Origin of the sequence: Sphingomonas taxi (assembly GCF_000764535.1) — a bacterium.
Lineage (GTDB): Bacteria > Pseudomonadota > Alphaproteobacteria > Sphingomonadales > Sphingomonadaceae > Sphingomonas > Sphingomonas taxi.
Genome location: NZ_CP009571.1, coordinates 1087632 through 1143461 on the forward strand (window position 1 = coordinate 1087632; position 55830 = coordinate 1143461).

Annotated in this window: 61 protein-coding genes and 2 tRNA genes (2 of these 63 running past the window's edge); 17 read left to right on the forward strand and 46 right to left on the reverse strand. The window is 68.1% G+C overall.

From position 1 onward, the window contains the following. Nucleotides 1-681, reverse strand: the 5' portion of a protein-coding gene (gene tpiA / locus MC45_RS04850) for a triose-phosphate isomerase (RefSeq protein WP_038660224.1). The gene continues 66 nt to the left of window position 1, outside the view; only the first 681 of its 747 coding nucleotides appear in the window; its start codon is at nt 679-681; its stop codon lies beyond the left edge, outside the window. Nucleotides 682-790: 109 nt separating this feature from the next. Between tpiA and MC45_RS04855 the strand changes: the two genes are divergently transcribed. Then, entirely contained in the window at nt 791-2752 is a 1962-nt protein-coding gene (locus MC45_RS04855) for a peptidylprolyl isomerase (protein WP_038660226.1), read from the forward strand. 1 nt (nt 2753) lies between these two features. Beyond that, entirely contained in the window at nt 2754-4256 is a 1503-nt protein-coding gene (trpE, locus tag MC45_RS04860) for an anthranilate synthase component I (RefSeq protein WP_038660228.1), read from the forward strand. Between the two features lie 39 nt (nt 4257-4295). Here trpE and MC45_RS04865 read toward each other — a convergent pair whose 3' ends face one another. Continuing rightward, complete coding sequence (locus MC45_RS04865; RefSeq protein WP_038660231.1) at nt 4296-4718, reverse strand: hypothetical protein; 423 nt, start codon at nt 4716-4718, stop codon at nt 4296-4298. A gap of 151 nt (nt 4719-4869) precedes the next feature. On the opposite strand from MC45_RS04865, the gene MC45_RS04870 reads away from it, so the two are divergent. The 6 genes from MC45_RS04870 to lexA are packed head-to-tail and all read left to right on the forward strand — an operon-like array spanning nt 4870 to nt 9611. Beyond that, nucleotides 4870-5454, forward strand: coding sequence for an anthranilate synthase component II (locus tag MC45_RS04870; protein WP_038666493.1), 585 nt, complete (start codon nt 4870-4872; stop codon nt 5452-5454). Continuing rightward, nucleotides 5451-6446, forward strand: a complete 996-nt coding sequence (gene trpD / locus MC45_RS04875; protein WP_038660234.1) for an anthranilate phosphoribosyltransferase — start codon at nt 5451-5453, stop codon at nt 6444-6446. Before MC45_RS04870 ends, trpD begins: the two co-directional genes overlap by 4 nt. Further along, nucleotides 6443-7219: an indole-3-glycerol phosphate synthase TrpC gene (gene trpC / locus MC45_RS04880; protein WP_038660237.1), complete on the forward strand. Its 777-nt coding sequence runs from the start codon at nt 6443-6445 to the stop codon at nt 7217-7219. Before trpD ends, trpC begins: the two co-directional genes overlap by 4 nt. Further along, nucleotides 7216-7683: a cyclic pyranopterin monophosphate synthase MoaC gene (moaC, locus tag MC45_RS04885; protein ID WP_038660240.1), complete on the forward strand. Its 468-nt coding sequence runs from the start codon at nt 7216-7218 to the stop codon at nt 7681-7683. The genes trpC and moaC overlap by 4 nt, the downstream gene beginning before the upstream one ends. Nucleotides 7684-7687: 4 nt before the next feature. After that, the gene (locus tag MC45_RS04890) at nt 7688-8869 is read left to right on the forward strand and encodes a molybdopterin molybdotransferase MoeA (protein ID WP_038660242.1); all 1182 of its coding nucleotides are present in this window, start codon (nt 7688-7690) and stop codon (nt 8867-8869) included. A 58-nt stretch (nt 8870-8927) separates the two neighbouring features. Then, nucleotides 8928-9611: a transcriptional repressor LexA gene (gene lexA / locus MC45_RS04895; RefSeq protein ID WP_038660245.1), complete on the forward strand. Its 684-nt coding sequence runs from the start codon at nt 8928-8930 to the stop codon at nt 9609-9611. A gap of 201 nt (nt 9612-9812) precedes the next feature. Here lexA and MC45_RS04900 read toward each other — a convergent pair whose 3' ends face one another. Next, a complete protein-coding gene (locus tag MC45_RS04900) occupies nt 9813-11933 on the reverse strand; it encodes a ComEC/Rec2 family competence protein (protein WP_245640843.1) in 2121 nt (706 codons plus the stop codon). Nucleotides 11934-12013: 80 nt separating this feature from the next. On the opposite strand from MC45_RS04900, the gene gltX reads away from it, so the two are divergent. From gltX to MC45_RS04915, 3 genes are read left to right on the forward strand one after another with little or no spacing between them, the layout of a single operon-like run. After that, nucleotides 12014-13420, forward strand: a complete 1407-nt coding sequence (gltX, locus tag MC45_RS04905) for a glutamate--tRNA ligase (protein WP_038660248.1) — start codon at nt 12014-12016, stop codon at nt 13418-13420. Nucleotides 13421-13436: 16 nt separating this feature from the next. Next, entirely contained in the window at nt 13437-14720 is a 1284-nt protein-coding gene (locus tag MC45_RS04910; RefSeq protein WP_038660251.1) for a citrate synthase, read from the forward strand. After that, complete coding sequence (locus MC45_RS04915) at nt 14720-14923, forward strand: hypothetical protein (protein ID WP_038660255.1); 204 nt, start codon at nt 14720-14722, stop codon at nt 14921-14923. Before MC45_RS04910 ends, MC45_RS04915 begins: the two co-directional genes overlap by 1 nt. Before the next feature lie 219 nt (nt 14924-15142). Here MC45_RS04915 and MC45_RS04920 read toward each other — a convergent pair whose 3' ends face one another. From MC45_RS04920 to MC45_RS04935, 4 genes are all read right to left on the reverse strand, one after another. Next, nucleotides 15143-16486 (reverse strand): sensor histidine kinase, encoded by a 1344-nt coding sequence (locus MC45_RS04920; RefSeq protein ID WP_038660258.1) that lies wholly within the window; start codon nt 16484-16486, stop codon nt 15143-15145. Further along, nucleotides 16483-17550 carry a DUF2336 domain-containing protein gene (locus MC45_RS04925; protein ID WP_245640844.1) on the reverse strand — a complete coding sequence of 356 codons (1068 nt, stop codon included), beginning with the start codon at nt 17548-17550 and terminating at the stop codon, nt 16483-16485. Before MC45_RS04925 ends, MC45_RS04920 begins: the two co-directional genes overlap by 4 nt. Before the next feature lie 67 nt (nt 17551-17617). Continuing rightward, a complete protein-coding gene (locus tag MC45_RS04930) occupies nt 17618-18799 on the reverse strand; it encodes a nucleotidyltransferase family protein (RefSeq protein WP_038660264.1) in 1182 nt (393 codons plus the stop codon). A 65-nt stretch (nt 18800-18864) separates the two neighbouring features. Then, nucleotides 18865-19155, reverse strand: a complete 291-nt coding sequence (locus MC45_RS04935; RefSeq protein ID WP_038660267.1) for a hypothetical protein — start codon at nt 19153-19155, stop codon at nt 18865-18867. A gap of 99 nt (nt 19156-19254) precedes the next feature. Between MC45_RS04935 and MC45_RS04940 the strand changes: the two genes are divergently transcribed. Further along, entirely contained in the window at nt 19255-21555 is a 2301-nt protein-coding gene (locus tag MC45_RS04940; protein WP_038660271.1) for a coiled-coil domain-containing protein, read from the forward strand. 16 nt (nt 21556-21571) lie between these two features. Here the strand turns inward: MC45_RS04940 and MC45_RS19505 are convergent, their stop codons facing one another. The 32 genes from MC45_RS19505 to relB all read right to left on the reverse strand — a co-directional run bounded on the left by MC45_RS19505 (nt 21572) and on the right by relB (nt 47498). Beyond that, nucleotides 21572-21727 carry a hypothetical protein gene (locus MC45_RS19505; protein ID WP_169742522.1) on the reverse strand — a complete coding sequence of 52 codons (156 nt, stop codon included), beginning with the start codon at nt 21725-21727 and terminating at the stop codon, nt 21572-21574. A gap of 112 nt (nt 21728-21839) precedes the next feature. Then, entirely contained in the window at nt 21840-22124 is a 285-nt protein-coding gene (locus MC45_RS04950) for a DUF1467 family protein (RefSeq protein ID WP_038660276.1), read from the reverse strand. A gap of 5 nt (nt 22125-22129) precedes the next feature. Continuing rightward, on the reverse strand, nt 22130-23785 hold the full coding sequence (locus tag MC45_RS04955; protein ID WP_038660279.1) for a ribonuclease J: 1656 nt from the start codon (nt 23783-23785) through the stop codon (nt 22130-22132). A gap of 56 nt (nt 23786-23841) precedes the next feature. Then, complete coding sequence (locus tag MC45_RS04960; protein WP_038660281.1) at nt 23842-24624, reverse strand: type III pantothenate kinase; 783 nt, start codon at nt 24622-24624, stop codon at nt 23842-23844. A gap of 2 nt (nt 24625-24626) precedes the next feature. Next, nucleotides 24627-25334: a biotin--[acetyl-CoA-carboxylase] ligase gene (locus MC45_RS04965; RefSeq protein WP_081974336.1), complete on the reverse strand. Its 708-nt coding sequence runs from the start codon at nt 25332-25334 to the stop codon at nt 24627-24629. Next, nucleotides 25331-26785, reverse strand: coding sequence for an NADH-quinone oxidoreductase subunit NuoN (gene nuoN / locus MC45_RS04970; protein WP_038660284.1), 1455 nt, complete (start codon nt 26783-26785; stop codon nt 25331-25333). The genes MC45_RS04965 and nuoN overlap by 4 nt, the downstream gene beginning before the upstream one ends. Further along, on the reverse strand, nt 26785-28314 hold the full coding sequence (locus tag MC45_RS04975) for an NADH-quinone oxidoreductase subunit M (RefSeq protein WP_038660287.1): 1530 nt from the start codon (nt 28312-28314) through the stop codon (nt 26785-26787). Before MC45_RS04975 ends, nuoN begins: the two co-directional genes overlap by 1 nt. After that, complete coding sequence (gene nuoL / locus MC45_RS04980; protein ID WP_038660290.1) at nt 28311-30470, reverse strand: NADH-quinone oxidoreductase subunit L; 2160 nt, start codon at nt 30468-30470, stop codon at nt 28311-28313. Before nuoL ends, MC45_RS04975 begins: the two co-directional genes overlap by 4 nt. A 6-nt stretch (nt 30471-30476) precedes the next feature. Then, nucleotides 30477-30782 carry an NADH-quinone oxidoreductase subunit NuoK gene (gene nuoK / locus MC45_RS04985; RefSeq protein WP_038660292.1) on the reverse strand — a complete coding sequence of 102 codons (306 nt, stop codon included), beginning with the start codon at nt 30780-30782 and terminating at the stop codon, nt 30477-30479. After that, nucleotides 30779-31390 carry an NADH-quinone oxidoreductase subunit J gene (locus MC45_RS04990; protein ID WP_038660296.1) on the reverse strand — a complete coding sequence of 204 codons (612 nt, stop codon included), beginning with the start codon at nt 31388-31390 and terminating at the stop codon, nt 30779-30781. Before MC45_RS04990 ends, nuoK begins: the two co-directional genes overlap by 4 nt. Nucleotides 31391-31433: 43 nt before the next feature. Beyond that, on the reverse strand, nt 31434-31919 hold the full coding sequence (gene nuoI / locus MC45_RS04995; RefSeq protein ID WP_038660298.1) for an NADH-quinone oxidoreductase subunit NuoI: 486 nt from the start codon (nt 31917-31919) through the stop codon (nt 31434-31436). Beyond that, nucleotides 31916-32047, reverse strand: coding sequence for a hypothetical protein (locus MC45_RS19910; protein WP_281177483.1), 132 nt, complete (start codon nt 32045-32047; stop codon nt 31916-31918). Before MC45_RS19910 ends, nuoI begins: the two co-directional genes overlap by 4 nt. Then, entirely contained in the window at nt 32044-33069 is a 1026-nt protein-coding gene (nuoH, locus tag MC45_RS05000) for an NADH-quinone oxidoreductase subunit NuoH (RefSeq protein ID WP_137897071.1), read from the reverse strand. Before nuoH ends, MC45_RS19910 begins: the two co-directional genes overlap by 4 nt. A 26-nt stretch (nt 33070-33095) precedes the next feature. After that, complete coding sequence (locus MC45_RS05005; RefSeq protein ID WP_038660304.1) at nt 33096-33329, reverse strand: hypothetical protein; 234 nt, start codon at nt 33327-33329, stop codon at nt 33096-33098. Next, complete coding sequence (nuoG, locus tag MC45_RS05010; protein ID WP_038660307.1) at nt 33329-35332, reverse strand: NADH-quinone oxidoreductase subunit NuoG; 2004 nt, start codon at nt 35330-35332, stop codon at nt 33329-33331. The genes MC45_RS05005 and nuoG overlap by 1 nt, the downstream gene beginning before the upstream one ends. After that, on the reverse strand, nt 35332-36042 hold the full coding sequence (locus tag MC45_RS05015) for a hypothetical protein (protein WP_156143772.1): 711 nt from the start codon (nt 36040-36042) through the stop codon (nt 35332-35334). Before MC45_RS05015 ends, nuoG begins: the two co-directional genes overlap by 1 nt. Next, nucleotides 36039-37343: an NADH-quinone oxidoreductase subunit NuoF gene (gene nuoF, locus MC45_RS05020; protein WP_038660313.1), complete on the reverse strand. Its 1305-nt coding sequence runs from the start codon at nt 37341-37343 to the stop codon at nt 36039-36041. The genes MC45_RS05015 and nuoF overlap by 4 nt, the downstream gene beginning before the upstream one ends. Beyond that, a complete protein-coding gene (locus tag MC45_RS05025) occupies nt 37343-37588 on the reverse strand; it encodes a hypothetical protein (protein WP_038660316.1) in 246 nt (81 codons plus the stop codon). The genes nuoF and MC45_RS05025 overlap by 1 nt, the downstream gene beginning before the upstream one ends. After that, a complete protein-coding gene (locus MC45_RS05030) occupies nt 37588-38256 on the reverse strand; it encodes a complex I 24 kDa subunit family protein (protein WP_038660320.1) in 669 nt (222 codons plus the stop codon). Before MC45_RS05030 ends, MC45_RS05025 begins: the two co-directional genes overlap by 1 nt. Continuing rightward, nucleotides 38256-38483: a hypothetical protein gene (locus tag MC45_RS05035; protein WP_038660323.1), complete on the reverse strand. Its 228-nt coding sequence runs from the start codon at nt 38481-38483 to the stop codon at nt 38256-38258. Before MC45_RS05035 ends, MC45_RS05030 begins: the two co-directional genes overlap by 1 nt. Beyond that, nucleotides 38480-39691 (reverse strand): NADH-quinone oxidoreductase subunit D, encoded by a 1212-nt coding sequence (locus tag MC45_RS05040; protein ID WP_038666501.1) that lies wholly within the window; start codon nt 39689-39691, stop codon nt 38480-38482. Before MC45_RS05040 ends, MC45_RS05035 begins: the two co-directional genes overlap by 4 nt. Before the next feature lie 59 nt (nt 39692-39750). Further along, nucleotides 39751-40605 (reverse strand): NADH-quinone oxidoreductase subunit C, encoded by an 855-nt coding sequence (locus MC45_RS05045; RefSeq protein WP_038660325.1) that lies wholly within the window; start codon nt 40603-40605, stop codon nt 39751-39753. Next, nucleotides 40602-41153, reverse strand: coding sequence for a NuoB/complex I 20 kDa subunit family protein (locus MC45_RS05050; protein WP_038660327.1), 552 nt, complete (start codon nt 41151-41153; stop codon nt 40602-40604). Before MC45_RS05050 ends, MC45_RS05045 begins: the two co-directional genes overlap by 4 nt. A gap of 5 nt (nt 41154-41158) precedes the next feature. Continuing rightward, the gene (locus MC45_RS05055) at nt 41159-41533 is read right to left on the reverse strand and encodes an NADH-quinone oxidoreductase subunit A (RefSeq protein ID WP_038660330.1); all 375 of its coding nucleotides are present in this window, start codon (nt 41531-41533) and stop codon (nt 41159-41161) included. 288 nt (nt 41534-41821) lie between these two features. Beyond that, nucleotides 41822-42634, reverse strand: a complete 813-nt coding sequence (locus MC45_RS05060; RefSeq protein ID WP_038660333.1) for an inositol monophosphatase family protein — start codon at nt 42632-42634, stop codon at nt 41822-41824. Nucleotides 42635-42780: 146 nt separating this feature from the next. Then, a complete protein-coding gene (gene efp, locus MC45_RS05065) occupies nt 42781-43344 on the reverse strand; it encodes an elongation factor P (protein ID WP_037530700.1) in 564 nt (187 codons plus the stop codon). Nucleotides 43345-43408: 64 nt separating this feature from the next. After that, nucleotides 43409-43996, reverse strand: a complete 588-nt coding sequence (locus tag MC45_RS05070) for a M23 family metallopeptidase (protein WP_038660337.1) — start codon at nt 43994-43996, stop codon at nt 43409-43411. A gap of 142 nt (nt 43997-44138) precedes the next feature. Then, nucleotides 44139-45173 (reverse strand): L,D-transpeptidase family protein, encoded by a 1035-nt coding sequence (locus tag MC45_RS05075; RefSeq protein WP_038660342.1) that lies wholly within the window; start codon nt 45171-45173, stop codon nt 44139-44141. Between the two features lie 93 nt (nt 45174-45266). After that, nucleotides 45267-45950 carry a thiamine phosphate synthase gene (gene thiE / locus MC45_RS05080; protein WP_038660346.1) on the reverse strand — a complete coding sequence of 228 codons (684 nt, stop codon included), beginning with the start codon at nt 45948-45950 and terminating at the stop codon, nt 45267-45269. Between the two features lie 56 nt (nt 45951-46006). After that, nucleotides 46007-46930, reverse strand: a complete 924-nt coding sequence (locus tag MC45_RS05085; RefSeq protein WP_038660349.1) for a class I fructose-bisphosphate aldolase — start codon at nt 46928-46930, stop codon at nt 46007-46009. Between the two features lie 26 nt (nt 46931-46956). Next, the gene (locus MC45_RS05090; RefSeq protein ID WP_171009300.1) at nt 46957-47283 is read right to left on the reverse strand and encodes a type II toxin-antitoxin system PemK/MazF family toxin; all 327 of its coding nucleotides are present in this window, start codon (nt 47281-47283) and stop codon (nt 46957-46959) included. After that, the gene (gene relB, locus MC45_RS05095; protein WP_038660352.1) at nt 47274-47498 is read right to left on the reverse strand and encodes a type II toxin-antitoxin system RelB family antitoxin; all 225 of its coding nucleotides are present in this window, start codon (nt 47496-47498) and stop codon (nt 47274-47276) included. Before relB ends, MC45_RS05090 begins: the two co-directional genes overlap by 10 nt. 124 nt (nt 47499-47622) lie before the next feature. On the opposite strand from relB, the gene MC45_RS05100 reads away from it, so the two are divergent. Continuing rightward, nucleotides 47623-48129, forward strand: a complete 507-nt coding sequence (locus tag MC45_RS05100; RefSeq protein WP_038660355.1) for a TlpA family protein disulfide reductase — start codon at nt 47623-47625, stop codon at nt 48127-48129. 18 nt (nt 48130-48147) lie between these two features. On the opposite strand, the gene MC45_RS05105 is transcribed toward MC45_RS05100, so the two are convergent. The 3 genes from MC45_RS05105 to gap form a co-directional block, all read right to left on the reverse strand. Beyond that, on the reverse strand, nt 48148-49356 hold the full coding sequence (locus MC45_RS05105) for a phosphoglycerate kinase (RefSeq protein WP_038660358.1): 1209 nt from the start codon (nt 49354-49356) through the stop codon (nt 48148-48150). An 89-nt stretch (nt 49357-49445) separates the two neighbouring features. After that, a complete protein-coding gene (locus tag MC45_RS05110; protein WP_425423995.1) occupies nt 49446-49922 on the reverse strand; it encodes an MOSC domain-containing protein in 477 nt (158 codons plus the stop codon). 4 nt (nt 49923-49926) lie between these two features. Continuing rightward, nucleotides 49927-50937, reverse strand: coding sequence for a type I glyceraldehyde-3-phosphate dehydrogenase (gap, locus tag MC45_RS05115; protein ID WP_038660361.1), 1011 nt, complete (start codon nt 50935-50937; stop codon nt 49927-49929). Between the two features lie 174 nt (nt 50938-51111). Here gap and MC45_RS05120 point away from each other — a divergent pair, with 174 nt between their 5' ends. From MC45_RS05120 to MC45_RS05135, 4 genes are all read left to right on the forward strand, one after another. Beyond that, nucleotides 51112-51294 carry a hypothetical protein gene (locus MC45_RS05120; RefSeq protein ID WP_038660364.1) on the forward strand — a complete coding sequence of 61 codons (183 nt, stop codon included), beginning with the start codon at nt 51112-51114 and terminating at the stop codon, nt 51292-51294. Then, on the forward strand, nt 51294-51596 hold the full coding sequence (locus MC45_RS05125; RefSeq protein ID WP_038660368.1) for a cell division protein ZapA: 303 nt from the start codon (nt 51294-51296) through the stop codon (nt 51594-51596). Before MC45_RS05120 ends, MC45_RS05125 begins: the two co-directional genes overlap by 1 nt. Before the next feature lie 392 nt (nt 51597-51988). After that, entirely contained in the window at nt 51989-52525 is a 537-nt protein-coding gene (locus tag MC45_RS05130; RefSeq protein WP_038660371.1) for a 5-formyltetrahydrofolate cyclo-ligase, read from the forward strand. Further along, entirely contained in the window at nt 52522-52728 is a 207-nt protein-coding gene (locus tag MC45_RS05135; RefSeq protein ID WP_038660374.1) for a DUF2842 domain-containing protein, read from the forward strand. Before MC45_RS05130 ends, MC45_RS05135 begins: the two co-directional genes overlap by 4 nt. A 31-nt stretch (nt 52729-52759) precedes the next feature. Here MC45_RS05135 and MC45_RS05140 read toward each other — a convergent pair. The 4 genes from MC45_RS05140 to MC45_RS05155 form a co-directional block, all read right to left on the reverse strand. After that, a tRNA-Asp gene (locus MC45_RS05140) sits at nt 52760-52836 on the reverse strand. Nucleotides 52837-52927: 91 nt separating this feature from the next. Further along, nucleotides 52928-53004: transfer RNA gene (locus MC45_RS05145), tRNA-Asp, on the reverse strand. Nucleotides 53005-53056: 52 nt separating this feature from the next. Next, nucleotides 53057-54298 carry an AI-2E family transporter gene (locus MC45_RS05150; RefSeq protein WP_038660377.1) on the reverse strand — a complete coding sequence of 414 codons (1242 nt, stop codon included), beginning with the start codon at nt 54296-54298 and terminating at the stop codon, nt 53057-53059. Between the two features lie 54 nt (nt 54299-54352). Further along, nucleotides 54353-55830: the 3' portion of a class I adenylate-forming enzyme family protein gene (locus MC45_RS05155; RefSeq protein WP_052075515.1), read on the reverse strand. It continues 214 nt past the right edge of the window; 1478 of the gene's 1692 nt are visible here — the last part of the coding sequence; its start codon lies off the right edge, out of view — the gene reads right to left on this strand; its stop codon occupies nt 54353-54355.

Consider the following 55830-nt stretch of genomic DNA (forward strand, 5'->3'; position numbering starts at 1 on the left):
CAGCGCACCGTCGACATTGTCGCAGGCGAGGATCGTCGCGGCATTCTCCCCGGTCACCGATCCACCGTACAGGATGCGCACGCCGTCGGCGGCATCGCCGATCAGCGTGCGCAGCTTGGCGCGGGCGATCGCGTGGATCGCGCAAATCTGCTCCAGCGTCGGCGTGCGACCCGTGCCGATCGCCCAACGCGGTTCGTAGGCGAGCGTGAACCAGCTGCCGTCGGCATTGTCGGGGACCGACTTCTCGATCTGCGCCTGCACCACGCGTTCGGCGCGGTCGGCGTCGCGCTCCGCCTCGGTCTCGCCGCAGCAGGAGATGACGTGCAGCCCTTGGCGCCGCGCCGCCGCCGCCTTCGCCCAGGCATCGTGGCTGGTCTCGCCCTGGTCCATCCGTCGCTCGCTGTGGCCGACGATGGTGAAGCGCGCGCCCGCCTCGGCGACCATCGCGGCCGAGACGCAACCGGTATGCGCGCCGCTGTCCGCCTCGTGCACGTCCTCGGCGCCGATCAGCAGCCCCGGTGCCCGTTCCGCCGCGGGCGCGATCAGCGTGAACGGCACCGCGACCATCACGTCGACGCCCGGCGCGCCGGCCGCCGCCGCCGCGATGCCGTCGAGTTCGGCGAGCGCGGCACGCGATCCGTTCATCTTCCAATTGCCCGCCACCAGCTTGCGCCGCGTCATCCGACCTCCTGTTTTACATGTTCAACAAACTGTGCCCGCCCGCGCGCTTGATGGCAAGCCGCTGCGCCCCTAAAGACGCTGCTCTTCAAGAGGGACGATCGGCCTTTTCATGCTCAGCTTTTTCCGCCGGATCATCAATTCCAAGGCCGGCATCGTCGTCACCTTCATCGTCCTCGGCGTGATCGCGCTCGCCTTCGCGGCGGGCGACATCACCGGCTTGGCGGGGAATGGCACCAGCCTGTCGGGCAACAGCGTCGCCACCGTCGGCGGCCAGAAGGTCACCGCCACCGAGCTGCGCGGCCGCGTCCAGACCGAGCTGCAGGCGGCATCGCAGGAGGCCGCCCGCCAGCAGCAGCCGGCGCCGACGATGCAGCAACTGCTCGACCAGGGCGGATTGCAGGCGACGCTCGACCGGACGATCAACGGCCTCGCGCTCGAAGCGTTCGGGCGCGGCCAGCATATGATCGTCAGCAAGCGCTCGGTCGACGGCGTGATCGCCAGCATCCCCGGCCTGCGCGGCCCCAACGGCCAGTTCGACCCCGCCAATTACCAGCGCCTGCTCGCCGACCAGAAGCTCACCGACGCGCAGGTCCGCACCGACATCGCCCGCGACATCATCGCGCAGCAGCTCATGCTGCCGACGCAGGGCGCGACGCAGGTGCCGATGAAGGTCGCGCTGCCCTACGCCTCGCTGATGCTCGAAAAGCGCTCGGGGCAGGTCGCCTTCGTCCCCGCCAAGGCCGTCGACACCGGCCCGGCGCCGACCGACGCCGAGCAGCAGGCCTTCTATCGCCGCAACATCCAGCGCTACACCGTGCCCGAGCGGCGCGTCGTCCGCTATGCGGTGGTGACGCCGGAGCAGGTCAAGGCGCGCGCGGTGCCGACCGACGCCGAGATCGCCGCCGCCTACAATCAGCAGCGCAGCCGCTTCGCCGCCGCCGAGAAGCGCGACATCAGCCAGGTGGTCGTCGCCGATCAGGCGGGGGCCAATGCGCTCGCCGCCAAGGTGAAGGCCGGCACGCCGATCGCCGATGCCGCACGCGCCGCCGGGCTGGAGCCCGCGGTGCAGACCGGTCTCACCAAGCCGGCCTATGCCGCCACGAGCAGCGCGGGTATCGCCGACGCCGCCTTCGCCGCGCCCAGCGGCGGGGTAATCGGCCCGGTGCGGGGTCCGCTCGGCTGGGTCGTTGCCCGCGTCGAGAAGATCGAACAGGTGCCGGGCAAGACGCTCGAACAGGCGAAGCCGGAACTCGTCGCCGAATTGTCGACGCGCAAGCTGCAACAGGCCCTCGCCGACGTGCACGATTCGCTCGACACCGCGCTCGGCAAGAACGCCACCTTCGACGAGGCCGTCGCCGACCAGAAGCTCAGCGCGCAGACCACGCCGCCGTTGCTCGCCAACGGCACCAACCCCGACGCCCCGGCGGCACGGCCCGACCCGGCGGTGGCGCCGATCGTCGCCGCCGCCTTCCAGATGGCGGAGGGTGATCCGGCGCAGTTGGTGCCGGTCGGCCAGGACGGCGGCTTTGCGGTCGTCGCGATCGGTCGCGTCGTCCGCGCCGCGCCGCGGCCGCTCGATCAGGTGAAGACGCAGGTGATCGCCGACGTCACCGCCGATCGCGCACGCACCGCCGCGCGCAAGCTGGCGACGGATATCCTCGCCAAGGTCAACAAGGGCACGCCTTTGGCGCAGGCGATGGCCGCCTCGGGCCGCGCGCTGCCGCCGGTGCAGACCGCCGGCGCCAGCCGTGCGCAGCTCGCCGCGGCGCAGGGCAACGTCCAGCCGCCGCTCGCGCTGCTCTTCTCGATGGCGAAGGGCAATGCCAAGCTGCTGGAGGCGCCGAACAACGCCGGCTGGCTGATCGTCAAGCTCGATACGATCGTTCCCGGCAATGCCGCCGGCACGCCCGCCGCCGTCGCTGGCGCACGCGGTAGCATCGCCCGCGTCGTCGGCCGCGAATATGCCGAGCAATTCGCGCGCGCGGTCCGCAATGCGGTCGGCGTCAAGACCGATGCCGCGGCGCTGGCACGCGTCCGCGCCGATCTCGCCGGCAACACCGGCGGCAATTGAGATGACGGCGACGACCGCCGCCGTCGAGACGCTCGCCGCCGGTCGCCCGGCGTTCGTCTGGCGGCGGCAGGTCGCCGACACCGAAACGCCGGTCGCCGCCGCGCTCAAGCTGATCGAGCCAGGGCGCGGCGACTATCTGCTCGAATCGGTCGAAGGCGGCGCGACACGCGGGCGACACAGCCTGATCGGCCTCGCCCCCAACCTCGTCTTCCGCGCGCACGGCGATACCGCCGAGATCAACCGACATTGGGCCACCGACCGCGACGCTTTCGTACCGACCGGCGTCCCGACGCTCGAGGCGCTGCGCAAGCTGGTCGCCGAATGCCGGGGCGACGTGCCCGCCGAACTGCCCAAGGCGCTCGCCTGCCTCGTCGGCTATTTCGGTTATGAGACGATCCGACTGGTCGAACGGCTCGACGCGCCCGCCGCCGATCCGCTCGGCCTGCCCGACATGCTGTTCGTCCGCCCGACGGTGATCTGCGTGTTCGACCGGCTCGCCGACGCGCTCTATCTCGTCGCGCCGGTGTGGCCCGATGCGGCACACGACCCGGCGAAGCTCGTCGCCGATGCGGAGGAACGGCTCGACGGCGTCGCCGCCCGCCTCGCCAATACGCCGCTGCCCGCACCGGTACAGGCGGTCCCGGACGATCTCGCTTATACCCCGGCGATCCCGCCTGCGGATTACGCCCGCATGGTGGCGCGCGCGCAGGCCTATATCGCTGCCGGCGACATCTTCCAGGTGGTGCTGGCGCAGCGCTTTTCGGCGCCGTTCGCGCTGCCGCCGTTCGAGCTGTACCGCAGCCTCCGCCGGATCAACCCGTCGCCCTTCCTCTACCATCTCGACCTGCCCGGCTTCGCGCTGATCGGGTCGAGCCCGGAGATCCTCGTCCGCGTCCGCGACGGCGAGGTCACCATTCGCCCGATCGCCGGCACCCGTCCCCGCGGCAAGACCGCCGCCGAGGACGAGAGCAACCGCGACAGCCTGCTTGCCGATCCCAAGGAACGCGCCGAGCATCTCATGCTGCTCGATCTCGGTCGCAACGATGTCGGCCGGTCCTCCGCGCCCGGTTCGGTGCGGGTGACGGCGAGTTATGGCATCGAGCTGTACAGCCATGTCATGCACATCGTCTCGAACGTCGTCGGGGTGCTGTCGCCCACCGCCGATGCGATCGACGCGCTCCTCGCCGGATTTCCGGCCGGCACGGTCAGCGGCGCCCCCAAGGTGCGTGCCTGCCAGATCATCGCCGAGCTCGAACCCGAACGCCGCGGCGCCTATGCCGGTGGTGTCGGCTATTTCTCGCCCGACGGCTCGATGGACAGCTGCATCGTGCTGCGCACCGCGGTGGTGAAGGACGGCACGATCCACGCGCAGGCCGGCGCCGGCATCGTCGCCGACAGCGATCCCGCGTCGGAACAACGCGAATGCGAGGCCAAGGCCGGCGCCATCCTCGCCGCCGCGCGCGATGCGGTCGGCCGCGCCGCCGAAGGCGGCTTCGGCCAGTAACCGCCGCCGCGTCGAGGCGCGGCGGCAGGGGATTAGCGATCAGGGCACCGAAGCATCGGCATCCTGCTTGGCACGACGCTCCGCCGCCCATTGGCGGTTGGTCGCCAGCGCACAGCCGCTCTGGCCGCCGGTGCCGACCGGCGAACAGGTGTCGGGAAGGCCGCCGGCAGCCCGGCCGACCTGGTCCATCGTCGCGGCGCGATTGCCCCATGCCTGGTTCTTGGCCGGGATCGGACCGCTGTCGCGGAACTGCTTGGGGATGCGATAGGGCTGTTCGAGCGTCGAGCAGATGACGATCTCGGTATCGCTGCTTTGCGGGCATTTCTGGCCGACGCCGAGCGTGACCGCGCGCACGCGCTGCGGCGGCGTGCCCGACCCTGCCGTATCCGCCACCGGCGCGCTCTGCGCACCGGCAACCGCGGGCAACGCGATCAAAGCGGCAATCATCAACGGGCGGAACATGGCATGCGTCTCCTTTGCGACCTCAACGTGCAGGCGACGCAGTTTCTCCCGGCGCGCGACACGGAGCGGTTATAAGCGCCCGGAGATTGCTACAGGATTGCCGGGACGCAACAGGCGTTGCACCGGCGCGGGCATCGTTTATGGCGGCGCGATGATCTTGGTCGTCGACAATTACGACAGCTTCACCTGGAACCTCGTCCACTATCTCATGGAGCTGGGCAGCGAGGTGGAGGTGGTGCGCAACGATGCCATTTCGGCGGGACAGGCGCTGTCGTCGGGCGCGGAGGCGTTCCTGATCTCGCCCGGCCCGTGTACGCCGACCGAGGCGGGGGTGAGCCTCGATCTCGTCGCCGCCGCTGCCGATGCCGGCCGGCCGTTGCTTGGCGTCTGCCTCGGCCATCAGGCGATCGGCCAGCATTTCGGCGGTCGTGTCGAGCGCGGCGGGCTGATGCACGGCAAGACCTCGCCCGTCGCCCACGACGGTACCGGCCTGTTCGAGGGCCTGCCCTCGCCGTTCACCGCGACGCGCTATCACAGCCTGATCGTCAACGACGTCCCCGCACCGCTGGTGGTGAATGCGCGCGCCGACGACGGTAACGTTATGGGCTTCCGCCACGCGACGCTGCCGATCCACGGCGTCCAGTTCCATCCCGAAAGCATCGCCACCGAACACGGCCATGCGATGCTCGCCAATTTCCTGCGGATCGCCGGCATCGCGGTCAAGGCGCCGGCGTGACGATCCTGACGCTGCTGCCCGATCCGTCGACGCCGCTGTCGCGCGAGAGCGCGGCGCAGGCCTTCGCCGACATCCTCGACGCGCGCGTGTCGGAAGAGGCGATCGCCGCCTTCCTCATCGCTTTGTCCGACCGCGGCGAGACGAGCATCGAGATCGCCGAGGCCGCGCGCGCCCTTCGCGCCCGCCTCATCCCGATCGCCGCCCCCGCCGGCGCGATCGACGTCTGCGGCACCGGCGGCGACGGCCATCACACGCTCAACGTCTCGACCGCGGTGGCGTTGGTCGTCGCCGCCTGCGGCGTGCCCGTCGCCAAGCACGGCAACCGCGCCGCCTCGTCCAAGGCGGGCGCCGCCGACACGCTCGAGGCGATCGGCCTCGACTTGGAGGTCGCCGGCGCCACCGCCGAGGGCAGCCTCGCCGATCTCGGCATCGCCTTCCTGTTCGCCGCCAACCATCATCCCGCGATGGCGCGGATCACCCCGATCCGCCGCCGCATCGGCAAGCGCACCATCTTCAACCTGATGGGGCCGCTCGCCAATCCGGCGCATGTCACGCATCAGCTGATCGGCATCGCCCGCCCCGATTACGCCGGCCTCTATGCCGAGGCGCTCGACCAGCTCGGCACCGCCCGCGCCGCGGTGATCTCGGGCGAGGAGGGGCTCGACGAACTCTCCACCGCCGGCCCGAGCATCGCGGTCAACGTCGGCAGCGCGACGCTGCCGCGCACGATCGTGCCAGAGGACGCCGGCCTGCCGCGCCATCCGCTCGCCGCGATCCGCGGCGGCGACCCCGCCTATAACGCCGCCGCGCTGCGCCGCCTGCTTGCCGGCGAGCCGGGCGCCTATCGCGACGCGGTGCTGCTCAACGCCGCCGCCGCGCTGGTCGTCGCCGGCCACAGTCCCCATCTCACCGCCGGCGCGCACGCCGCCGCGGCCGCGCTCGACGACGGCCGCGCGGGCGCGCTGCTCGACCGCTGGATCGCCTACCGATGACCATCCTCTCCCGCATCATCGAAACCAAACGCGCCGAGGTCGCCGCACGCAAGGCGACCACGAGCCTCGCCGATCTCGACGCACGCATCGCCGCGGTGACCAAACCGCGCGGCTTCCGCGCCGCGCTCGACGCCAGGCCGGGCCACGCGCTGATCGCCGAGATCAAGAAGGCGAGCCCGTCGAAGGGCCTGATCCGCGCCGATTTCGATCCCCCCGCCCATGCCCGCGCCTATCAGGCGGGCGGCGCCGCCTGCCTGTCGGTGCTCACCGACGAGCAATGGTTTCAGGGCTCCGACGACTATCTCATCGCCGCGCGCGCCGCCTGCGACCTGCCGGTGATCCGCAAGGATTTCATGGTCGATCCGTGGCAGGCGACCGAAAGCCGCTCGATCGGCGCCGACGCGATCCTCATCATCGTCGCCGCGCTCGACGACAACCAGATGGCGGAGATCGAGGCATCGGCGCGCGACTGCGGCATGGACGTACTGGTCGAGGTGCACGACGCGCACGAACTCGACCGCGCGCTCAAGCTCAAGTCGCGACTGATCGGGGTCAACAACCGCGACCTGCGCGACTTCACCGTCGATTTCGCCCGCACCTACGAACTGGTCGACAAGGCGCCCAAGGGCTGCACCTTCGTCGCCGAGAGCGGGCTCGAGACGCGCGCCGATCTCGATGCGATGGCCGCACACGGCGTGCACTGCTTCCTGATCGGCGAGGCGCTGATGCGCGCCGACGACGTCGAGGCCGCGACCCGCGCGATGATCGAATGAGCGGGCTCACCCATCTCGACGCCGACGGCGCCGCGCATATGGTCGATGTCGGCGACAAGGCGGTGACCAGCCGCCGCGCCGTCGCCACCGGCCATATCGCGGTCGCCGCGGATGCGCTCGCCGCGATCCGCGACGGTGCGGCGAAGAAGGGCGACGTGCTCGCCGTCGCCCGCGTCGCCGGCATCATGGCGGCGAAGAAGACCGCCGAGCTCATCCCGCTCTGCCACCCCCTCCCCCTCACCCGCGTCACGCTCGATCTGGTGCTCGACGACACCGGCATCACCGCCACCGCGCTCGCCGCGACCGACGGCAAGACCGGCGTCGAGATGGAAGCGCTCACCACCGTGTCGGTCGCGCTGCTGACCATCTACGACATGGCGAAGGCGATGGACCGCGGCATGATGATCACCGGCATCCGCCTGCTCGAAAAGGCCGGCGGCAAGTCCGGCGACTGGCGCGCCTGACGCCATGGCGCTGTTGCCGATCGCCGAGGCGCAAGCCCGCCTGTTCGCCTCGGCGGCCCCGGTCGCCGTCGAAGAGGTACCGCTCGCTCAGGCGCACGGACGCTGGGCCGCCGCCGACGTCGGCGCCCGCCGGACGCAGCCGGCGACCGATCTGTCGGCGATGGACGGCTATGCCATCCGCTTCGCCGACCTCCCCGGTCCCTGGACGCTGATCGGCGAAAGCGCCGCCGGCCGCCCCTTCGCCGGCGCGGTCCGCCCGGGCGAAACGGTTCGGATCTTTACCGGCGCGGCGATGCCCGCGGGCGCCGACACGGTGATGATCCAGGAGGAAGTCGCCGCCGACGGCACGGCAATCCGGCTGACCGGCGAAGGTCCGCCGACGCAGGGCCGCAACACCCGCCGCCGCGGCCTCGATTTCACCACCGGTGACCGGCTGATCGCGCAGGGCGAGCGGCTGACCGCCGCGCGGATCGCGGTCGCGGCGACCGGCGGCGTGGCGACGATCGCCGTCCACCGCCGCGTGCGGGTCGCGATCTGCGCGACCGGCGACGAACTGGTCGAGCCCGGCCGCGGCGCCTCGCCCGACGCGCTCCCCGAATCGAACCGCGCGATGCTGGCGGCGCTGCTCGCCGACCTGCCGATCGAATTGATCGATCTCGGCATCCTCCCCGACGATCTCGCCACGTTGCGGGACGCCTTCGCCGGTGTCGAAGCCGATTTGCTCGTCACCACCGGCGGCGCTTCGGTCGGCGACCACGATCTCGTCCGCCCTGCGCTCGAGGCGGCCGGCGGCAGCATCGACTTCTGGCGGATCGCGCTGCGCCCCGGCAAGCCGATGATGGCGGGCCGGCTCGGCGACACGATCCTGCTCGGCCTGCCCGGTAATCCGGTGTCCGCGTTCGTCACCGCGTTGCTGTTCGTCAAACCGCTGGTCGCGCACCTCGCGGGCGCCGCCGACCCGCTACCGCGCACGACGATGACCATCCTCGGCGAGGACCTGCCCGCGAACGGCCCGCGCACCGACTATCTGCGCGCCGAGCTGCGCGACGGTCGCGCCTTTGCCTCGACCATCCAAGACAGTTCGATGCTCCTCACGCTCGCCCGCTCGCACTGCCTGATCGTGCGGCCGGTCGACGCGCCTGCCACCAGTGCGGGCGACTCGGCACAAATCCTCGTCATCGCTTGACGGGCGCTATCCTGTTCCCTAGAAGTTCCGCGTCTGTTCCGACGGGGAAGGTCCGCTCATGCTCACGCGCAAGCAACACGAGCTCGTTTGCTTCATCAACGACCGGCTGGAAGAAACCGGCATCTCGCCCTCGTTCGAGGAGATGAAGGAAGCGCTCGACCTGAAATCCAAATCGGGCGTGCATCGCCTGATCAGCGCGCTCGAGGAACGGCATTTCATCCGCCGTCTGCCCAACCGTGCCCGTGCGCTCGAAGTGCTGCGCATGCCGGAACGGTCGGAACGCAAGCCCGCGCCGGCCGCCCCGGCCGTGCCCCCTGCCAAGACCGGCAACGTCCGCCCCGCGGCGACGCCGGCCAACGACGTCATCGAAATCCCGCTGCACGGCCGCATCGCCGCCGGCGTGCCGATCGAGGCGTTCGAGGGAAGCTCGATGCTCGCGGTGCCGGCCGCGCTGCTCGGTTCGGGCGAACATTATGCGCTGGAAGTATCGGGCGATTCGATGGTCGAGGCGGGCATTCTCGACGGCGACTATGCGCTGATCCGCCGGACCGAAGTCGCCCGCGACGGCGAGATCGTCGTCGCGCTGATCGACGACAGCGAGGCGACGCTCAAATATTTCCGTCGCGAGGGCGCGATGGTCCGGCTCGATCCGGCCAATCGCGCCTATGAACCGCAACGCTACGTGCCCTCGCACGTCCGCGTGCAAGGCAAATTGTCGGGCATCCTGCGCCGCTACGATTGAGCCGCCGGCGGGATCGCATATGGGCCTCCATGTATGCCCAACGCTTTCCACCCTCTCTCGGTCACCCCGGACTTGTTCGAGACCTCTGCGAACGTCATCCCAGTGCTCCTGCGAAAGCAGGAGCCCAGGAGTCCGGAACGCCATACGCCGTTGTTCTGCTTGGCTCTGGACTCCTGCGTCCGCAGGAGCACTGGCGGACTTTCACGGGGCACCCCATCGACGCTTTCTATGGTGCTCGCCCGTCACCGCCGGCATGACCCGCACGGCAGCGAACCACGGATGCGCATCCGCGTCGCGCCGCACCGTCCGCACGTCGCCACCCGCGAAGGTCACCGCGACCCCGCCGGTCCGCCGCAGCATCGGCGCGTCCAGCCGGAGCCAGCGCGGCCGGCACGTTCGCGGCAGATGGCGTTCGCTCACCACCACATCCGCACGCGCACAGGCCGTCGCGAGATCGTCGCGGTTCACCGGATACAGGCTCCGCGTCGCCAGCACCCGCCAGCGCCGCCCGCCCGCATCCACATCGACCGCACAGGCATCGCGCGTGCAGCGCGCCGCCGCCTGCTCCCCCAATAGCATCCCCGCGTCGGCGCCGCCGTTTTCGGCGAGCATGTCCCGCGTATAGTCCCCGGCCCGATCACGCAGCAGCGCCAGCCCGCCGCCGACACGCACCGCCATATGCCGCCCGTCGCCCGTCACCAGCAGGTCGGGCGCGGGCGTCAGCCACGTCCAGCCCGCACCGATGACGAGCGGTACCACGCCGAGCCGCCGCCACCGCGTCCGCCACAAAGCCAGCCACAATCCCCCCGCCACCAAGAGCGCAAACGCCGCCGCCGGCATCGACGGCAGCGCAAGCGACGATCCCGGCGCAGCGGCGACCGCATGCGCGAGGACCAGCAACAGGCGTAAGGCGACATCGGTCGCCCACCAGACCGGCCCGCCGCAGCCCAAGGCGTCGAGCAGCAGGGCGAGGGCCTCCAGCGGCATCACCACGAAGGTGGTGAGCGGGATGGCGACGATGTTCGCCGCCGAGCCGTAGAGCCCCGCTTTGTGGAAGTGATAGACTGCGATCGGCATCAGCGCCGCCTCGACGACCAGCCCGGTGAGCAGCAGCGACACCAGCGATCGCAGCACGCGAGCCATTCGCCCCTCCTCGCGCGGCGCGAACCATGATTCGACACGCGGATGCTCGTGCAGCGCGACGATCGCCGCGATCGCCGCGAAGGACAGTTGGAAGCTCGCGCCGGTCACCGCCTCCGGCCAGACGAGCAGCACCGTCATCGCGCCCGCGGCGACCAGCCGCAACGTCACCGCCTCGCGCCCGAGCACCAGTGCCCCCAGCACCAGCAGCGATGCGACGCAGGACCGGATCGTCGGCACCTGACTGCCGGTGAGCCAGGTATAGCCGATCGCCGCCAGCGCTCCTGCCGCCGCCGCGACCAGCGGCAACCGGACGCGGATCGCCAGCCACGGCCACAAGGCGAGCAGCCGCATGACCAGCAGCATCGTCGCACCGACGGCTGCGGTGATGTGCAACCCGCTGACCGACAAGAGATGCGCGAGGCCGGCGCGGCGCATCGCTTCCGAATCGTCCGGGGTGATCGCACCCTCGTCACCGGTGGCAAGCGCGGCCGCGATCCCGCCGCGGCTGCCGTCCAGCCGGGCGGTGATATGATCGGTCAGCCGCGTCCGCAGGCCACCCCCCGCCGGGGCGGGCCGGATCACCGTCACCGGCGCGAAACCACGCCCGGTCGCGCCGATACCCGCGAACCACGCCACCCGTGCGAAATCATAGGCGCCGGGCACCGCGGCGTCGGGCGGCGGCATCAGTCGCGCCCGCAGCCGGACGACCGCACCCGCCCCCAGGTCCGCCGGTACGTCCGCCGCGGCGAGATTGACCCGCAGCCGCGTCGGCAGGCCCTGGCCGGCGTCGGCGCGGATCGTCAGCCGCATCAGTCCGCGCGCGATCAACGGCTCGGCCCGCTCGACGCTGCCGCGTACCACCGCGACGACCGGGCGTGCGAGCACCGGTTCGGCGACCCGCTCCGCCCGCCACCAGATCAGCGCCAACCCGGCGGCGACGGCCACGGCACCGAGCGCGACGACCCGCGCAGCCCGGTCGCCGCGTGCCAACCCGATGGCGGCGAATGCCACGGCGGCGCACAGCAGCAGCGTCGTCGTCCACGTCCGCGGATCGGGCAGCACGAACCACGCCGCGATCCCGCCACCGAATGCCACCGGCAGCCACAGCACCAACTGATCGCGTTCCGCCTCCAGCCATTCTTCGATACCGACGCGCAACCGTTCCATGGCGCGGGGCATTTGAAGGCGCAGAAGCCGCGTGCTAGGGCCCGCGGCGGCCGCTCCGGCCGTCACGTCTCGAACCTTGGGAGCAAGCGCGGTTGAGCGCCACGAACGATAATCCTGCGACGATCGTCACGCGCTTCGCGCCGTCGCCGACCGGCTATCTGCATCTCGGCGGTGCGCGCACCGCGCTGTTCAACTGGCTCTACGCGCGCCATCATGGCGGCACGTTCCTGCTGCGCATCGAGGACACCGATCGCGCCCGCTCCACCCAGCCGGCGATCGACGCGATCCTCGGTGGGCTCAAATGGCTCGGCCTCGACTGGGACGGCGACGCCGTCTTCCAGTTCGCCCGCGCCGACCGTCATGCCGAAGTCGCGCATCAGATGGTCGCCAGCGGCCATGCCTATCGCTGCTACATGACCGCCGAGGAGATCACCGCCCAGCGCGAGGCGGCGCAGGCGGCGAAGCAGCCGCTGCGCATCCGCTCGCCGTGGCGCGACGCCGATCCGGCGACCGCACCCGCGGGCCAGCCCTTCGTCGTCCGCCTCAAGGCGCCGCGCGACGGCGCGACGACGATCGAGGATCGCGTCCAGGGGTCGGTAACCGTCCAGAATGCCGAACTCGACGATCTGATCCTCCTGCGCTCGGACGGGACGCCGACGTACATGCTCGCGGTGGTGGTCGACGACCATGACATGGGCGTGACGCACGTCATCCGCGGCGACGACCATCTCAACAACGCCTTCCGCCAGCTGCCGATCTACAAGGCGAACGGCTGGCCCGAGCCGATCTACGCGCATATCCCGCTGATCCACGGCACCGACGGCGCCAAACTGTCGAAGCGTCACGGCGCGGTCGGCATCGAGGCCTATCGCGACGAATTGGGCATATTGCCGGAAGCCTTCGACAATTACCTCCTGCGCCTCGGCTGGGGCCATGGCGACGACGAGATCATCAGCCGCGAACAGGCGACCGAATGGTTCGACCTCGCCGGCGTCGGCAAGAGCCCGTCGCGCTTCGACCTCAAGAAGCTCGAGAACCTCAACGGTCATTATATCCGCGCCGCCGACGATGCCCGCCTCGCCGCGCTGATCGCGCCGATCGGCGGCTATGCGGACACGGAGTTGCTGACCCGCGCGATGCCGGTGCTCAAGGCGCGCGCCGCCAATCTCAACGAACTGAGCGAGGGCGCGCGCTTCCTGTTCGCCCACCGCCCGCTCGACCTCGATCAGGCAGCTTCGGACCTGCTCGGCGGCACCGCACCCCAGCTTCTCGCTGCGCTGCACGCCGCGCTTGACGCGGTGCAGCAGTGGGATCAGGAGGCTCTCGAAGCAGCGGTACGGCAGGTCGCCGAGGCCCAGGGCGTCAAGCTCGGCCAGGTCGCCCAGCCGCTCCGCGCCGCTCTCACCGGGCGCAAGACATCGCCCGGAATCTTCGACGTGCTCGCGCTTCTCGGCAAAGAGGAAAGCCTCGGCCGGATCGCGGACCGAATGGCAGTCTGATAGGAAGGACAACGACATGACCGACGCCGCCAAAGTATCCGTGGACGGTAAGGATTTCGACTACCCGGTCATGTCCGGCACGGTCGGGCCGGATGTCGTCGACATCCGGAAGTTCTACGCCCAGACCGGCGACTTCACCTACGATCCGGGCTTCACCTCGACGGCGTCGTGCCAATCGAAGCTGACCTATATCGACGGTGACGAAGGCGTTCTGCTGCACCGCGGCTATCCGATCGGCGAGCTGGCGGAAAATTCCAGCTTCATGGAGGTCGCCTACCTACTGCTCAACGGCGAGCTGCCCGAGAAGGGCGAGCTGGCGCAGTTCGAGCATACCATTTCGCGGCACACGATGGTGCATGAGCAGCTCGCGACCTTCTTCCGCGGCTTCCGTCGCGACGCCCATCCGATGGCGATCCTCTGCGGCGTCGTCGGCGCGCTGTCGGCCTTCTACCACGATTCGACCGACATCCACGATCCGGTGCAGCGTACGATCGCCAGCCACCGCCTGATCGCCAAGATGCCGACGATCGCCGCGATGGCGTACAAGTACAGCGTCGGCCAGCCGTTCCTGTATCCCGACAATTCGCTCAGCTACACCGGCAACTTCCTGCGCATGACCTTCGGCGTCCCGGCCGAGCCTTATGAGGTGAATCCGGCGGTCGAGAAGGCGATGGATCGCATCTTCATCCTCCACGCCGACCACGAGCAGAACGCGTCGACCTCGACCGTGCGTCTCGCCGGTTCGTCGGGCGCCAATCCGTTCGCGTGCATGGCGGCGGGCATCGCCTGTCTGTGGGGGCCGGCGCATGGCGGCGCCAACGAGGCGGCGCTCAACATGCTGCGCGAAATCGGCACGCCCGAGCGCATCCCCGAATTCATCGCCCGCGCCAAGGACAAGAACGATCCGTTCCGCCTGATGGGCTTCGGTCATCGCGTCTACAAGAACTACGATCCGCGCGCGACGGTGATGCAGAAGACGGTGCGCGAGGTGTTCGACGCGCTCAAGGTCAACGATCCGCTGTTCGACACCGCGCTGCGGCTCGAGGAACTGGCGCTCAGCGACGAGTATTTCATCGAGAAGAAGCTGTTCCCGAACGTCGACTTCTATTCGGGCGTGATCCTGTCGGCGATCGGTTTCCCGACCTCGATGTTCACCGTCCTCTTCGCGCTCGCCCGCACCGTCGGCTGGGTCGCGCAGTGGAACGAGATGATCACCGATCCCGACCAGAAGATCGGCCGTCCGCGCCAGCTCTACACCGGCCCGACGCAGCGTAGCTACGTTCCGGTGGACCAGCGCTGATGCGCCGCGCCCGGCCGGTCCTGCTTTCCGTCGGCGTCCTCATGGCGCTGATGGGGATGCTGTGGATCGGCCAGGGCCTCGGTTACATCCACTGGCCTGAGTCGAGCTTCATGCTCGACCAGCGGCCGTGGGCCGACCGAGGCGTCGCGCTCGCCGTCGCGGGGCTGCTTCTGATTCTGGTGGCGCGACGGATGCGGCGGTAAGTCGATCGCCGTATAATTCCTCCCCCGCCAGGGGGGTGGCACGGCGCAGCCGTGTCGGAGGGGGAGGAAAGGGTGGGAGCCCGCTTCTAAGGCTCCCGCCCTTTCCTCCCCCTCCACCATTCGGCTGGAGCCGAATGGTCCCCCTCCCCCTTGCGGGGGAGGATTTCAAGAAAGTCACGGTTCGGAAATGCCGATCCCCGACATCCTGCGGCGATGCCCCTAAATCGGCAGCGACAGTGTGAACCGCGCACCGTCTCCCGGCACGCTCTCCACGGCAAGATCGCCTCCCATCGCCCGCGCCAGCCGGCGCGCGATATAGAGGCCGAGGCCGTTGCCGCCCGCCTCGCTCGGATCGACCCGCTCGAACTTCTCAAAGATGCGGGCCTGATCCTCCGGCGCGATACCCTTGCCCTGATCCGCGACGACCGCTTCGGCCATGTCGCCGCTGCGGCTGACCGTGACGCTGACGACGCCACCCTCGGCCGAATAGCGCAGCGCGTTGCCGATCAGATTGACCATGATCTGCAAAGCCCGACGAAAATCCCCGGAGGCCGGCACGCGCAAGTCCGGCAAGGGGCGCGCGATCGCCACGCCGGCATTGGCGGCGCGAACCGACAGCAGGCCGGCCGCGCGCCGGGCGACGTCGGCAAGATCGATCGCCTCGGTTTCCAGTGAGAAATCGGCGCGCTCGACCGCCTGCAGATCGACGAGGTCGTCGACCAGTCCGAGCAGATGGCGACCGGCATTGGCGATATCCGATGCATAATCGACATAGTCGCGTTGCACCGGCCCCTCCGCCTCGGCGTGGATCGTGTCGGCGTGCGCGATGATCCGCGCGAGCGGCGAGCGCAACGCGCGATCGAGCCCCTCGGTGAAGTCGGTCGAGATCGTCGCCTCGACCGGCGCAGGCGCGGTTTCCGCGACGCGCGCCACGCCGGCCAGCCCGGCGAAATCGCCCGCGGCATCTTCCTTGACCGTCGCGGTCAGCAGCATGCGCGTATCGCCGCTGCGTAGCCGCGCGTGCTGCTCGTCGAACGGGCGCCGCCGCGCCACCGCCTCGAGGATCGGCAAGGCGCCACTCTCGGTCGCATCGAGCGTGAACAGCGAAGTCAGCGGCTGGCCGAGCAGCCCGAGCGCATCGAGCCCCAGCCGCCGCGCCGGATCGATCGAGACGAAGGTCAGTCGCAGGCCGGCGTCGGTCTCCCACGACATCGCGCCATCCTCGATCACCGTCGCCAGCGGTCGTTCCGCGACAGGCTGCGGGCGCAAGCCGCGCCAGCCGCTCACCGCCATCCGCACCCCCTCGCCGTCCGGCTGCACCCGCACCCAGAGTTCGAGGTCCGCGTCCTGATCGGCGACCGTCACCGACCGCGACACCAGGATGCCGAGTCGCCGCGCGAGCCGCACCACCGTCGCCAGCTGCGGGATCGCCAGCGTCGCCCCGATCGCCCCGCCGGCCTGATCGTTGAGCGCCATCAGCGCCGGGTCGGCGGCGATCAACCGCCCCTCGCCGTCGAGCGAGGCATGGCTTAGCGGCATGTCGGGAATGCTGTCGACCCTCATCGCACCGCCTCGCGAGTGAGCGCCGCGATCGCCATGCGCAGATCGTGGTGCAGCGTCAACGGCGCCAGCGCCGACCGCGCCGCCTCCGCCGACACCGTGACGATCGCGTCGAGATCGTCGGCGAACGCCTCGATGTCGCGGCGCGGGTCGGCATCCGCCAGGGCGAGGGCGATCCGTGCGATCGCGCTCCGGTCGAGCCCGGCTGCGCGCAAGGCCAGCCACAACCTGTCGCCTTCGGGTTCGAGGACGATCGTCCGCGCGCCCTCGAAGTCGAGATCGACCGCCCGGCCGAGCACCGCGATGAACAGCAACAGCCGCCGGTCGCCCAGCGTTTCGATCAGCAGTTCGCCGACCTCGTGCGGGCGCGCGTCGATCGCCGCCGCCAGCCGCACCGCGGCAGCTTCGGGGCGCTGCCCCTCGTCGTGTGCGGCGAGATTGCGTTGTGCCGCCTCAACGATTGCGCGGTCGACGCCGCCGTCCTCGCCGCCCGCAGCGACCTGCGCCTCGCGGATCGCGGCCGCGACCCACCAGACCAGTTGATGATGGCGTTCGGCGGGCAGGATGCCGGTCACCACCCCGCCCTGCTCGGCAGCGGCGCGGCGCCGGGTCTCCGCCGACAGCAACGCGCGCGCGGCTGCGGCGACGACGCCGTCGTCGACCTCGGCGAGCCGGACCAGCAGGCTCGCCTGTTCCGGGGTCGCGGCGCTGGGCGCGAGGCGCGCGGCGATAAGATCGCAGGACACCTGGGCGAGCAGCTCGTCGATCAGCAGCCGGTCGCGCAGCAGCCCGGCGCGGGACAGTCGCCGCACCACGTCGTCCTGCGCCGTCAGCAAATGCTCGGCGCGTGTTTCGGCACCACGTCCAGACAGGATGCGCGCCGCATGACGACGGATCTCCGTCTCGATCCCCTGCACGACGCCGCTCAGCACCCGGCCCAGCGTCAGCCGCGTCCGCTCGTCGAGCCGCGCCTCTTCGGCGAGGAAGAAGTCCGCGATCGCTCCCGTCAGGCGTGCGTCCGCCCGCGCGGCGAGCCGGCGCGCTGCATTGATACGGGTGTCCAGCACATCCCGCTCCGTCTGTTCCGGTCCGACCGCCATGGCCTGACGCTACCTCTCTATCATTAAGACAGCGCTAAGGGTGCCGCCGCAATCGTTCGATTGCAGCGGCAAGCGTGGCGGCGGCGTAGACGGCGGCAAGACCGAGCCCGACGGCGGGCGCCGAGACGATCGCACCGCACCAGAGGAGCAGCAGATAGGCGGGCGCACTGCCCCACCAGCTCCGCCGCGGTCGGTGCCCGAGCGCGCGTTCGCCGAGCACCGCAAGCAGGACGAGACCGATCGCCAGGATCTCCGGCGCGCCGTCCGCCTGTGCCTGCGCAGCCTGTCGACCGTAGAACAACGCCGCCAGCGCCGGCAGGCCACCGGCAAGCCGCTGCAACCAGCGCTCCGCCGCCGGCTCGTCGCGCAGGTCCGCCAGCGTCGCGGCCAGCGACAGGCCGAGCGTGCCGAGCACCGTCAGCAACAGCCCCGATCCCGGATAGGCGATGGCGATCAACGTCAGCCCTAGCACGCCGACGACCCCCGCGCCCGCCGCCACCGCGGTCGCCGGAACGGCGCGCGGCACGAGCAACGGGATCACCGTGCGCGCGAGCGGCGCCGTGACGAATCGCTCGAACCAGCCGCTGCGGCCGGAGATCATCGCCGCCAGCACCGTCCGCCCCCGCGCCTCCAACGCCGCCGCGGCATGGCCGACGCCGTGGCCACCGCGGATCGCCTCCTGTGGCAGCAGCACGTGCACCGCATGCGCCTGCGAGGCGAGGCGCACCAGCGTCGACTGGACGTCATAATCACGCGGCATCGCGGCCAGCTCCGCGAGCCGGCGCGGATCGAGCCGCGCCACCCCCGCCCAGACCATGCCGCTGCCCACCCGCTCATAGCCCAGCGCCGCCTGATCCTCGGGCATCACCAGCAAGGCGTCGCCGCCGTCCCGCGCCAGCGCCGCCAGCGTCTCCGCGGTCGTTGTCAGGCCGTCGGCGAGCATCAGCACGCGGGCCAGCGGGTGGAGCTTCTCCGCCGCCTCGGCCGCGGTGCGGACCGTATCGACCGCGACGCCGCGCTTGCCGATCCGGCTGATCGCGCCGAGCAATTCCGGCGTCAGCCGCGCGACGAGGATCACGATCTGCGACGCGCCCGACGCGATCAGCAGGCGTGCCTGATATTCGATGAGCGTCACGCCGCCGAACGGCAGCGTCGCGGTCAGCATCGCGGGCCGATCATCCGCGTCGTGCATGGCGAAGAGAAGGCCGGCGAGCATCCGGCCGCTGTTAGGCGGTGATGCCGCCCCTGCCTAGAGCCACGCGCGCTTTGTCGCGCGTCGCCTCAGAGCCGGTCGATCGACCGCCGCAGCTTGGCGAGCAGTGCCGCATCGTGGGGCAGTTCGGCCGCCTGCGTCGCGAGCGCCATCAGACGGACCGCGCCGAAGCTCGCCGCCAGCCCCTTCAATCGCGCCGCCGCGCCGCGCCATTCGTCGTCGTCCTGCGCCGCCTCCAGCGCGACCAGGCCGCGCTGCGCGCTCTCGACGAACGCCAGCCGCAACTCGGCGATCAGCGCCGGTTCGTCACCCACTGCCGCGGCCAGCGCCGCATCGATCGCACCTGGATCATAAGCCATCGCCGGTATGTAGCGCCGCGCTGCTTAACCAAGTGTTGCGGTTTTGCTTTATGAGGGTCGCGAAGACGGGTAGGTTCGCCATCGAAGAACGGGGGTTCCATGATCATCGACATGCGGGCAGACAGCGCCACCAGCGACGCTTACGCCTCTGGTGAGCACGATCGGATCGGCGGCTATATGGCGGAAAACGAAGGCGAATGGCAGGCCGAGCCGCTTCCCTGGACGGACGCGGCCGAGCCGGAGTCGCCCCGGTCCGCATGGCTGCCGCCGGTGATCGCGCTGCTCGCCTCGCTGCTCTGGCTGGGCGGCATGCTGTGGCTGGCGCGCGATCAGCTGCCGTTCCTGCTGCCCGTCGACCTCGCGCAGTTCATCGCCGCGCTCGCGGTCGTGCCGGTGCTGATCGGCATCGTCTACCTTCTCGCGATGCGGACCAGCCGGCGCGAGGCGCGGCGGTTCGGCGCCACCGCCGCGGCGATGCGCGCCGAGGCCGCGAGCCTCGAACGCACCGTCGCGATGCTCTCGCACGCGCTCGACGGCAACCGCCGCCAGCTCGCCGAGCAGGTCGCGACGCTCAAGACCATGGGCGACACCGCCAGTGAGCGCCTCACGTCGGTCAGCCGGGGCATGGCCCAGCAAATCGACCAGGCGGAAGCCCACGCCTACGCCCTCTCCCAGGCCGCCACCGATGCGCAGCAGAGCCTCGGCGTACTGCTTGCCTCCTTGCCGCGCGCGCAGGCCGATGTCCTCGATATCCAGCATCTGCTCGACGATACCGGCCTTGCCGCGAGCGAGCATGCCGCGGCGCTGTCGGCGCAGCTCGCCGCGCTCGCCGAACGTGGCCGCGAGGCGGAGAACGTCACCGGTAGCGCGGCGCAGAAGCTCGCGGCGCATATCGCCTGCATGGAGGCGACCAGCGAAACCGCGAGCGCACGGCTCGAAGCCGTTACCGGCAGCATGTCGGACGCGGTCGACGGCCTGCTCGACCGTACTGCCGATGCCGTCGACGAGGCGCGCAAGGGCATCGCCGTGCAGGGCGAGGCGATGCTGGCGATGCTGCGCGTCAATCAGGCGGCGCTCGACAGCGCCGCGCGCGACAGCGTCGATGCGCTCACCGAGCGGGTCGCGGGGCTGGAGGACGTGATCGATCGCGTCACGTTGCGCCTGCACGACCAGCGGATGGCGAGCGAGGAACTGCTCGCCGGACTCGACGGCGGCATCGGGCAGGTCGAGACCCGCCTCGACCAGCTTCACGTGCACGGCGTCGAACGATCGCAGATGCTCGCCGCGTCGATCAGCGCGCTCGGCGGCTCCGCCGACGCGATGACCGAGGCGTTACGCGCTGGCGACGTCATGGCATCGCGGACGATCTCCACCACCGAATCCTTGCTGATCGCGCTCGATGCCGCGGCGCGCGAGATCGACGAGACGCTGCCCGAGGCGCTCGGCCGGCTCGATGCCAAGGTCCTGGCCAGCAAGCAGGTCGTCGTCGCCGCCAAGCCCGAACTGCTGGCTTTGGTCGCCGCCGCGGAAAGCACACACGAGGCGATCGAGGCGATCGCGGGCGTCATCTCCGAGCAGAGCGGCACGCTGGATCAGCTTTCGGGCACCCTGCTGCAGACGTTGAGCGAGGGGCGTGCCAAGGCGGATGCGCTCGGCATGATGGTCGACGAGACGATCGAACGGACCCACCGCTTCGCCGAGGACGCCGCGCCGCGGCTGGTCGACGCCTTGCTCCGCGTCCGCGAGACCGCGACGGTCGCTGCCGACAAGGCGCGGGAAACGCTTTCCGCGGTCATCCCGGATGCCGCGGCGCAATGGGAGCAGGCGGGCGCCGAGGCGATGCGCCGCGCCACCGGCGACACCGTCGAGCGTCAGGTCCGCGCCATCACCGATGCGACCGGTGAAGCGGTCGAGGCGGCGACCCGCGCGACCGAGCGCCTGTCCGCACAGGTCCGCCAGATCCTCGAACAGACCGCGCTGGTCGAAGCGAAGATCGATCAGGCACGCAACGAGCGCGACGAGGCGGAACACGATACGTTCGCCCGTCGCGCCTCGCTGCTGATCGAATCGCTCCACTCGGCGTCGATCGACATCACCAAGGCGTTCGCGCCCGAAATATCGGACAGCGCCTGGGCGGCCTATCTGAAGGGCGACCGCGGCGTCTTCACCCGCCGTGCGGTCCGCGTGCTCGACCCCGCCGACGCCCGCGACATCGCCCGGCTGTACGACGACGACGAGACGTTCCGCGAGGCGGTCAATCGCTACATCCACGACTTCGAGAGCATGTTGCGCAACATCCTCGCCCAGCGCGACGGCTCGCCGCTCAGCGTGACCTTGCTGTCGTCCGACATGGGCAAATTGTACGTGGCTCTGGCGCAGGCGATCGAGCGGCTGCGCTGAGCCACAGGCACGGCGATCAGTTGATCGTCGTATGTTCCGGCGAGGATCGATCGTCGGTGAGATCGTCGATCGCCATCGCGATGCGCGCGGCGATATGGTGCCGCCCCTCCTCGTCCATCAGCACGAGCGCGCGGGTCAGCAGATCGAGCGTCTGAAGGCTGGTCGGGGTCACGCGCGCGGCCTTCCACGATCGGGCGGCCCCGGCGGCCACCCTGTCCCGCACCATAACAGATGCAGGACGCGGAATGCTGGCGGCGAGATGACATCGGCGTCATCTCGCCCGCTCACACCGCGTTATACACCGCCTCGCGATTGAAGAGGTCAAGCATCTGCGGCGTGACCCAGCCGAAGCGGTAATTGGCGAAGAACAGGACGAACAGCAGGGTCGCGACGATCGTCACGCGGATCGCAAGCCGGCCGAGGCGGAAGTCGTGCGGGGCGCTTTCGGCCTGCCCGGCGACATAGTCGCCCCCCACCTCGCGCGTCGTGCGGACGCCCCAAGGCAGGACAAGGAAGACCGAAAACGCCCAGAACAGGACGTAGATCGCCAGCATCGACGTCCAGCGCACGGGGATCAGGCCTCGACGATCAGCACGTCGACGATCGGCTTCTTGCCGGTCCAGCGAGTCGCGACGCGACGTACCGCGAGGCGGATGTCCTCGCGACGCCGGTCGAGCTCGCGCTTCTGGCCCTTCATCGCCTCGGCAGCGGCTTCGGCGGCATCCTCGACGAACGCGGCGCGATCCTCCTCGACCGGCACGCCCTGTACCCGGATCTGCGGCCGGCCGAGCGCGCGCCCGTCGCGACCGATCGCCACCGCGACCGAGATCTGGCCGTTGATCGCCAGACGGCGCCGCTCGTTGATCGTCGAGCCGTCCGCCGGCAGGATCACGTCGCCGTCGAGCACCAGCCGGCCGACACCGGCATTGCCGATCTTCTCGACCTTGCCCGGCAGCAGGCGCAGGATGTCGCCGTCGCTCTGCACGATCGACTGCGGCACGCCCTCGCTCAGCGCGAAACGGGCATGCTCCATCATGTGGCGCATTTCGCCGTGGACGGGGATCAGCACCTCGGGGCGGATCCACTTGTACATCTGGGCGAGTTCCGGGCGGCCCGGATGACCGGAGACGTGGACGTGCGCCTGACGCTCGGTAATCATCACCACGCCCTTGCCCGCCAGCGTGTTCTGGATCTTGCCGATCGCCACCTCGTTGCCGGGAATCTGCTTCGACGAGAAGATCACCGTGTCGCCAAGGTCAAGCTTGATCGTATGCGAGCCGTCGGCGACGCGGGCGAGCGCGGCGCGCGGTTCACCCTGGCCGCCGGTGGCGACGATCAGCACCTTGTTCTTGGGCAGGCGCATCGCCGTCTCGGGATCGACCGTCTCGGGGAAGTCGCCGAGATAGCCGGTGGCACGCGCGACCTTCAGGATCCGGTCGAGCGAGCGGCCGGTGACGCACAATTTACGCCCGGTCTCCTTGGCCACCTGACCCAGCGTGTGCAGGCGCGCGGCGTTCGAGGCGAAGGTGGTGACGAGCACCCGCCCCTTGGCCTTGGCAACCTGTTCGGCAAGCCCGACCCGCACCGACGCTTCCGACCCCGACGCGTCCTTGTTGAAGACGTTGGTCGAGTCGCAGACGAGCACGTCGACACCCGCATCGCCGATCCGGCTGAGCTGTTCGGGGCTGGTCGGCTTGCCGATCACCGGGGTGGGATCGAGCTTCCAGTCGCCGGTGTGGAACACCCGGCCGGCCTTGGTCTCGATGACCAGCGCATTGGGCTCGGGGATCGAATGCGACAGCTCGATGAAGCTGACGCCGAACGGCCCGATCTGCACGCCGGCGATGCCGCCGTCCTTGCCCGGCTGGATGACGCGCAGCTTGACGCGATTGGCGTTGCCCTCTTCCTCCAGCTTGCCGCGGATCAGCCCGGCAGTGAAGGGCGTCGCGTAGAGCGGCACGCCGAGGTCCTCGGCGAGATACGGCAGCGCGCCGATATGATCCTCATGGCCGTGGGTCAGCACGATGCCGACGAGATCGTTGATGCGATCCTCGATGAACGAGAGATCGGGCAGGACGATGTCGATGCCGGGATAGGCCGCATCGGCGAAGGTCACGCCGCAATCGACCATCAGCCATTTGCCGGCATGGCCGTAGAGATTGACGTTCATGCCGATCTCGCCGGAGCCGCCGAGAGCACAGAAGAGAAGTTCGTTGGTCTTGGGAGTCATTTAGGTCTTTCAAAGAATGTGGCGCCCGGCGGGCCGATGGATGGCGCGAGCGCGTCTCAGCCGATATGGGCGTTTTGGTACATGATCGCCAGCCCCTGTATCGTCAGGTCCGGCTCGATGACGTCGAACACGTCGGTATGCTGTTCGAACAACGTGGCGAGGCCGCCGGTGGCGATGACCTTGACCGGGCGGCCGATCTCCGCCTTCATCCGTCCGACCAGCCCTTCGATCATCGCGATATAGCCCCAATAGATGCCGATGGTCATCTGATCGACGGTGTTGCGGCCGATCACGCTGCCGTTGTTCTTGGGCGCCTCGATCGCGATCCGCGGCAGCTTGGCGGCGGCGCTGACCAGGGCGTCGAGCGACAGGTTGATCCCCGGCGCGATGATGCCGCCCTTGTAGGCGCCCGAATAATCGCTCGCGTCGAAAGTGGTCGCGGTGCCGAAGTCGATGACGATCAGGTCGCCGTCATGCAGCGCATGCGCGGCGATGGTGTTGACGGCGCGGTCGGCGCCGAGGCTCTGCGGCTCGTCGACGTCGAGCACGATGCCCCATTCCACCGGCGCGCGGCCGGCGATCAGCGCCTCGCTGTGGAAGTATTTCTGGGCCAATACCTGGAGATTGTGCAGCGCGCGCGGCACGACGGTGGCGATGATGACCGCGTCGATCTGGCTGCGGTCATGGCCTTCGAGCGCGAGCAACTGGCTGAGCCAGACGGCATATTCGTCGGCGGTGCGCCGCGGATCGGTGGCGATGCGCCAGCGTGCCTTGATCGTCCGCCCCTCGACCAGCGCGAAGACGACATTGGTATTGCCGGCATCCACCGCGAGCAGCATCGTCAATCCTTCAGGACAGAAACGTCGGCGGCGTGAATGACATGCCGCTCGCTCGACGCCAAGCGCAGGATGAGCGCGCCGTCCGCGTCGAGCCCGTCGAACAGGCCGTCGCGCGTGCCGCCGTCCGGCAGTCGCACGCTGAGCGCGGTGCCGACCGGATGCGCTGCGGCGAGCCAGGCATCGCGGACCGCGGCAAGCCCCTGCCCGCGCCACACCGTCAGCCAGCGGCCGAAGGCTTCCGCCAGTACGTCGAGGAAAGCCTCCGCAGTCACCACGGCCCCGGCGGCGGCGAGGCTCGTCGTCGCGCGATCGGGAAGATCGGGGTGATGCGCCAGATTGACCCCGATGCCGACCACCACCGCGTCCTCGCAGCGCTCGAGCAGGATGCCGGACAGCTTGGCGTCGCCGATCAAGAGATCGTTGGGCCATTTCAGCCGGGCAGCGTCGGGCAAGAAGACGCTGACGGCTCGATGCAGCGCCACCGCGGCGACCAGCGCCAGCGTCGCAGGCTGGGGATCGGCGGGGCGCAGGTGGACCAACGTACTGGCGTAGAGATTGCCGGGCTCGGACACCCATTGGCGCCCGAGCCGGCCCTTGCCGGCGGTCTGGCGCTCGGCGCGGAGCCAGAGCCCCTCCTCGGCGCCCTGGCGCGCGAGGAGGCGCATGTCGGCGTTGGTCGAGCCCGTCTCCGCGACGGTCCGGATCGTCAAATCGCCGGGAACAGCGCGCGCGCCGCAGCCATCGTCCAGCCGCCGAGCAGCGGAATCGCCAGATAGCCGAGCGGCGAGACGAAGGCGGCGGTCAGCACGATCAGCCCGCCCTCGACCGGGTTGTTGCCCTTCGGGAAGGCCGGTGCCGGCTCGTCGAAGTACATCGTCTTGACGACGCGCAGATAGTAGTAAGCGCCGATCGTCGAGGCGGCGATACCGATCACGGCGAGCGGGAACAGGCCGGCGCGCACCGCGGCGTCAAACACCGCAAACTTCGCGTAAAAGCCGAACAGCGGCGGGATGCCGGCGAGGCTGAACATGAAGATGGCGAGCGCGGCCGCAAGGCCCGGGCGGGTGCGCGACATGCCGGACAAAGCCGCAATGCTTTCAACGGGTTGGCCCTCGTCGTCGCGCATCTGCAACACGATCAGGAACGAGCCCAGCGTCATCGCGATGTAGATCGTCATATAGATCAGCACGCCCGACACGCCTTCGGGCGTGCCGGCGGCGAGACCGACGAGCGCGAAGCCGACATTGTTGATCGACGAATAAGCGAGCAGCCGCTTGATGTTGGTCTGGCCGATCGCCGCCACCGCGCCGAGCAGGATCGAGGCGAGCGCGGCGAAGATCACGATCTGGCGCCACTGGTCGGTCGCCGGCCCCATCGCCTCGACCGCAACGCGGACCGCGAGGCCCATCGCCGCCACCTTGGGTGCGGAGGCGAAAAAGGCGGTGACCGGCGTCGGCGAGCCTTCGTAGACGTCCGGCGTCCACATATGGAACGGCACCGCGGCGATCTTGAAGGCGATACCCGCGAAGACGAAGACCAGGCCAAACAGCAGGCCGAGCGACTGCGGACCCGCATAAGCGGCGGCGATGCCGGTGAACAGCGTGGTGCCCGAGAAGCCGTAGACCAGGCTGATGCCGTAGAGCAGGATGCCGCTCGCCAGCGCGCCGAGCACGAAATATTTCAGGCCCGCCTCAGCCGAGCGCGTGTCGCGGCGCATGAAGCTCGCCAGCACATAGGCGGCGAGGCTCTGGAGTTCGAGGCCGACGTAGAGCGTCAGCATGTCGCTCGCCGAGACCATCAGCCCCATGCCGGCGGCGGACAGCAGGATCAGCACCGGATATTCGGGACGCAGATCGTCACCGTGCGTGCGCTGGAAGAAGTCGGGCGCGATCACGATGCTCACCGCCGCGGCGACGAAGATCAGCACCTTGGCGAAGGCGGCGAAGGCGTCGGCACGATACAGGCCGTCGAACGCCGCCCCGCCGTAGCTGGCCGGGCCGAGCAAGGCGAGACAGGCGCCGGCGAGCACCGCGACCGCGGTCCACGAGACGGCCCGCGTCGACGCCGATCCGCCCCAGGCGGACACCAGCATCAGGACGACGGCGCCCGCGCCGAGGATCACCTCGGGCAGGGTCATGGCGAGATTGGCGGCGTAATCCATCAGTGAGCAATTCCGTGGGCGGCAGGCGCCGTGGCGAGGGGCTTGCCGGCAGTCGGCTGGGAATCGGAGACGGGCGTCGCGCGATCGATGCGGGCGAGCAGCACGCCGACATCCTTGCGCATCGGCGCCATGAAGCTCTCCGGATAGACACCCATCCACAAAGCGACGGCGGCGATCGGCGCGAGCAGCCACAATTCGCGATGCGACAGATCCTGCATCTCGCGCACATCGTCCGACTTGATCTCACCGAAGACGACGCGACGATAGAGATACAGCATATAGGCCGCGCCGAGGATGATGCTGGTCGTGCAGAGCAAGGCGATCCAGGTCGACACCTGATAGGTGCCCATCAGCGCCAGGAATTCGGCGACGAAGCCGCTGGTTCCGGGCAGGCCGATCGACGCCATGGTGAAGAACAGGAAGAAGAGCGCGTAGCGCGGCATGTTGATCGCCAGACCGCCGTAGCGGCTGATCTCGCGGGTGTGCAGCCGGTCATAGATGACGCCGACGCACAGGAAGAGCGCACCCGACACCAGCCCGTGGCTGAGCATCATGATCATCGCGCCCTCGATCCCCTGCCGATTGAAGGCGAAGAGGCCGATGGTGACGATCGCCATATGCGCGACCGACGAATAAGCGATCAGCTTCTTCATGTCGGACTGCACCAGCGCGACGAGCGAGGTGTAGATCACCGCCACCGCCGACAGGCCGAAGATCAGCCAGGTAAGCTGGCCCGAGGCTTCGGGGAACATCGGCAGGCTGAAGCGCAGGAAGCCGTAGCCGCCGAGCTTAAGCAGCACGCCGGCGAGGATCACCGACCCCGCGGTCGGCGCCTGCACGTGCGCGTCGGGCAGCCAGGTATGGACCGGCCACATCGGCATCTTCACCGCGAACGAGGCGAAGAAGGCGAGCCACAGCCAGGTCTGCACGTGCGCCGGGAAGTCATAGGCCTGCAACGCCGGGATGCTCGACGTACCGGCGGTTTGCGCCATGTAGAGCATCGCGATCAGCATCAGCAGCGAGCCGAGCAGCGTGTAGAGGAAGAATTTGTACGAGGCGTAGATGCGGTTCACCCCGCCCCAGATGCCGATGATCAGATACATCGGGATCAGCCCTGCCTCGAAGAACAGGTAGAAGAGGAACAGATCCTGCGCCGCGAAGGTGCCGATCATCAGCGTTTCGGTGAGCAGGAACGCCGCCATATATTCGGGCACGCGATTGGTCACCGAGCGCCAGCTCGCGCCGATGCAGATCGGCATCAGGAACACGCTGAGCATGATGAGCATCAGCGCGAAACCGTCGATGCCGAGATCCCAGCGGAAGAAGCCGAACGCCGGGCCCTGCTCGACGAACTGCCATTGCGCGCCACCGATATCGTAATTGGCCCACAGCAGGATGCCGAGCGCCAGATCGACGAAGGTGGCGGCCAGCGCCAGCATACGGGCGGTGGCGGCGGGGACGAACAGGCAGGCGATCGCCGCGAGCGCGGGGATCAGCAGCATGATCGAGAGGATGGGCAGCCCGCTCACTGTGCGATCGCCCAGGTGACGACGGCGGTCAGACCGATCAGCATGACGAAGGCATAGGTATAGACATATCCGTTCTGGAGCCGGCCCGCGAGCCGGCTGGAGAGCTGCACCACCCAGGCCGAACCGTTCGGCCCGAACCGGTCGATCGTCTGTTCGTCACCGCGATGCCACAGCAGACGGCCGATGGCGAAGGCGGGACGGACGAAGATCAGGTGGTAGAGTTCGTCGAAATAATATTTGTGGACGAGGAAGCGGTACAGGATGCGGAACTGGTCGGCGACCGCCGCCGGGAAGCTCGGCGCCTTGATATAGGCATACCAGGCGGTGAACAGGCCGAGCAGCATCGCGATCGTCGCCGACAATTTGATCGGCACCGGCACCTCGTGCATCGCGTGCATCAGATGTTCGCGGAAGGCGATGTCGCCCTTCCAGAACAGCTCGCCCGCATCGGGTTCGATGAAATAGCGGTGGAAGACGAAGCCCGCTGCGATCGCGCCGATCGACAGGATGACGAGCGGCACCAGCATCGGCCACGGACTCTCGTGCGGGTGATAACCACCGGTCCCCGCGGGCAGGTCCTGCTGCGACGCGCCGTGCGTCGACGGCCGATCGCCGCTGTCCTCGGCCTGCGCCGGATTGCCGTGCGCCTCGTCGGCGTGATGCGCGTCATGCCCATGCGCGTGGTGCGCATCGTGTCCGTGCGCGTCGTGCGCATGATCGTCATGGCCGTGGCCATGCGCGTCGTGCAGCGCGTGCTGGATATGCTCCGACGCGGCCCAGCGCGGCTTGCCCCAGAAAGTGAGGAACATCAGGCGCCACGAATAGAAGCTGGTGATCAACGCGACGAGCACGCCGACGAACCACACGCCCGGTTCGCCCGCCGCCCAGCCGGCCTCGATAATCGCGTCCTTCGAATGGAAGCCCGCGAAACCGATGCCGAGCGGATTGCCGAACACCGCGGGCAGGCCGACGCCGGTGATCGCCAGCGTACCCATCATCATGCCCCAGAAGGTCAGCGGGATGCTTTTGCGCAGCCCGCCGTAATAGCGCATGTCCTGCTCGTGGTGCATCGCGTGGATCACCGAGCCCGCCCCGAGGAACAGCAGCGCCTTGAAGAAGGCGTGCGTGAACAGGTGGAACATCGCCGCGCCATAGGCGCCGACGCCCGCCGCGAAAAACATATAGCCGAGCTGCGAGCAGGTCGAATAAGCGATGACGCGCTTGATGTCGGTCTGCACCATGCCGACGGTCGCGGCGAACAGGCAGGTCGCGGCGCCGACCGCCATCACGACGTGCAGCGCGGTCGGCGACATTTCGAACATCGGCGACAGGCGGCAGACCATGAAGACGCCGGCGGTGACCATCGTCGCCGCGTGGATGAGCGCCGACACCGGGGTCGGGCCTTCCATCGCGTCGGGCAGCCAGGTGTGCAGGCCGAGCTGCGCCGACTTGCCCATCGCGCCGACGAACAGCAGCAGGCAGAGCACCGTCATCGTATCGACGCGCATGCCGAGGAAGCCGATCGTCGAGCCCGCCATCGTCGGCGCCGCGGCGAGGATCGCCGGGATCGAGACGGTGCCGAACACCAGGAAGGTGCCGAAGATACCCAGCATGAAGCCGAGATCGCCGACGCGGTTGACGACGAACGCCTTGATCGCGGCGGCATTGGCGGACGGCTTGCGGAACCAGAAGCCGATCAGCAGGTAGGAGGCGAGACCGACGCCTTCCCAGCCGAAGAACATCTGCACCAGCGTATCCGCGGTGACGAGCATCAGCATCGCGAAGGTGAACAGCGACAGATAGGCGAAGAAGCGCGGCTGGTCCGGGTCCTCGCTCATATAGCCCCAGCTATAGAGGTGGACGAGCGCCGACACGCTGGTGATGACCACCAGCATGATCGCGGTGAGCTGGTCGACACGCAGCGACCAGTCGACCGCCATGTCGCCGCTGACGATCCATTTGAGCACCGGCACGACGGTCGCGGTGTTGGTGCCGGCGAGGAAGCCGAGGAAGATCGGCCAGCTCAGCAGGCACGATAGGAACAGCGCGCCGGTGGTGATCGCCTTGGCCGGCACGAAGCCGATCGCCTTGTTGCCGAGCCCGGCAACGATCGCTGCCAGAAGCGGCAGGAACACGATGAAGAGGATGGAGGTCACCTGTATTTAGCCCTTCATCCGATTGACATCGTCGACCGCGATCGTGCCGCGGCCACGGAAATAGATCACCAGGATCGCCAGCCCGATCGCCGCCTCGCCGGCGGCGACGGTCAGCACGAACATCGCGAAAACCTGCCCGACGAGATCGTGGAGATAGGCGGAGAAGGCGACGAGGTTGAGGTTCACCGCGAGCAGGATCAGCTCGATCGCCATCAGGATGACGATCAGATTCTTCCGGTTGAGGAAGATGCCGAGCACACCCATCGTGAACAGGATCGCCGCCACGACCAAATAATGCGTCAACCCAATCACAACTGCACCCCCTCGCCGACCGTCGGCTGGACGTTGCGCGTCGCATCCTGCGGACGGCGCGCATTCTGGCGGCTGATGTTCTGGCCGCGGACGCCGCCACGCTGGCGATGCGTCAGCACGATCGCGCCGATCATCGCGACGAGCAGGACGAAGCCCGCCGCCTCGAACACGAAGAGATAGCGCGTATACAGCAACTGCCCCATCGCCTGGATGTTGGGCACGTCGCCGTCGATCGGCGCGATGCGGCGGCTGATCTTGAGGCCGCCGGCGCTCCAGGCGCCGATGCCGATCAGGATTTCCGCCGCCAGCGCGACCGCGAGCGCGAGGCCGAGCGCGGCATAGCGCGCGACACCGGCGCGCAATTGCGCGACCTCGATGTCGAGCATCATCACCACGAACAGGAACAGCACCGCCACCGCACCGACATAGACGATGACGAGGAGCATCGCGATGAACTCCGCCCCGACGAGCACCATCAGCCCCGCCGCGTTGAAGAAGGCGAGAATCAGCCACATCACCGAATGAACCGGATTGCGCGACGAAATCGTCATCGCCCCCGAACCGATCACGATGATCGCGAAGAGATAAAAGGCTATGGCCTGGATCACGAGTTGGTCGGCCCCCTAAGCCCGGAATCGAATGCGGCGCGCATTAACGGTATGGCGCATCGGCGGCAAGGTTCGCCGCGATCGCGCTTTCCCAGCGGTCGCCATTGTCGAGCAGCTTGGCCTTGTCGTAGATCAGCTCCTCGCGCGTCTCGGTCGAGAATTCGTAATTCGGCCCCTCGACGATCGCATCGACCGGGCAGGCCTCCTGGCACAGACCGCAATAGATGCATTTGGTCATGTCGATGTCGTAGCGCGTCGTGCGGCGGCTGCCGTCATCGCGCGGTTCGGCCTCGATCGTGATCGCCTGCGCCGGGCACACCGCCTCGCAGAGCTTGCACGCGATGCAGCGTTCCTCGCCGTTCGGATAGCGGCGCAGCACGTGCTCGCCGCGGAACCGCGGGCTGACCGGGTTGCGCTCATAGGGGTAGTTGATCGTCGCCTTGGGCTTGAAGAAATACTTCAGCGTGAGGGCGTGCGCCTTCACGAACTCCCACAAGGTGAACGACTTGATGATCTGTGCGACGCTCAAGAGCCCAATCCCGTCATTCGGTCGATCACGACGACCATCAATCCGATCGCGACGCCGATCAGCGCCCGATTCCGTAACGCCTGCGGCCGAAGGCCGCGGGCGATCATCCATTCGCTGGCCCGGCTCATCCGCCGACCGGCACGCGGATCAGCATCAGCACGCCCGACACCAGGAACACCCAGAACAGCGACAGCGGCAGGAACACCTTCCACCCCAGCCGCATCAGCTGGTCGTAGCGGTAGCGCGGCACCGTCGCCTTGACCCAGCTGAACACGAAGAAGAAGAACAGCATCTTCGCGAACAGCCAGATGATCCCGGGCACGTAATAGAGCGGCGCCCAGTCGATCGGCGGCAGCCAGCCGCCCCAGAACAGCGTCGCGTTGAGCGCGCACATCAGCAGCACGTTGGCATATTCGCCGAGCCAGAAGAGCGCGAAGCTCATCGAGCTATATTCGGTCTGATAACCGGCGACGAGCTCGCTCTCCGCCTCGGTCAGATCGAACGGCGCGCGCTGCGTCTCGGCGAGGCTGGAGATGAAGAACATCACCGCCATCGGGAAGAGCAGCGGGTTGATGCCGAAGGCGTTGATGTGGAGGTTGAGCGTGCTGGTCTGCGCCAGCACGATGCCGCTGAGGTTGAACGTCCCCGCCCACATCACCACCGAGATGAGGATGAAGCCGATCGCGACTTCGTAGCTCACCATCTGCGCGGCGGCACGCAGCGCCGAGTAGAAGGGATATTTGGAGTTGGACGCCCAACCCGACAGGATCACGCCATAGACGCCGAGCGACGAGGCGGCGAGCACGTAGAGCAGGCCGACGTTGATGTCGGCGAGCACCACGCCCGCCCCGAACGGCACCACCGCCCAGACGATCAAGGCCACCGTGAAGGTGATGATCGGCGCGAGCAGGAACAACGTCCGGTTCGCGGCGGCGGGGACGATCGTCTCCTGCAGGAAGACCTTGAGGCCGTCGGCGAACGACTGGAGCAGGCCGAACGGGCCGACGACGTTGGGGCCGCGACGCAGCGCCATCGCCGCCCAGATCTTGCGATCGGCATAGATGATCATCGCCACGGCCAGCATCAGCGGCAGCGCGATGACGAGGATGCCGACGATCGTCGCGACGAACCATGCCCAGCCGTAGGACATGCCGACGGTCGTGTTGAAGAAATCGGTCACTGGTCGACTCCAGTCTGGGTCGACGCAAACCACTGGTCGAACCGCAGCAAGACGAAAGCGGCGATCAGCGGCAGCAGCGCCGACGTCAGCGACGCAGACAACCCGAACAACGGATTCGGCCGCACTGGCACCCCGAAAACCAAGGCAAGCGACCCGACGAAATTGATCGCCGCGATTACGAGCAGCACCGCCGGCCCCACATGGATGACCTTACGATAGAAGGGACTCATCACTCCGCCGCCTCCGCGAACGTCTCGCCATGGACCAGTTCGGCCGAACAGCGCTGCATCGTCGGGGACGCGCGGCAGATGGCGTTGGTCAGATAGAAATCCTTGATCGGATAGCCGGTGAGGCTCCCCTGCCCGGCACCGTCGAGCGCCGGCGGGTTCCACTCATAGCCGGCGAGCTCGCCGACGTTGCGCAATGCGGGGACCTCGGCGGTCATCGCCTCGCGCAGCCCGGCGAGGCTGTCGAACGGCAGCGTCGTACCGAGCACTTCCGACAAGGCACGGAAGATCGTCCAGTCCTCGCGCGCATCGCCCGGTGCGAACACCGCGCGCTCGCCACGCTGGACGCGGCCTTCGAGATTGACCCAGGTGCCCGACTTCTCGGCATAGGTCACGCCCGGCAGGATGACGTCGGCATGATGCGCGCCGGTGTCGCCGTGATGGCCGACATAGACCTTGAAGCCGCCGAACTTGGGGTAATCGACCTCGTCCGCGCCGAGGAAGAAGGTCACCGCCGCGTTCGACAGATCGGCGATGCCGCCCTTCTGCGCATAGCCGAGCATCAGCCCGCCCATCCGGCTCGCCGCCATATGGACGACGTTAAAGCCGTTCCAGCCGTCACGCACCAGATTGAACTGCTTGGCGAAGGCGAGCGCGGCGCCATGGCCGCCCTTTAGCGCACCGCCGCCGACGATGACCATCGGCTTGGCGGCATCGGTAAAGAGCTTGGCGACCGCCTCGGGCAGATTGCCGAGCAGCGACAGATCGGCACCCAGCCATTCGACCTTGTAGGTCAGCTCGGTCTCCGGCCCGATCGCGAAGACCTTGGCACCCTTCTTGATCGCCTTGCGGATGCGGGTGTTTACCAGCGGCGCTTCCCAGCGCAAATTGGTGCCGACCAGCAGGATCGCATCGGCCTCTTCGACGCCGGCGATCGTGGTGTTGAAATTGACCGCGGCGAGGCTCGACGTGTCATAGTCCATGCCCGTCTGCCGCCCTTCGAGCAGCGACGAGCCGAGCTTCGCGAGCAGCGCCTTGGCGGCGTACATCGTCTCGCAGTCGACCAGATCGCCCGCCACCGCGGCGACGTTCGCGCCCGCGGCTTCGACCCTGGTCTTGATGACCGCGAACGCCTCGTCCCAGCTGACCGGGGCGAGCTTGCCGTCACGGCGGACATAGGGACGATCGAGGCGACGACGGACGAGGCCGTCGACGTGGTGGCGCGTCTTGTCGTGCGCCCATTCCTCGTTGACGTCCTCGTTGATGCGCGGGACGCAGCGCAGCACCTGACGGCCGCGGCTGTCGAGGCGGATGTTGGTGCCGACCGCATCCTGCACGTCGATGGTGAGCGTCTTCTTGAGCTCCCACGGCCGCGCTTCGTACGAATAGGGCTTCGAGGTCAGCGCGCCGACCGGGCAGAGGTCGACGACGTTGCCACTCAGCTCGCTGGTCACCGCCTGTTCGAGATAGGAGGTGATCTGCATGTCCTCGCCGCGATAGATCGCGCCGATCTCCTCGACCCCGGCGACCTCTTCGGCGAAGCGGACGCAGCGGGTGCACTGAATGCAGCGGGTCATGATCGTCTTGACGATCGGACCCATATACTTCTCGGTCACCGCCCGCTTGTTCTCGGTGTAGCGGCTATGGCCCTTGCCGTAAGCGACCGACTGGTCCTGCAGATCGCATTCGCCGCCCTGATCGCAGATCGGGCAGTCGAGCGGGTGGTTGATGAGCAGGAATTCCATAACGCCCTCGCGGGCATTCTTCACCATTGGCGTGGTGGTGAAGACTTCCTGATTGTCCGCGGCGGGCAGCGCGCACGAGGCCTGCGGCTTGGGCGGCCCCGGCTTCACCTCGACGAGGCACATGCGGCAATTGCCGGCGATCGACAGCCGTTCATGATAGCAGAAGCGCGGGATTTCCTTGCCCGCGGCTTCGCACGCCTGGAGGACCGTCGCGCCCTGCGGCACCTCGACCTCGATCCCGTCTACTTTCAGCTTCGGCATTACTTGGATTCCTGCGACGCGGGACGCACCGGTGGCACGACACCGCGATAAAGAACTTCGCCCAACGCGCCCTCGAGAATGATCTTGCCCAAAGTCAACTTTTGTCCACTCGGCAGACATTGCGAGATATTCGGGGCCAATGCGGCGAATGCCGCATTCTGCGCCGGACTGGCGGTCCGTGCCATGACCACCGCTTTCGCGTCTACAGGATCATGCTCGACGACGCATTGCGCCAGAACGAGCAAACCCATCTGGATATTGCGATCGCCATCGGCCGTCGTTGCCTGCGTGTTGGCGTCGAACGGCACCGCCGGCAACTGCCACGCCACCTTTCTTATCCCAGCCTCGGACCGACGGCGATACAATTCGACGAACAGCGCTCCGCGCAGCAACATCGGCTTGAACCGCATCATGCCGCTTGCCAGACACTCGCTATCCGCCATCGGCGCCAGCGCGCTCGTGTTCACGTCCTCGGCAGGCAGGGTGAGCAACCGGGCAACCCGGCCCGACTGGCGATCGACGGTGCAGCGTGCGAACTCCGCCATTGCAATCCGGCCGCGATCGGCCGCCGACAGGCCCGGCGTCTCCGGCAGCCGCGCGCGGCGGGGGATCGGGATGTTGGTCCCGGTATCCGCCTCGGTCTGCTTCTGTGCGATCGCCCCGGAGGCGATCGACAGTCCGACCATTGCCAGGACGAGCGAAGACCTCACTCGGCAGCTTCCTGCATCGGCGTCAGATCGCCGCCGCTACGTTCGTTGATCCGGCGCTCCAGCTCGGGGCGGAAATGCTTGATGAGACCCTGGATCGGCCAAGCCGCGGCATCGCCGAGCGCGCAGATCGTGTGACCCTCGACCTGCTTGGTGACCTGATGCAGCGTATCGATCTCGGCGATGTCGGCGTCGCCGGTGCGCAGCCGCTCCATCACGCGCCACATCCAGCCGGTGCCTTCGCGGCACGGCGTGCACTGGCCGCAGCTCTCATGCTTGTAGAAGTAGGAGATGCGGCTGATCGCACGGACGATGTCGGTCGACTTGTCCATGACGATCACCGCCGCGGTGCCGAGGCCCGAACCGACCGCCTTGAGGCCGTCGAAATCCATCGGCGCGTCGACGATGTCCTTCGCCGGCACCAGCGGCACCGACGAGCCGCCCGGGATCACCGCGAGCAGATTGTCCCAGCCGCCGCGGATGCCGCCGCAATGCGTCTCGATCAGCTCGCGGAACGTCAGGCCCATCGCGTCCTCGACCACGCACGGCTTATTCACATGCCCGCTGATCTGATAGAGCTTGGTGCCCTTGTTGTTTTCGCGGCCGAAGCCCGAGAACCACGATGCCCCGCGGCGCAGGATCGTCGGTGCGACTGCGATCGACTCGACGTTGTTGACCGTCGTCGGGCAGCCGTAGAGGCCCGCGCCGGCCGGGAACGGCGGCTTCAAACGCGGCTGGCCCTTCTTGCCCTCGAGGCTTTCGAGCATCGCGGTCTCTTCGCCGCAGATATAGGCGCCGGCGCCGCGATGGACGAAGACGTCGAAGTCATAGCCCGAACCGCTGGCGTTCTTGCCGATCAGCCCCTTGTCGTACGCCTCGGCGACCGCGGCGAACAGCGTCTCCGCCTCGCGGATATATTCGCCGCGGATGTAGATATAGGCCGCACGCGCGCGCATCGCATAGCCGGCGATCAGCGCGCCCTCGATCAGCTTGTGCGGATCGTGGCGGATGATCTCGCGGTCCTTGCACGAGCCGGGTTCGGATTCGTCGGCGTTGATGACGAGGAAGTTCGGCCGGTCGGGCTTGGGCTCCTTGGGCATGAACGACCATTTGGTGCCGGTGGGGAAGCCCGCACCGCCACGGCCGCGCAGCCCGCTCGCCTTGATGACGTCGATGATCGCGTCCTGGCCGAGCGCCATCAGCGCCTTGGTATTGTCCCAGTCGCCACGCTTCAGCGCCGCTTCGAGGTTCCACGGCTGGAACCCGTAGACGTTGGTGAAGATGCGGTCTTTATCGGCAAGCATCAGGCGTGTCCGTCCACGAGATCGAGGCGCTGCTTGACCCGGCGCATGTCGCTCGACAGGCCGTCGACGCCCTGCTGGACCGCGGCCAGATGGGTATCGATGCCGAGCAGGCGATGCTCCATCGCCGTCTGCCGCAATTCCATATTGATCATCCGGTCCTTCACATCGGACATATCACCGCGGATGCCACGGAGCATCTCGGTGATGAAGCGGGTATCGCCGACCGTCGGATGTTCGTCAGACATTATGCCCACTCCCCCCGATAATCATGATTGGCGTCGACCATCGCGGTCAGCGTCGTCGGGCCACCCTCCGGGCAGCTCGTCTGGCGGCCGATCGTCGACCCGGCCTTGGGCGTCTCGCCATTGGCGAGCGCCTCGAGCACCGCGACGGTACGGTCGTAGTCGAGGTCTTCGTAATTGTCGTCGTTGATCTGGACCATCGGCGCGTTGGCGCAGGTGCCGAGACACTCGACCTCGGTCAGCGTGAACATGCCGTCCGGCGTCGTGCCGCCCTTGACCAGCCCGCGGTTCTTGCAGGCGGCGAGCACGTCGTCCGAGCCGCGCAGCATGCACGGCGTGGTGCCGCAGACCTGCACATGATAGCGGCCGACCGGCGCCAGGTTGAACATCGTGTAGAAGGTCGCGACCTCGAACACGCGCATGTACGGCACGCCGATCTGACGCGCGACGAACTCGATCACCGGCACGGGCAGCCAGCCCTGCGTCTGCGTCTCGGCGCCGACCTGGCGCTGGGCGAGGTCGAGGAACGGGATCGACGCGGACTGCTCACGGCCCTTGGGATAGCGTGCGAGGATCTCGTTCGCCTTCTTCTGGTTCTCTTCGTTCCAGGCGAAGCCACCCCAGCGGGCGCGGGTCTCGGCTTCGTCGGGAATGTGTGCTGCTTCAGCCATTATTCTCCACCCCGCAATTCCATGCGGCGCTCCACCCGGGTCAGTCGCTCGTCAAAGCGGTCCATGCGGGCGTTCAAACCGGAAATCGACAGCACCATGTTGCCCAGATGCTCTTCCACAACGGTCATGCGCAACTTGATGTCGTGCATATCACCTTCGATATTCGACAAGCGATCATCGATCCGGCGCAACCGCTCCAGGATCAGGTTTTCCACGTTACCGGTCACCGGTCGCACTCGCCGAACACGATGTCCATCGCACCGAGGATCGCGGTGGTGTCGGCCAGCATGTGGCCACGGCTCATGAAGTCCATCGCCTGGAGATGGCTGAACGCGGTCGGCCGGATCTTGCAGCGATAGGGCTTGTTCGAGCCATCGGAGACGAGGAACACGCCGAACTCACCCTTCGGGCTCTCGGTCGCAACATACACTTCGCCGGCGGGGACGTGATAGCCCTCGGTGTACAGCTTGAAGTGATGGATCAGCGCTTCCATCGACTGTTTCATCTCGGCGCGCTTGGGCGGCACCACCTTGCGGTCGGTCGAGGCGATCGGCCCCTCCGGCATGTCGCGCAGGCACTGCTTCATGATCCGCGCCGACTGGCGGACCTCCTCGACGCGCACCATGAAGCGATCGTAGCAATCGCCGCGGGTGCCGACGGGGATGTCGAATTCCATCCGGTCGTAGACGTCATAGGGCTGCGACTTGCGCAGGTCCCAGGGGATGCCCGCGGCGCGGATCATCGGCCCCGAGAAGCCCCAGGCGATCGCATCCTCGCGGCTCACCGTCGCGATATCGACGTTGCGCTGCTTGAAGATGCGGTTGTCGGCGACGAGGCTGATCGCATCCTCGAACAGGCGCGGCAGGCGCGTGTCGAGCCAGTCGGCGATATCGGTGAGCAGCTTGAGCGGCACGTCCTGATGGACGCCGCCCGGCCGCATGTAATTGTGATGCATGCGCGCGCCCGAGGCACGCTCGAGGAAATTGTAGCAATCCTCGCGGATCTCGAACATCCACAGGTTCGGCGTCATCGCGCCGACGTCCATGACGTGGCTGCCGAGGTTCAGCATGTGGTTGGAGATACGGGTCAGCTCGGCGAAGAAGACGCGCAGATACTGGGCGCGGATCGGCACCTCGATATCGAGCAATTTCTCGATCGCGAGCACGAACGTATGCTCCATGCACATCGGCGAGCAATAATCGAGGCGATCGAAATAGGGGATCGCCTGCGCATAGGTCTTGTATTCGATCAGCTTCTCGGTGCCGCGATGCAGCAGGCCAACGTGCGGATCGATCCGCTCGATGATCTCGCCGTCCAGCTCCATCACCAGCCGCAGCACGCCGTGTGCGGCAGGATGCTGGGGGCCGAAATTGATCGTGTAATTCTGGATCGTGACGTCGCCCTCGGTCGGATGCGCCGGGCTGGTGACGTGCATCAGCTCGTCGACATAGGGATCGACCGTGTTGGTGGCGGGCGCGAGATGCGGGTCCTGGCTCACTGATTCTGTCCTCCGCCCTTGGTCGGCACGACGTCCGAATCCTTGGGCTTGTCCTGCCGGGCGTTGCCGGGGCCGGCATCGCCGGCGCCGGTGTTCGCGGTGCCGGTCGAATCGTTCTTGGCATAGGGTTCGCTGCCGGCCTTGGGCGCCTGCGTCGGCGTGCGCGCGGCATCGGCCTTGACGATATCGTCCGCCTTCAACGGCGTTGGTGCGCCCTTGGCCTCGGGCAGCATGCCCTTCTCGTCACCGGGCAGCACATAGGCCGCGCCCTCCCAGGGGCTCTGGAAGTCGAAGTTGCGGAAATCCTGCGCCAGCTTCACCGGCTCGTAGATCACGCGCTTCGCCTCTTCCGAATAGCGCATCTCGACGAAGCCCGAGAGCGGGAAGTCCTTGCGCTGCGGATGGCCGCGGAAGCCGTAATCGGTAAGGATACGGCGCAGGTCGGCGTTGCCGGTGAACAGCACGCCGTACATGTCGTACACCTCGCGCTCCAGCCAGCCGGCGACCGGCCAGATGCCCGTCACCGACGGCACCGGCTTGACGTCGTCGGTGGCGACATGGACGTGCAGGCGATGGTTGCGCGTCAGCGACAGCAGGCAATAGACCACCTCGAACCGCTCCGGGCGGCTCGGATAGTCGACGCCGGCGATCTCCATCAGCTGCTGATATTCGAGACCGGGCGTGTCGCGCAGCTTGGTCAGCGCATCGACGATCGCGGTGCGCTCGACGTAGAGCGCGACCTCGCCGACCTGATCGACCGCGTCGAGCAGCGCCGAACCGAGCGTCGCCCGGACGATCTCGATCGTCTCGCCGTTGAGATCGGCGGCCCAGGCAGGAGCGGGCGCCCTCACCGTTCGACGCTCCCCTGACGGCGGATCTTACGCTGCAACTGCATGATCCCGTAGAGCAGCGCCTCGGCGGTCGGCGGGCAGCCGGGGACGTAGATGTCGACCGGCACGACGCGGTCGCAGCCGCGCACCACCGAATAGCTGTAATGGTAATAGCCGCCGCCATTGGCGCAGCTGCCCATCGAGACGACGTATTTCGGCTCCGACATCTGGTCGTAGACCTTGCGGAGTGCCGGCGCCATCTTGTTGCACAACGTACCCGCGACGATCATCACGTCCGACTGACGCGGCGACGCGCGCGGCGCGGCGCCGAAGCGCTCGAGATCGTAGCGCGGCATGTTGACGTGGATCATCTCGACCGCGCAGCAGGCGAGACCGAAGGTCATCCACCACAGCGAGCCGGTACGCGCCCACTGGAACAGCTCCTCGGTCGAGGTGACGAGGAAGCCCTTGTCGTTGAGCTCGCCGTTGAGGCTGTCGAAGAAGCCCTGGTCGGGCGGCACCAGCGACGTGGCGGTCGCCGGGCGTTCGAGTTCGACGGGTCCGGACATAGCGGTCATTCCCAATCCAGCGCTCCCTTTTTCCAGGCATAGACGAGGCCCAGGGCAAGCTCGCCGATGAAGATCATCATGGAGATCCATGCGGTCCAGCCGATGCTGAAAACCGATACTGCCCAAGGATATAGGAAGGCGGCTTCGAGATCGAAGATGATGAACAGGATGGCGATCAGATAAAATCGCACGTCGAACTGGCTGCGTGGATCCTCGAACGCGGGGAAGCCGCATTCATATTCCGACAGCTTCTGTTCGTTGGGCTTATTGGTGCCGGTCAGCCGGGCGACGACCATGGGCAGGAACACGAACGTGCTCGACAGCGCCAGGGCGACACCCAGGAACAGCAGGATAGGCAGATATTGCGACAGATCGACCAAAGGGCTTCTCGCAGGTGCGAAGGATGTGGGGGTCGCTTTAGGCCCCCAAGGGGGTACGGGCAAGGCCGCGGAGGGTGTGAGAATCACTCTCAATTGGGGAAGCGGCGATCGGCGACGTAGCTAGAAATTCTCCCCCGCCAGGGGGAGGTGGCGCCGCGAAGCGGTGACGAAGGGGGAGGACACGGAACCGAGTTTACCGCTTACCTCCCCCTCCGTCAGCACTGCGTGCTGCCACCTCCCCCTGGCGGGGGAGGAATTCTACAGTCAACGAACTTGATAGGATTCAGCTTAGCGGAGCGCGCCGGCGACCAGTTTGTGGAGCTTGACGTGCAGGCCGTCGTTGCCCGCGAGGAACTCGTTGCGCTCCATCGCCTTGTCGGCGCCGCGGAAGTCGGTAACATAGCCGCCGGCTTCCTTGACCAGCAGCATGCCCGCGGCGGTGTCCCACGGCTTGAGGCCCGATTCCCAATAGCCGTCGAAGCGGCCTGCGGCGACCCACGCGAGATCGAGCGCCGCCGCGCCGAGCCGGCGGATACCGGCGACCTCGGGTGCGATCGCACCGAAGATGCGGCTCCACTGGACGAAGTCGCCATGGCCGAGGAACGGGATGCCGGTGGCGATCAGCGCCTCCGACAGGTCGCGGCGGGCCGAGACGCGCAGCCGCTGGTCGGTGAGCCACGCACCGCGGCCCTTTTCGGCCCAGAAGCTCTCGTCGGTGAGCGGCTGATAGACGAGGCCCGTCGTGATCTCGCGCTTGCCCGACGGGGTCGGCTCCTCGACCGCGATCGAGATGGCGAAATGCGGGATGCCGTGGAGGAAGTTCGACGTGCCATCGAGCGGATCGATGATGAAGCGCGGCTTGTCGGGATCGCCCGCGACCTCGCCGCCCTCTTCCATCAGGAAACCCCAGTCGGGGCGGGCGCGGCGCAGTTCCTCGAACAGCGTCTGCTCGGCGCGCTTGTCGGCGATCGACACGAAGTCGGCCGGGCCCTTGCGGCTGACCTGGAGGTGCGAGACCTCGTTGAAGTCGCGGCGCAGCGCGGTGCCGGCCTTGCGGGCGGCACGCTCGATGACGGTGAAGAGGCCGGAATGGGAGGGCATGGGGATTTCTCTATACCCCTCTCCCGTTCGGGAGAGGGAGGGGCCCGCCGCCGTCGGGCGGTGGGAGGGTGAGGTCGAAGGAAGGCCCTGCCCTCACCCGACCTCGCTACGCTCGGCCACCCTCTCCACAGGGAGAGGGATATCGGTCAGTCGGCGCGGCGGACGTAGGTCTGTTCGTAGACGTCGACGACGATGCGCGTGCCGGCGCCGATATGCGGCGGGACCATGACGCGCACGCCATTGTCGAGGATCGCGGGCTTGTAGCTCGACGAGGCGGTCTGCCCCTTCACGACGGCATCGGCCTCGACGATCATCGCCTCGATCGTGCTCGGCAGCTCGACCGAGATCGGCTTTTCGTCATAGAGTTCGAGCACCACGTCCATGCCGTCCTGCAGGAAGGCGGCGGCATCGCCGAGGATGCCGGCGTCGAGCGTGATCTGCTCGTAATTGTCCTTGTCCATGAAGGTCAGCGCATCGCCGTCGCGGAACAGGAACTGGAAGTCCTTGGTGTCGAGGCGGACGCGCTCGACCGTCTCGGCGGAGCGGAAGCGGACGTTGTTCTTGCGGCCGTCGATCAGGTTCTTCATCTCGACCTGCATATACGCACCGCCCTTGCCGGGCTGCGTGTGCTGGATCTTGACGGCGCGCCAGATGCCGCCCTCATATTCGATGATGTTGCCGGGACGGATGTCCACGCCGCTGATCTTCATGGATCTGAACCTATTGGAAAGAGCGAGATAGGCGCGCGACTGGCGCACGCCCGGTGGCGCCCCTTTACCGTCCCCGCGCGCGGCCGGCAAGCAGCGGGAAGGGATTGACGTCCTCGCCCTGATGCCAGCGCTCGCCGGGCTGCATGCGCTGCAGGCCGAAATGGAGGTGGTAATTGCCCGCGCCCGCATCGCCGGTGTCGCCGACATAGCCGATCGGCTGGCCCGTCCTGACCTGCTGCCCCTCGTGCAGGCCGGGGGCGTAGCCGGCGAGATGCGCATAATAATAGATCCAGCGGCGGTCGGGCGAGCGGATATATGCGGTGGTGCCGCCGAGGTTGGATGCGAACAGCTTCTCGACAGTGCCGGGGGCCGCGGCGATCACCGGCGTGCCGGCGGCGGCGGGAATGTCGGTGCCGTGATGGCCGCGGCTGCCGCCGCCCCGCGGGTCCATCCAGCTGTCGACGATCGCCGCGCGGCGGACGCCGGCGACGGGGACGGCGAGCGGCGCGTCGTCTCGCGCCGAGGGTTCGCCGACCGCTACGCCGACGTGGGGCGCGGTCGTGCGCGAGGCGGTGCCGAAGCTGGTCATCGCCGCGAAGGCGGCGCCGAGCAGGACGACGACGGCGAGGATGATCCAACCGAGGCGGGTCATGCGCCCTGCCTCATCCACCTCGTCACCCCGGATGTGTTCCGGGGTCCACCCATTCGCAGGAAAATCGTATCCGCCGCGTGCCGCCGCTCCACGCCGCAGAGCGGACCCCGGAACAAGTCCGGGGTGACGGAGCATCGGCCGCTCACGCCTGGAACACCGCCTTGGTCCCCGGCTTCACCATCTGCGCGAGGCGCGCGACGTCCCAGTTGGTCAGGCGGATGCAGCCGTGGCTTTCGGTGCGGCCGATCAGCTCGGGATGCGGCGTGCCGTGAATGCCATAATGCTCCTTCGACAGATCGAGCCAGACGACGCCGACCGGACCGTTCGGCCCCGGCGGCAGCATCTCCTTCTGATCGCCTTTCTTGGCGTCCCAGAACAGCGCAGGGTTATAGTGGAACTTGGGATTGTAGTCGGCGCCGTAGATCTTCCAAGTGCCGAGCGGAAGCGGGTCGTGTTCCGAGCCCATCGTGGCGCTGAACTGCGCGATCAGCTTGTCGTCCTTGTCGAGGACGCGGAGCACCTTCTCCGACTTGTCGACGACGATATGATCGGCGACCGGCTGGTTGGCGTCGACATTGAGCATGTTGAGCGTCTGGCGCCAGTGGTCCGGCAGCTTGGGATCGTAGGCGCGGCTGGCGGGCAAGGCGTTCGGAACGACGATCGTATTGCCGACCTTGAGTCGCGTGTCGGGCGAGTTGAGCGCGATCAGCACCGCCGGCTGGGTGTGGAACATCTCCGCCAGCTTTTCCATCGGCGTGGCATAGCCGAGGCTCGGCAGCTTGGCCTGTTCGCCATAATCCTTGGGCAGCGGGTTGTAATACGGCCCGGCGAGCGCCTCGCGGGTCAGCACGAAGCGCGCGGTGGGGCGCTTGGCGCGATACGGGTAGAGCGCCTGCAACGTCGCGGCATCGGGCTTGCCGGTGCGCGGCAGGCCCTTGGCCTCCTGGAAGCCCTTGAGTGCGGCGGTGAGCGACTGGCCGCCCTTGCCGTCGAGCACGCCCGGACCGAAACCGAGCGAGTCGAGGATCACCTGCACATGGAGGATGTTGCGATCGAGCGCCGGGGCGGCCGGCTGGGGGACCGCCTGGGGGACCGGCTGTGCGACCGTCCGTTGTGCGATCGTCGGGGCGGCGAGCGCGGCGCCCGCAAGCAGCGCCGTAGCCAGAACCATCTTCATGTCGCCAATCCCTTCAACCGTTACGCTGGTGGATCAAACGGTCCGCAGCAATTGTGGTTTCGCAGGTGGCGTTTTATCCCGATCGCCTGCCGGTCAGCCGCGCAGCACCTCGGCGAACGCCCGCACCGCGGCCGCCTCGTCGCCGCCCCATACCGCGCCGGATACGGCAAGAAAGTCCGCTCCCGCCGCGACCAGTGCCGGCGCATTGGCCGGCGTGATGCCGCCGATCGCGACGCTGGGCAGCTCGAACATCGACGCCCACCACGACAGGATCGAGGGTTCGGGGTGATGTTCGACCGCCTTGGTCGTCGTCGGATAGAAGGCGCCGAAGGCGACATAGTCCGCGCCGCCCTCACCGGCTTCCATCGCGAGATGACGGCTGTCGTGACAGGTCACGCCGATCTGCACCTCCGGCCCGAGCGCGTCGCGCGCCTCGCGCGGGTCGCCGTCCTCCTGGCCAAGATGGACGCCATCGGCGCCGAGCCGCTTCGCCAGCGCGATACTGTCGTTGACGATGAACGCGACCTCATGATCGGCGCAGATTCGCTGCAACGGCTCGGCGAGCTTGGCGGCGATATGCTGGTCGACGTCCTTGACGCGGAACTGGAAGGCGGCGACCGGGCCGGCATCGAGCGCGCGCGCCAGCCGGTCGGCGAAACCGCCCGTCACGTCGAGCGGCGAGATCAGATAGAGCTGGCACGGCGGCCGGCGGTCGTTGCGCCGGAAGTTGGCGGCGAAATCAGGATCGAGGGGGCCAAGCGGATCGTCTTCGGTCATCCCGGCCCCCTACATGGATCACCGCCCCGGCGAAAGCCGGAGCGGCACATGGGCGATCAGGCCGCCTCGCCCTTGTAGATGGCGATCAGCTTGCCGAGCATGTCGAGCGCGTCCTCGCGGCTGCGCTGGAAGGTGTTGCGGCCGATGATCGAGCCGTTGCCGCCGCCCGCCAGAATGTCGCGCGCGTCCTGATAGACCGCGTCGGCGCCCTTGGCGGCGCCGCCCGAGAAGACGACGATGCGGCGGCCGGCGAAGCTCGCCTGCACGACGTGGCGGACGCGGTCGGCCTGGTTGGACCAGTCGGTGCCCTCATAGACGCGCTTGGCCTCCTCCTGCTCGATATGCGCGGACGGCAGCTTCACCTTGATGATGTGAGCGCCGAGCAGCGCCGCCATGTGCGCGGCATAGGCGCCGACGTCGAGTGCCAGCTCGCCGTCCTTCGACAGCTTGCCGCCGCGCGGATAGCTCCAGATCACGGTGGCGATGCCGACCGACTTGGCCTCCTCGCTGAGCTCGCGGATCTCCTCCATCTGCTCGAAGATGCCGTCCGAGCCCGGATAGATGGTGAAGCCGATCGCGGCGCAGCCGAGGCGCAACGCGTCGGAGACGCTGGCGGTCACCGCCTGATCGATGGTGGTCGCCCAGCTGTTCGAGCTGTTGAGCTTGAGGATCGTGGGGATCTGCCCGGCGAAGGTGTCGGCGCCCGCCTCGAGCGGCCCGAGCGGCGCGGCATAGGCCGACAGGCCGGCGTCGATCGCGATCTGGTAATGGTAATGCGGGTCATAGGCGGGCGGGTTGACCGCGAAGGAGCGCGCCGGGCCGTGCTCGAAGCCCTGATCGACGGGCAGGATCACCAGCTTGCCGGTGCCGCCCAATTTGCCCTGCATCAGGATGCGGGCGAGGTTCGCCTTCACCGCGGGGCTGGTCGCTTCGTATTTGTCGAGGATCACCTTGACGGCGGGGGTGACGGTGGTGGTCATGGGTCGGCTCCTTGGGTCGGATAGGGTCAGAGCATCAGCCAGCGGCGCAGCGCCTGGTCGATCTGCTCCATGCGGGTGGGGCTGGCGTGACCGATCACCCGGGTGATCCGCTCGCGCGCGACGCTGGAGATCCGGTCGATCTGCACCTCGCATTCCGCGGTCAGGCCATTGTGCTCGCGCGGCGACATCACCACCCGGAACAGGGCCTCGCCGCCGATGACGTTGGTCAGCGGACAGACGGTGATCGTCGCATGCGTCGCGTTGAACAGGTCGGACTGGACGACGACGCAGGGCCGCGCCGCTTCGCCGTCAGGTCCGTCGACCAGCGCGATGGCGCCATGCGCTATCTCCACGCGGCACCGTCCTGCCAGAACACGACATCCTCGACCGAGGCGCGGGCGGAGGCGCGGGTCGACTGGCGGCGGGCCTCGCGACGATAGGCGTCGTCGTGCAGATCGACGTAGCGGCGCACCGCCTCGCGTGCGATATCGCTCTTGCTGCGCCCCTGGGTGCGCGCGACCGCGGCGAGCCGCTCTTCCAATTCGGTATCGAGTCGTACGCCGAGCATGCCACCTGCCTGTTAAACGCGTTTAACATAGCCCGGACGTGGCGGGCGATCAACCGCTTAGGTCGGCGATATTGACGATGCCGGGGATGTCGTGATCAATCGGCGCCCGGGGGGAAAGATCATCATGCGGCTGCTTCATCTGGCCTCGGCCTTGGCGCTGGCGACCACGCCCGTCGTGTCGGCGGAGGCCGCGCCGCGGTCCGGACTGATCGGCCAGCCGGCGCCCGATTTCGAACTGACGCTGATCGATGGCGGCAAGGTCAGGCTCGCCGATCTGCGCGGTCAGGTCGTCGTGCTCAACTTCTGGGCGACGTGGTGCGGGCCGTGCCGCCGCGAATTGCCGCTGCTCGACGGCTATTATCGCCTGCAGAAGCAGCATGGGCTGCGCGTCTTCGCGGTGGCGACGGAGGATTCGGTGCCGGCGCGGCTGATGAAGCCGCTGTTCGCGGCGATGGCGATCACGCCGACCAAGCGGGTCAAGGGCCGCTACGCGCTGATCGGCGGGGCGGTGCCGACCAATTACATCATCGATCGCGCTGGGATCGTCCGCTACGCCAAGGCGGCGGCCTTCGACCTGGACGACCTCAACACGATCCTGACACCCTTGTTGAACGAGGCGCCGCCCGCCTGAGCGGCGCCTCGCTAAGTGTCAGCGGCCGATCAGCGCAGCGACGCCGGGCAGGTCCTTGCCTTCCATCCATTCGAGAAAGGCACCGCCCGCGGTCGAGACGAAGGTGAAGCGGTCGGCGACCCCGGCCTGATTGAGCGCGGCGACGGTGTCGCCGCCACCCGCGACCGAGACGAGGCTGCCGTCCTGGGTCAGCGCCGCGGCGGTGCGCGCGAGGCTGACAGTGGCGACGTCGAAGGGCGGCGTCTCGAACGCGCCCATCGGGCCGTTCCACACCAGGGTACGGCAATTCTTGAGCACGTCGCCCAGCGCCTCGACCGCGCTAGGGCCGACGTCGAGGATCATCTCGTCGGCGGCGACCTCATGGACGTTGACGGTGCGCACCGGCGGATTGGCGCGGAATTCCTTCGCCACCACCACGTCGTACGGCAGGTGGACGGTGCAATTGGCGCGGTCCGCCGCTTCGAGGATCTCCTCGGCGGTGCCGGTCAGGTCGTGTTCGCACAGCGACTTGCCGACGTTGACGCCGCGGGCGGCGAGGAAGGTGTTGGCCATGCCGCCGCCGATGATGAGGTGATCGACGCGGGTGACGAGATGCTTGAGCACGTCGAGCTTGGTCGACACCTTGGCGCCGCCGACCACCGCGGCGACGGGATGTTCGGGGTTACCGAGCGCCTTTTCGAGCGCGACGAGTTCGGCCTCCATCGCGCGGCCGGCGAAGGCGGGCAGGACATGCGCCAGCCCCTCGGTCGAGGCGTGCGCCCGATGCGCGGCGGAGAAGGCGTCGTTGACGTAAAGGTCGCCGAGTTTCGCAAAGCGTTCAATGACTTGCGGGTCGTTCTTCTCTTCGCCGCCGAAGAAGCGCGTGTTTTCGAGGATGGCGATATCGCCGGGCTGGAGCATCGCGACCGCGTCCTCGGCGCCCTCCCAGTCGATGTAGCGGACCTCGCGGCCGAGCACATGGCTGTAGGGCCGCGTCAGCATCGCCAGCGACATCTCAGGGTTCGGCACGCCCTTGGGACGGCCGAAATGCGCGAGGATCAGCACGATCGCGCCGCGGTCGGCGAGTTCGGTGACGGTCGGCAGCGTCGCGCGCAGCCGCGTATCGTCGGTCACCGCACCATCCGCCATCGGCACGTTGAGGTCCTCGCGGACGAGCACGCGCCGGCCGCTGATCTCACCCATATCGTCGAGCGTCTTGAAGGCCTTGGTCACATCGTCTTCCTTCATCTCTTGAACTATCGACCCGTTCGTACTGAGCTTGTCGAAGTACGGTGAGTCTCAATGCCCTTCGCAGGCTCAGGGCGAACGGTGGAGGGCTATGTGATGCCGGGCTGGATCACCGTCACCGCATCGCCGAGCGCGATGCGCCCGCCCGCCTTGACGCGCGTACAGGCGCCGCCCCGCCAGTCGGGGGTCAGCGCCGCCTCGAGACCGGGCGCGACCGCCTCCATGCGGAAGCAGGGATCGCATTCGACGGTGATCTCGAGCTCGACCGTGCCGATGCGGATCCGCATCCCCGGCACCTGCGGAATGTCGATGCCGTCGAGCAGCAGATTGGCCCGCCGCTCCTGCCACGGGACCGCCTGCCCCAGTTCGGCCATCGCCGCCTGCCAGTCGCCGCGCTCCATCAGCGTCACCTGACGCCGGCCGCGGCCGTTGGGCTTGACCCGCCCGCGGCAATCGCCGTCGAGCCCGCCGTCGACGGTCACCTCGACCGTCTCCAGCAGCTCCATCGGCCCCTTGGGACGGGCATGCCGGGCGATCCCGACCAGCACGCCGCCCGGCATGGCCATCGGCTTAGAGGAAGCTCGCCATCACGGTCGCGGTGTCGACCATGCGGTTGGAGAAGCCCCATTCATTGTCGTACCAGCTCACCACGCGGACGAGCTTGCCGTCGAGCACCGCGGTTTCGAGACTGTCGACGGTCGACGACTGCGGCGAATGCATCAGGTCGATCGAGACAAGCGGCTCGTCCGAATAGACCAGCACGCCCTTGAGCGGGCCGTCTTCCGACGCCGCCTTGAGGATCGCATTGACCTCGTCCTTGGTCGTGTCGCGCTTCGGTGTGAAGGTCAGGTCGATCAGGCTGACGTCCGGCACCGGTACGCGGATCGCCGACCCGTCCAGCTTGCCCTTGAGCTCGGGCAGCACCTCGCCGACCGCGCGGGCGGCGCCGGTGGTGGTCGGGATCATCGACATCGCGGCGGCGCGGGCGCGGCGCAGGTCCGGGTGGATCTGGTCGAGGATCTTCTGGTCGTTGGTATAAGCGTGGACGGTGGTCATCAGGCCGCGTTCGATGCCGATCGCGTCGTTGAGCACCTTGGCGACCGGCGCGAGGCAGTTGGTCGTGCACGAGGCGTTGGAGACGATCGTGTGCTCGGCGGTCAGCTTGTCGTGGTTGACGCCGTAGACGACGGTCAGGTCGACGCCCTTGCCGGGCGCCGAGATCAGCACCTTCTTGGCGCCGGCATCGATATGCTTCTGGCAGGCGACATTGTCGGTGAAGAAGCCGGTGCATTCGAGCACCAGCTCGACGCCCAGTTCCTTGTGCGGCAGATTCGCGGGATCGCGCTCGGCGGTGACGCGGATGCGCTTGCCATCGATGACGAGGTCGTTGCCTTCCGCGACGACGGTGCCGGGATATTTGCCGTGGACGCTGTCGCGGCTGAACAGCCAGGCGTTCGACTTGGCGTCGGCCAGGTCGTTGATCGCGACCAGTTCGAGGTCGCCGGCGTTGCGCTCGATGATCGCGCGGGCGACGAGACGTCCGATGCGTCCGAAGCCGTTGATCGCAACCTTCACCGTCATCTGGTCTCTCCTCGCGTGTGCATGAACTGCGCGACGCATCGGGCCGCGCTGGGCGCGCCAGCCTTTGCGAGGGTGCGGCCCATTCTGTCAACCGCGCGCGGCGTGCGCCGGTCCGATTGCGGGACGGGCTTTGCCCGCTTGCCGCTCGCCCCGGCCGCGCCTACGTCGCCTGCCATGCCCGACACTCCCAGTGCGGTCGATCGCATCGATGCCGCGATCGCCCGAATCGAATCCGCCATCGACTCCCGCGCCCGGGCCGGGGACGCGCTCGCCCGCCGCCACGCCGCGCTGAAGGCGCGGATGGCCGAGGCGGTGGCGGCGCTGGACGACGTCATCGCGCGCGGCACGGCCTCCTGATGGCCAATGTCACGCTGACCATCGGCACCCGGCCGTTCACCGTCGCCTGCCGCGACGGCGAGGAGGCGCGGCTGCAACAGCTCGGGCGGATGCTCCACGAACGCTGGCCGACGGCGTTGCGCGCGGCGGCGAACATTCCCGGCGAGCGGGCGATGCTGTTCGTCGCGCTGATGCTGGCCGACAATCTCGACGAGATCCAGCAGCGCCCGCCCGAGGGCGCGGCGGTGAGCGAGCCGGCGCTGGCACGGATTGCCGACCGGCTGGAGGCGCTCGCCAACGCGCTGGAGCGCGATCCGGGGTGATTGGGGGCGCTACCCCCTCCTCTTCGTCATCCCGACGAAAGTCGGGACCCATGGATGCGATGGCGGCAGGGGTCGCGCTCAACCGTCAGCGACATCGTGACCATGGGTCCCGGCGTGCGCCGGGATGACGAAAGGGGGGCGGGATAGATGGCCGCACCCATTGCCACCACCCCCGCGACGCACTAGATCATGAGGCGGCGGGTTCTGCCCGGTACGAGCCTTACTTTATCCCTGAGGCTATTCATCATCCAAGGGGGCTGTCCCTGCTAGGACCCTGGTCCGAAGTATATGGTCCCCACCTGACGTTACCAGGCGTCGGCGGATACTTTGGCACACGGCCACGGCGGTCCCGCCACCCGCCCCTTCCCTCCCGCGCGCAGCGAACCGGAGCGATGACCGACAAGCTCGCCCTTCGCGCCCGATTGCGCGCCGTCCGCGATGGCTTCGCGCGCGATCGTGCCATCCTCGTCGCGGACGCATTCCGTGCGCGGCTGCGCGAGGGTCTCGTCGTCGCCGGCTATATGCCCCTCGGCAGCGAGGCGGACCCAGCCCCGCTCATCGCCGCCGCCCGTGCCGCCGGATGCCGCATCACGCTGCCCCATGTCACCGGCCGCAGCGCACCGATGCGCTTCCTCGCATGGGACGCGGCGACACCGCTCGTCGCGGGGCTCTATAGCCTGCTCCAGCCCCAGGCCGACGCCCCCGAATTGCGCCCCGACATCGTCCTGACGCCGCTGGTCGGCTTCGACCGCGCCGGCCATCGGCTCGGACAGGGGGCGGGCTATTACGACCGCGTCTTCACGCAGCTCCCCGACGCCTGGCGCATCGGCATCGCCTGGTCGGTGCAGCAGGTCGACGCCTGCCCAGCCGACCCGTGGGACGTGCCGCTGCACGCCATCGCTACCGAATCGGATTGGATCGTCCCATGACCCCCAGTTGGCGCAAACCCGCAGGCGTCCTGCTCATCCTGATGCTGATCGGCCTGTGGTGCGCGATCGTGGTCAGCGCGTCGGGGATCATCGGCGGCTGGCCGTGGTGGCTGCAACTGCCCTTCTATCTCGTCACCGGGATCGTGTGGATCATGCCGATGAAGCCGCTGCTGCTCTGGATGGAAACCGGACGCTGGCGATAGGGATCGGGGGGGGCATCATCCGTGAACCGGATGGCGCGAGTGACGGGGCTCGAACCCGCGACCTCCGGCGTGACAGGCCGGCGCTCTAACCAACTGAGCTACACCCGCGTGATACGCGGTCGGAGCAGATCGTCCGCCCGACCGGCGACGCGACATACTCCCGCATGTTCCGAAGACTTTCCCGTTCCCGAGGAGGGAATGGCGCGAGTGACGGGGCTCGAACCCGCGACCTCCGGCGTGACAGGCCGGCGCTCTAACCAACTGAGCTACACCCGCTGAAAGCGTTGAGGCGCGCCAACTAGGCGAGGTGCGGGGGGGTGTCAACGGCCTATTCGCGCGCCGGATCGTTCCCGCCCTCATCGCGCTTCCGGCGAGCGCGTTCCTGCTGCACCAAGGTGCCGTGTTCGAACAGGAAGCCGGCGATATCGGGCTTGCCCGCCGCGCCGAGCACGGTCTGGATGATGATGAGCAGCGGCACCGCGAGCAGCGCCCCCGCCGTCCCCCACACCCAGCCCCAGAAGCTGATCGAGACGAGGATCATCAGCGGGCTGATCGTCAGACGGTGGCCGACGATCAGCGGCGTGATCGCATTCGCCTCGAGGAAGTGGCAGCCGATCATCACCGCCGGCGGCAGCATCGCCACCCAGATGTCGGTGAAGGTCATCATCCCGCCGATCGCCAGCAGGAAGGCGGCGATGATCGGCCCGAAATAGGGGATGTAGTTGAGCAGCGCGACGATGCCGCCCCACATCAGCGGCGACGGCATGCCGATGAAATACAGCGCGCCGGCGACGACGCCGCCCAGCGTCAGGTTGATGAGCGTGATCGTGCCGAGATAGGCCGAGACGTCGTCGACGACGTCCTGGATCACCCGCGCGGTCGCCATCGCGCCGTCGAAGCTGGTACGGCCGGTGATCGTCTTCTTGCGCATGCCGGTCCAGCCGGAGAGGAAGAAGAAGACGATCAGGATGCCGAAGAAGAACTGGACGATCACCGTCGGCGCCGAGGTGGCGGCGAGTTCGAGGATCGAGCTGGGCGGCGCGACCGCGGCGGTCTGCGGCTGGCGCACCGGCGTGGAGGCGATCTGCCGGAACATCTTGTTCACCGACTTTTCGAGCGTCGAATAGAGGTCGAGCAGCGGCGACAGATTGTGCTGGATGCGGCTGATCCGGCTGGGGAGCAATTGGAAGAAGTCGGTCGCGGGGACGACGATCGCCGCGATCACGACGTTGACGATGATGAGGAAGACGAGGACGCAGAACAGCGCGGCGATCGCCGACGGGATGCGGCGCCGCTCCAGCCATTCGAGCACCGGCACCAAGGCGATCGCGATGACCAGTGCGATGGTCAGCGGCATGAAGAATTCCGCCCCCGATTTCAGCGCGAACGGAATGCCGAGCGTCAGGCCGATGCCGGCGATCAGCGTCAGCGCGGCGAGCAGACGGTCGCGGCGCTGCGCGATGCGGCCGATCTCGCTGCGCGTGCCGGGCAGCAGCGGCGCGCCGAGCGCGACCTGCTCCTCGGGCGTGATGACGGAAGCGGGGGATATCGAAGCGGGATCGTCGGCCATAGCCCTTCACCCTAGCGCATTTTCGGCCGCCGCCACCGTGGTTCTTGCGATTGGTCAGCCGGCATCGGCGAACAGCGCTTTCAGCTCCTTCTTCAGGATCTTGCCATTGGCGTTGCGCGGCAGCGGCGTGGCCATGAAACGGATCGCGACCGGGACCTTGAACCCGGCCAGCCGGGCGCGGACGAAGGCCTGCAACTCGGCCTCGTCCGCGGTGCAGCCGGGGCAGAGATGGACCACCGCCGCCGGCTCCTCGCCGAGCGTCCGGTGCGGAATGCCGACCAAGGCCGCGTCGGTGACCGCGGGGTGGGCGTAGAGGACGTTCTCGACCTCGATCGAATAGATGTTCTCGCCGCCGCGGATGACGATGTCCTTGGCGCGGTCGGCGATGAACAGGAACCCTTCGGCATCGATTCGCGCCAGATCGCCGGTACGCACCCAGCCGTCGACGAAGGTCGCCGCGGTCGCCTCCGGCTTGTTCCAATAGCCTTTGGCGATCATCGGCCCGCGCGCCCACAATTCGCCGATCGTATCGGGCGGCAGCACGGTGACGCCATCCTCGCCGCGCACCTCGATGTCCGCCGCCGCGACCGCCGCGCCGGCGCTGTCGGGACGGTTGAGATAATCCTCGCCGCCATGCTGCGTCACCGTCGCGGTCGTCTCGGTCATTCCCCAGCCGTTGCCGGGCAGCGCGCCGAATTCCTCGTAGATGCGCCGGACCAGCTCGGGCGCGGAGGGCGCGCCGCCATAAGCGATCGAATCGAGCGACGAGAGGTCGTAGCGGTCGCGATCGGGGTGTTCGAGCAGCTGCCAGGCGATGGTCGGCACGCCGCCCGTCAGGTTGACCCGCTCGCGCGCGATGATCTCCAGCGCACGCGTCGCATCCCATTTGCGCATGAAGACCAACGTCGATCCGGTCGCCACCGACCCCATCATCCCCGCCGAACAGGCGGTGACGTGGAACAGCGGGATGACGGTGAGCGCGACGCGCGGCGTCGGATCGGGCGGCGCCTCGCCGCGGCGCAGATAGGCACGCGCGGCGGTAAAGCCGCTCGACAGGATGTTGCTGGTCAGGTTGCGGTGCGTGCCCAACGCCCCCTTGGGCGCACCGGTGGTGCCGCTGGTGTAGAAGATCGTCGCGTCATCCTCGGGGGCCAGCGCCGCCGCAGGGAGCGCCGCATCGGGCAAGGACGGCCAGTCTCCCGGCGTCCCGATGACCGATTCGAGCCGCGTCGCGCCGGTGACATCCGCGGCGGCGCGGGCGACGAGGACGTGTGCGAGATCGGGCAAGCCGGCATAGAAAGGCGCCAGCCGGTCGTGGCGCTCGGCATCGGCGATCAGCGCCGTCGCGCCCGAGTCGCGCAGGCCGTAATCCAGCTCCGCTCCGGTCCACCAGGCGTTGAGCGGGACGACGATCGCGCCGATCGAAACCGCGGCGAAGAAGGCGACCGGCCATTCGGGCAGGTTGCGCATCGCCAACGCGACGCGGTCGCCCTTGCCCACCCCGCGCGCGACCAGATCGGCGGCGAGCGCGG

Bases quoted from the DNA above. Each gene is read 5' to 3' on its own strand.
- nuoH (WP_137897071.1), bottom strand. From the start codon at position 33,069: ATGTCCTACGGCTGGGCATGGTTCGTCGCGACGATCGTCGGCATCCTC.
- MC45_RS05130 (WP_038660371.1), top strand. From the start codon at position 51,989: ATGACCGACAAGCTCGCCCTTCGCGCCCGATTGCGCGCCGTCCGCGAT.
- MC45_RS05125 (WP_038660368.1), top strand. From the start codon at position 51,294: ATGGCCAATGTCACGCTGACCATCGGCACCCGGCCGTTCACCGTCGCC.
- MC45_RS05040 (WP_038666501.1), bottom strand. From the start codon at position 39,691: ATGCACGTCACCAGCCCGGCGCATCCGACCGAGGGCGACGTCACGATC.
- MC45_RS05050 (WP_038660327.1), bottom strand. From the start codon at position 41,153: ATGTCCGGACCCGTCGAACTCGAACGCCCGGCGACCGCCACGTCGCTG.
- MC45_RS04915 (WP_038660255.1), top strand. From the start codon at position 14,720: ATGCGCCGCGCCCGGCCGGTCCTGCTTTCCGTCGGCGTCCTCATGGCG.
- relB (WP_038660352.1), bottom strand. From the start codon at position 47,498: ATGCTCGGCGTACGACTCGATACCGAATTGGAAGAGCGGCTCGCCGCG.
- MC45_RS04920 (WP_038660258.1), bottom strand. From the start codon at position 16,486: ATGAGGGTCGACAGCATTCCCGACATGCCGCTAAGCCATGCCTCGCTC.
- MC45_RS04855 (WP_038660226.1), top strand. From the start codon at position 791: ATGCTCAGCTTTTTCCGCCGGATCATCAATTCCAAGGCCGGCATCGTC.
- MC45_RS05070 (WP_038660337.1), bottom strand. From the start codon at position 43,996: ATGACCCGCCTCGGTTGGATCATCCTCGCCGTCGTCGTCCTGCTCGGC.
- MC45_RS04890 (WP_038660242.1), top strand. From the start codon at position 7,688: ATGGCGCTGTTGCCGATCGCCGAGGCGCAAGCCCGCCTGTTCGCCTCG.
- MC45_RS05005 (WP_038660304.1), bottom strand. From the start codon at position 33,329: ATGAGTCCCTTCTATCGTAAGGTCATCCATGTGGGGCCGGCGGTGCTG.
- MC45_RS05135 (WP_038660374.1), top strand. From the start codon at position 52,522: ATGACCCCCAGTTGGCGCAAACCCGCAGGCGTCCTGCTCATCCTGATG.
- MC45_RS05110 (WP_425423995.1), bottom strand. From the start codon at position 49,922: ATGGCCATGCCGGGCGGCGTGCTGGTCGGGATCGCCCGGCATGCCCGT.
- MC45_RS05150 (WP_038660377.1), bottom strand. From the start codon at position 54,298: ATGGCCGACGATCCCGCTTCGATATCCCCCGCTTCCGTCATCACGCCC.
- MC45_RS05060 (WP_038660333.1), bottom strand. From the start codon at position 42,634: ATGCCCTCCCATTCCGGCCTCTTCACCGTCATCGAGCGTGCCGCCCGC.
- MC45_RS05105 (WP_038660358.1), bottom strand. From the start codon at position 49,356: ATGAAGGAAGACGATGTGACCAAGGCCTTCAAGACGCTCGACGATATG.
- MC45_RS04930 (WP_038660264.1), bottom strand. From the start codon at position 18,799: ATGCTCGCCGGCCTTCTCTTCGCCATGCACGACGCGGATGATCGGCCC.
- MC45_RS19910 (WP_281177483.1), bottom strand. From the start codon at position 32,047: ATGAGCCGGGCCAGCGAATGGATGATCGCCCGCGGCCTTCGGCCGCAG.
- thiE (WP_038660346.1), bottom strand. From the start codon at position 45,950: ATGACCGAAGACGATCCGCTTGGCCCCCTCGATCCTGATTTCGCCGCC.
- nuoN (WP_038660284.1), bottom strand. From the start codon at position 26,785: ATGGATTACGCCGCCAATCTCGCCATGACCCTGCCCGAGGTGATCCTC.
- nuoG (WP_038660307.1), bottom strand. From the start codon at position 35,332: ATGCCGAAGCTGAAAGTAGACGGGATCGAGGTCGAGGTGCCGCAGGGC.
- trpE (WP_038660228.1), top strand. From the start codon at position 2,754: ATGACGGCGACGACCGCCGCCGTCGAGACGCTCGCCGCCGGTCGCCCG.
- MC45_RS05075 (WP_038660342.1), bottom strand. From the start codon at position 45,173: ATGAAGATGGTTCTGGCTACGGCGCTGCTTGCGGGCGCCGCGCTCGCC.
- MC45_RS05025 (WP_038660316.1), bottom strand. From the start codon at position 37,588: ATGTCTGACGAACATCCGACGGTCGGCGATACCCGCTTCATCACCGAG.
- MC45_RS04870 (WP_038666493.1), top strand. From the start codon at position 4,870: ATGATCTTGGTCGTCGACAATTACGACAGCTTCACCTGGAACCTCGTC.
- MC45_RS04955 (WP_038660279.1), bottom strand. From the start codon at position 23,785: ATGACTCCCAAGACCAACGAACTTCTCTTCTGTGCTCTCGGCGGCTCC.
- MC45_RS05030 (WP_038660320.1), bottom strand. From the start codon at position 38,256: ATGGCTGAAGCAGCACACATTCCCGACGAAGCCGAGACCCGCGCCCGC.
- trpC (WP_038660237.1), top strand. From the start codon at position 6,443: ATGACCATCCTCTCCCGCATCATCGAAACCAAACGCGCCGAGGTCGCC.
- efp (WP_037530700.1), bottom strand. From the start codon at position 43,344: ATGAAGATCAGCGGCGTGGACATCCGTCCCGGCAACATCATCGAATAT.
- lexA (WP_038660245.1), top strand. From the start codon at position 8,928: ATGCTCACGCGCAAGCAACACGAGCTCGTTTGCTTCATCAACGACCGG.
- MC45_RS04940 (WP_038660271.1), top strand. From the start codon at position 19,255: ATGATCATCGACATGCGGGCAGACAGCGCCACCAGCGACGCTTACGCC.
- MC45_RS05100 (WP_038660355.1), top strand. From the start codon at position 47,623: ATGCGGCTGCTTCATCTGGCCTCGGCCTTGGCGCTGGCGACCACGCCC.
- MC45_RS04910 (WP_038660251.1), top strand. From the start codon at position 13,437: ATGACCGACGCCGCCAAAGTATCCGTGGACGGTAAGGATTTCGACTAC.
- gap (WP_038660361.1), bottom strand. From the start codon at position 50,937: ATGACGGTGAAGGTTGCGATCAACGGCTTCGGACGCATCGGACGTCTC.
- moaC (WP_038660240.1), top strand. From the start codon at position 7,216: ATGAGCGGGCTCACCCATCTCGACGCCGACGGCGCCGCGCATATGGTC.
- MC45_RS04865 (WP_038660231.1), bottom strand. From the start codon at position 4,718: ATGTTCCGCCCGTTGATGATTGCCGCTTTGATCGCGTTGCCCGCGGTT.
- nuoF (WP_038660313.1), bottom strand. From the start codon at position 37,343: ATGCTTGCCGATAAAGACCGCATCTTCACCAACGTCTACGGGTTCCAG.
- MC45_RS05120 (WP_038660364.1), top strand. From the start codon at position 51,112: ATGCCCGACACTCCCAGTGCGGTCGATCGCATCGATGCCGCGATCGCC.
- MC45_RS04935 (WP_038660267.1), bottom strand. From the start codon at position 19,155: ATGGCTTATGATCCAGGTGCGATCGATGCGGCGCTGGCCGCGGCAGTG.
- MC45_RS05085 (WP_038660349.1), bottom strand. From the start codon at position 46,930: ATGACCACCACCGTCACCCCCGCCGTCAAGGTGATCCTCGACAAATAC.
- MC45_RS04960 (WP_038660281.1), bottom strand. From the start codon at position 24,624: ATGCTGCTCGCGGTGGATGCCGGCAATACCAATGTCGTCTTCGCGCTG.
- MC45_RS04900 (WP_245640843.1), bottom strand. From the start codon at position 11,933: ATGCCCCGCGCCATGGAACGGTTGCGCGTCGGTATCGAAGAATGGCTG.